We start from the raw sequence: 57671 nt of genomic DNA on the forward strand, positions 1-57671 counted from the left end.
CACCATGACTGACTTTAATCAAGCCCGTCCAAGTGAGCATGCAGACAAAGCCTTTGAACATGAGGTGAACTGCATGCTGCACTCTTTCTATACGTTGTGTGGTGGTGCCAGGCCAAAATCTGAGAATAGGCAAAATGGTCAATGAACTGAGTAATCCACCAAGGCCAAAAACGATATAGCAAAACGTGCCCCCTATCCATCGTGGCAAGTAAGCGATACCCGTTAGTCGGGGTGCTGGTTGTTTATTCAAAGCTCAAGCTCCAATGCGCACCGGAAAAGTTACCTGAAATAGCCTGTTTTAGCGCGATACTAGATAATATATCACCAACGCTTAATGTCGCGGCTTCGGGGTGCTGTTCGCTTAAGTTGATTGTTGCCAAGGCCGCTTGCGGTGACGTTATTGGCGCGACTAGAAATGCCACTGCAATCGGCCATTCAGGCTCGCTCGCAAATGGCTTATAAATATCGGGTACGGTGTCATCGGCATAAGAAAGTAGTACCGGCTCAGGATCATCAACCAGTAGCGCGTATGCCTCAATGAAGGCTTGAGATAGCGTCTCACGGCCCGCTGCAATGGATGTTGATGCTGCTCTGTTTTGACTAATGATGCTAAAGATCCCGCTCGCAGTATTGTGCACTGACTGACTAAAGGCGGTGGGTGATAACGCAGACTTATCGACAATGTCATTAAGTAAGCCAATCGTGCGGTTTATCTCTCCGTGCTGCGAAGCAAAAATGCTGCGGCATTGCGGTGGTGGTTCACATTGAAAAATAGCATCAAGGATGATTTTTGTGAGTTTACTGAGGCGGCGGCGTTGCATTGCAGGCACTTGTGGCAATTTAGGCACAGCCGTCTTCGCAGTAGATACGTCTAATACTGTCTTGGGCCAAGCCTGCCATTCAGCGTTATGCTGATAGTGTGGCGACCATGCGCCCCATGAAAGAATGCTAAACTTCATTGCATTGCCTTACATACGAATATCCGTTCGTAGTGCCTAAGTTCATTGTAAATAATCGCTTGAGCCCCTCAAGAATAAATCAATTTTTAAGGCCTAGCATATACGATATGTCTAAGTAGCCGCTACTGCTTGGTGTCACACGAAAGCTTAGCTCAATAGTATAATTATACTGCTGAACTTACGGCATTAGAGCCGCTATTCTACATCATAAGATAAAGATTACAGAAGTGCTTTACGATACGGCTGTAGCGCAAAATCGCTGAAAATTGTTAAAATATGGCGATAAAGTAAAGGCCCTGTTAGTTAAGGGCCTTTGAATACTTTAATATTTTACTTTAGGAGAGGTTAGTCGAGGTGCTTTTGCAATCGACGTAGTGCTGATTTTACCTTGCGAGCATTTTCAGGTCCCATGCGCACCATGAGTTTCTGAGCATTAGGTAAAGCTTCTAGTTTAGGATCAACAAACTGGTAGTTAACACTCACACCATCGAGTTCTATCGGTTGTTCAATAATCGGCGCGTCGAGCATGATGCCAATAGCTTGCTGCATTCTGTCGTTAAACGAAGTGCTGCTGTAGCCAAGTTCGCTGAAAGCTTCGCTTAAAAGCGGTGTCATCTCTTTGTACGTTTTAGCTAGTTCCTCTTCATTTAAGCTGGCAAGGAAGTCTGCGTATAAGTCATATCGGTGGTAACTATCTGGGTCAACATAGGTCTTATTAGCGATATCTGACACGGTAAAGCCATTATTAGGTGCTTTTAATGGACTGACTTTTCTAGCCAACTCTCCTTGAGCTAAATTATCAACAAATACCACAAATTGACGCACAACATTGTCTTCAATGAGTAAAGGCTGAATTGCCATGCCGTCTGCAATATCAATCGCTTTTTGATGAACATAGGGATCGCTATCGGCCAGTGCTGGCAATGGCTCTACTGCTGGAACGGGGTCGAGTGTAGGTAACTGCACAGGGACTGGTTCCACTATTTCTGGTTCCGGCTCTGGCAGATTAGCATCGGTTTCGAGTGGCTCTTCTGGGATAGGATCGGGAATGACAACCGGCGCAATAATTTGCGGTGCTTCGCTCTTATCATTACCACTTAAATAGTAATAACCTCCAGCAGAGATCAGTACAACAACGGCAATGGCAATAATCGCTAGGCCATTAGTACCTGAGGACTTTTCCTGAGGTGAAATTCTATCTTCTTGACTGAGTTGCATGTTGATTCCTCTGCTACCGCACGATGATCGTTATAGTGATAAGTATAGCCTTAACCCATTTTGCAAAATAAAACGAGCTTGTCTATAGGTTGAAGCTCTATTAAGAATATTTAATTTTATGGATCAGCAATTAGGCTTGAACAAACTGCTCCCGATCGCCAAGCCAGCGTTGGATAATGGCATCCACACTGTCGGGCGCTTGCTGCATGACATATGGGGCAAGCTTCTGTACATGGGGGATTAAGGCTTGATCTCGCATTAAGTCAGCAATCTTCATATCGGCGACGCCAGTTTGCTTGGTGCCGAGCACTTCACCTGGGCCACGGATCTCTAAGTCACGCTGTGCGATCACAAAGCCATCGTTACTTTGCCTTAATACGCCGAGTCTTTTAATGGCGGTGGCTGACAGCGGAGGCTTATACATGAGTACGCAATGACTGGCCACGGCGCCTCGTCCGACACGGCCTCTGAGCTGATGCAGTTGTGCTAGGCCTAAACGTTCTGGATTTTCAATAATCATGAGACTGGCATTCGGCACGTCAACACCGACTTCAATCACTGTTGTAGCCACTAGTAGATGCAAGTCTCCAGCTTTAAAGCTTGCCATAATTTGCTGTTTTTCAGCCGATTTCATTCGGCCATGTATCAGGCCAACATTGAGTTCAGGTAAGGCAATTTTAAGCTCCTGAGCTGTGTCTTCTGCAGCTTGGCATTCTAGTGCCTCAGACTCTTCAATAAGCGTGCAGACCCAATAGGCTTGACGGTTATCAGTCACCGCCGCTTGGCGCACTCGGTTGATAACCTCCTCTCGACGCTGATCTGATACTGCAACCGTAGTGACCGGTTTACGGCCTGGTGGCAGCTCATCGATGATTGAGGTATCTAGGTCTGCATAAGCGGTCATGGCCAATGTACGTGGAATTGGAGTCGCCGTCATAATGAGCTGGTGTGGATGAAAGCCCTGACTCACCCCTTTTTCTCTTAGGCCTAGGCGCTGATGTACACCAAATCTATGTTGCTCATCGATGATAATTAATGCGAGCTTATTAAACACCACTTGCTCTTGGAATATAGCATGGGTGCCAATCACAATATTGGCCGCACCCGATTCGATATCGGCTAACGATTGTATTCTGGCTTTGCCTTTTAACTTACCGGCTAACCAGCCGACTTTTAACCCTAACGGCTCAAACCAACTGCTGAAATTAATCATGTGCTGCTCAGCGAGTAACTCTGTTGGCGCCATCATAGCGACTTGGTAACCGCTCTCGATAGCCTGTAATGCAGCGAGTGCGGCCACTAAGGTCTTCCCTGATCCTACATCGCCCTGAACCAGTCGCATCATCGGCTCTGCTTTTTCAAGATCGGTGCTGATATCGACACCGACTCGTTGCTGCGCACCAGTGGGTTTAAAAGGCAGTGATGCCAGAAATGGATTTAACAGCTGACCTGTCGCGGACATACTAACGGCTTTGTCTCGACGTGTTCGTTGACGTAGGCGTAGCATGCTTAAGTTGTGCGCTAACAACTCCTCTTGGATAAGGCGTTGTTGTGCAGGATGCGTCCCTTGCTCAAGATCAAACTGTGAGACTTGATTATTCGGTCTGTGTAGTAACTGTAGTGCTTGTTTGAGCTCCATTTGATTGGGTTGCAGATGGGGAGGCAATAGCTCTGGTAGTCCCCCTTCTGCCAGCATCACCAAGGCTTGCTCTGTTAACTTAATCCAACTCGCCTGCTTAAGGCCTTCAGTGGTGGGATACACTGGCGTTAAGGTATCACTTAGAGGCATGTCATCTTCGGCGGAGACTAGCTTGTATTCAGGATGAATAATTTCGCTAAAATGCTTACCGCGGCGAATTTCACCATAGGCTCGAATAACAGTGCCTGCTTCAAGACCATTCCGCTGAGCTACCGAAAAGTTGAAAAAGCGTAGGGTTAAACTGCCAGTATCATCACGTACAGTGCAGGTCAGCATGCGTTTGCGACCTTGGATAACTTGGCTTGACTGGATCACCGCTTCAATGGTGCCATAACTGCCAGGATAGAGTGAAGCAATAGGGTAGATCTGAGTACGATCTTCATAACGCAGCGGCAGATGAAACAACAGATCTTGCACTGTTGTAATATCCAGCTTAGCTAATCTCTCGGCCATCTTTTTGGCGACGCCCTTGAGTTCTGTTATAGGAACAAGATCGAGACTTTGCAAACGGTTAGCACTCAAACACTGTAAATTTATACATATATTATCAGAGATATCATTTTTCGCAAATTTGCGATTATTTTGATGATCACAACCAGCCTTTTTGCTGTGCAATTCTGGCGGCATCAATACGATTAGTCGCATGTAATTTACTGATAGCCTCAGACAAATAGTTTCTCACCGTACCTTCTGCGATAAACAGTAGCTCGGCTATGTCTGATGTGGATTTTCCTTCGCTGGCGAGTCTTAATGCGCGTCGCTCTTTGTCATTGAGTGGATCCATTTCCCCCACGGCCATCATTGCCAGTTCAGGATCGATTATGCGCTTGCCTGCCATTACTTGGTTAATGGCTTTGATTAAGGTGTCAGAGGGAGCATCTTTTAATAGAAAGCCCCCTACGCCAGATTCTATGGCACGTTTGATATAGCCGGATCTGCCGAAGGTAGTAATGATCACTATCTTAAGTGCTGGCTTATGTTGTTGGCACCAACTGGCGAGTTCGAGTCCGGTACGGCCCGGCATTTCAATATCCGTGAGCAGCAGGTCAAACTCCGTCAGTTTTAGCAGTGCTAGAGCTTCGTCTCCATCAGCCGCTTGGGTAATGTCAAAGTCACCGCCTAAAGAGAGTAGCGCGGACAATGCTCCTCTTACCATGGCTTGATCTTCTGCTAACAAAATTCTCATTGGTTTCATCCTTGTGCTGGCAGAGTAATGGTAAATTGGCATTCATCGGCCAACTCCCATGCCAATACCCCTTGAAATTTAGCCAGTCGCTCATTGATACCAATGAGTCCATTGCCTTGTTCGATTTTGCTCGGGCAGCCATCATCGGTAATGGCGATACGCAATTGTGTTGCCGTTTGCTCAAAGTGCAATTCACATCGGGTGCCCTTGCTATGGCGAACGATATTGCTACAAAGCTCCGTTAGACTCAAAATTAATTGGGTCTCTAATTCGGGTTTAAGCTTGGGGATGTTACCAATCAAACTGACACTTAAGCCTTTGTCTCGTAGTGTTTGACAGAGCTGTGTCACACTGGCGGAAAGGCCCTTGTGCTTATAGCCAGAAACGGTTTGTCTTATTTGGCTCAAGCTATCTCTAGCGATGCTATTGAGTTCAGTTAATTGCAGTCGTGCTTGCTCAATATCATTATTGGCGATCAGCTTTTCGGCTAACTCGGCTTTCAAAGATATTGAGGAAAGACTGTGCCCCATGATGTCATGCAGATCGCGAGCAATGCGTTCTCGTTCTAGCATGGTCGCAAGTTGTTGGATCTCTGTTTGGCTTTTTTGTTGCTGATATTTATGCTCCACGCGCTTGCGCTCGGCAACCCCAAACAGCCCGACACCAGCAATGAGACCAGCACCATAAATGACCCAATAGTAATGGTCAAAATTGAGGCTGGCATTCAGTAGCGACAACAAACCTATTAGCCCTAACAGGCTGTAGATAGCGGTTCTTAACGGGTAAAAGAAACCGAGAAAGAAGCCGGCAAAGGTAAACAATGATAGTGAGCCAGTATTAATCGGGGTCACTAATACGCCGATGGTTATCATGGCGATAATCGGTCGGTAAGCGTTAGCCGTGGTGGAGCGATAAGCCCAAAAATAGCAATAAATGAAGGGCACAAGAGCAGCTAAGCTGAGGGCTATTTCCCATGGCTGCATCTCATCGACAAAAATGGGGATAAGGTAAAAAACCAAATTGACTAGATATACCCAAGCCAATTTGTCTTCTTTTGATTGAGTTGCCTCGGTCATGAAAAACTCCTTTTATTAATACCTAAACGACTTGCCCACCACTGAATGCTGCTTTAAAAGTGGCTTGGATATTGGAGAGCTAAGCTTAATATTACCGCTCTCTATCCATTGCGCTGTCGTGAACTATCGCTTAGCGTTTTGGCTATTTTGTTGCAGTAAAAATTGTGCCCAACTGTAGTCGGCCTCAATAGCTAAAGCGTGTTGCCAGTCCGCTATCGCACCATCTACATCACCTAAGTTCTGCTTAGCTAATCCTCGCCAAGTGTAGGCCTCAGCGTGTCCCCAGCAAATGTTATCACAAGGAATTGCGTAAAACTCAATGGCTTTACTGCTTAACTCAATAGCACGTTGTTTGCTGCCACCGTATATTTCGGGGGTATTGAAGGCGGTGATTGCTTGAACTAATAGTACCCGAGGATTGGTGGGGTCCAGTGCTTTTGCTTGCGCTATCGTAGTGCCCGCTTTGGTGCCGTATACAACAGCTTTGCTATTGTCCAAGCCAATAAGCATGCCATAAACAGATGACAGCAGGGCGAGGTTGTCGGCATTGGCACTTGAGGCAGTTAGTGGTTCTAGTGTGTCTTTTGCTGACTCAAGTGCGGTGATTGCAAGTGCACGTTGGCCAAGAATATTGGCGCTAATAGCGAGTCTATAACCTGCGTATGCTTGTTGATAATCATCGCCTTGCTGGACAAGTGACTGTAGGCTTTTTACGTCCATGTGGTTAGCTGCTGTATCGATAGCGCTAATACTAGTATCAGTGCTGTCAGCTTGAGCAAATTGGCTAATGATGGCCATTGAAGTTACGAGTAGTAATGATTTCATGTCAATCTCCTTTTGAGCCCTGTATTGGGTACAGGGCTAGTATTGAAGATTGTGAGGGAGTTTTGCAGACACAAAAGTCATAAGAAGTGCATGACAAATGTCATTTAATCTTTGTGATAACGGCTTTAAGCCTGTGTGACCAAATAGCCTATGTAAGCTAAATAGCCCAACACCAAGATGCTGCCTTCTCTACGACCAATTCGCAGACCGCTATAGGCAAAGGGCAGCAAAAGGGCTGCGAGGCCTATCATTACCAGCCAATCAAGTGGATTAATGTCGTTGCCAATGATGGGATGGATCACCGCCGTGACACCGAGGATCCCTAAAATATTGAATAGGTTTGAGCCTACGACGTTACCGATCGCAATATCGCTTTGTCCTTTAAGGGCGGCAACGACGGAGGTCACCAATTCAGGCATGCTAGTGCCAATCGCTACGATGGTTAGCCCTATGATGATTTCGCTGATCCCGAAAGACTGCGCTAGTGCTACTGCACCATCGACAAATAATATGCCGCCGCCAACCAACATACTGATACCAATAATGATAAAAACAATGGATAGCCACTGGCTTTGATTATCCGCAGCAACCTCTTCAGAGATTTGTTTGTCGGCGGTGAAATAGCTAAAGCTTAAATAGGTGATTAATAGCGTTGAAAGAATGACACCATCAACAAAGCTCAAGCCGCCATCGAGAAGTAGGCCCCAAAATAGCAGTGATGCCGCGATCATAATCGGAATGTCGCGCTTAACCATTTGAGATTCAATCTTTATCGGTCGAATCAGTGCGGTAATACCCAATATTAGACCGATGTTGGCAATGTTTGAACCAATCACATTACCCAATGCAATCCCGCTATTGCCCGCCACCGCAGATTTAATGCTCACCGCTAGCTCGGGTGCACTGGTGCCAAAAGCGACAATGGTTAAGCCGATAATTAACGGCGATAAGCCAAGCCTTAAGGCGATTTTACTGGCGCCTCTGACTAATGATTCGGCGCCTACGGTCAAAATGACAAACCCGCCGATAATCGACAACCAAATAAACATAATTAACACTACTTATAGATGAGGTAAAAGGGTGGCTAGAATAGTTTTTTTTATAAAGAGCACAACAAAAAAAACAGCAAATGGCCATTAAAGATAGTTTATTTAACCAGACCTCGTGGTCATGAGTCTCTGAACCATTGCCTTGCCTAAATTAACGGCTAACCTGATATGAAACAGCACACCAAAAGGTGCGCTGTTGTATGCCAAGCATATCATTCACTATGGGCTAGATTTCATCTTCCCAGCAGATCTTACCGCCGCGAATACCATCGACCTTTTCGCTGAAACTCTTTTCAAGTACGTGACGTTTAATCTTAAGCGTCGGGGTTAATACGTCGTTATCGACATCCCATTTATCGGTGACAACCACAATAGCATCAACCGTTTCGTGAGATTCTAGATGAGGATTGACCGCATCTAAGGTCTTTTTAAGTGACGCCTTCACCTCTTCTCTAGGTTGCAAAGAGGCACCTTCAGAGAGTTGTACCAGTGCAATTGGGTGCGGCAGACCTGAACCAATAACGCAAATCATCTCTACGTGAAGATCTTGTGCCAGTTTTCGCTCAATAGGCACTGGCGCAACGTACTTACCTTTAGAGGTTTTAAAGTTATCTTTAACGCGGCCTGTGATGGTGACGTAACCATCGTCATCAATACTCACTAAGTCGCCGGTGTAGAAATAACCATCTTCGTCAAAACACGCGGCACTTTCTTCGGGCTGCTTGTAATAACCTTGCATCAGTCCAGGGCTCTTAACCATCAACTCGCCAACATCTGTTTGCTTAATGGTGCAACCTTCAACGGCGCGACCCACGGTGCCAATCTTACTGGCATCAAACGGATTGTTAATAATCGAGTAAGCGCAATTTTCAGTCATACCCCAGGCTTCGGAGATATTGAGACCAATTTTGTGGTACCAGCTCACGAGCGAGGGCGGAATCGGCGCAGAACCAGAACCGAGTAAATGGCAATGCTCAAGACCTAGGCCTGCGTGGATTTTACGTTTTACGATACCGCTAATAATGGGCACTTTAAGTAAAAAATTAAGCTTGCTGTCGCCAATCTTGTCGATAATATTTTTTTGGAATAGGCTCCAAAGACGAGGCACTGAGAAGAATACCGTGGGTCTTGCACGCTGTACGTCAGCGACAAAGCTATCGAGACTTTCAACAAAGGCCACGCTGCTACCAGAATAGAATGAAGAGCCTTCCATCGCGACTCGCTCGGTGATGTGTGCTAACGGTAAGTATGAAATTAATCTGTCTTCACCATCCGTTTTTAGATCACGAACAACAGCGTTACAGGTCCAAGCATAACTGGCAAAAGTTTGAATCGCGCCCTTGGGCTTTCCTGTTGAACCTGAGGTGTAAACCAGGGTCATGATCTGTTCCAGAGTCGGTAATGGTGCATCGACTAAAGGCTGGCCAAGAGTGAGTAGTTTATCCCAGTGATATTGGGCTGGCATGGTGTCGTAAGGCATTGCCATACGTAAAATTTCACCGCCAACGCCGGACTCTTGATCGGCCCAATAATCTAACTTACCGATGAATATTGCTTTTGATTCACTGTGCTCAAGTGTGTAGCGGATAGTATCGGCATTGGCTGTTGGGTAAATTGGCACGCTAATATACCCGCCATGCATCAGGGCGAGATCTGTGATAAACCATTCGGCACAGTTTTTAGACAGAACGGCAACTTTATCGCCTGGATTAAGTCCTAAATGTTTAAGTGCTCCCGCAATCTGTTGCATTGTCGTTTGCACATCACGCCAAGTAAAAGTCTTATATTGACCGTCAATAGGCTGCTTTAGATATACTTGATCGCCTTGCTTTTCGACCCAATGTTCAAGCATCTCAATTGGGGTTTTCATAGATGATTCCATCGCATTTCCATATTGATTATTATTAATTCCAATCCAGTCGGCTGCTTACTTTTTGTTTTAATCGTTCGTTTAACAGACTGATGTCGCTAATATTGAGTATGGCGAAAAATGTGATCTATGACAACTTTTTCAAACGCTCGTTACAATTTTGCGCAATGATGTGGTGAAAGCGTATCTTTGAGTTAAGAGCTGGGGGGATTAATCGTAGGTATTTACGGGTGAGTGCCAGCCTATCGGCCAGCACTTATTGAATATGTTGAGCGGTGATAATGCCGTTATGCAGAAGGCTCACGCATTTTTTGCCACCATTGTTCATCAGCCATAATTTGGCCAGTGCCATCAATGCCGGGGTAGGCGAGCTTCTTACGGCGGCAGGCTTTGGCGTAGATAGGGTGGCCTTGTTCAAACAGTTTTATTTGGCAATAAGCATCATCAAGTTTGCGGGTTCCATACATGCCAGCTGCTTCGCGTTGACGCTGTGCTTCATACACAATCAGGGCGCCAGCAACAGAGACATTGAGTGATTGCACCATGCCTATCATTGGAATAATGATATGCTGATCTGCTGCAGCAATACCTGCTGCACTCACGCCATCGCGCTCATTACCTAAAATAATGGCCGTTGGGCGAGTGTAATCTATTTCGCGAAAGTCGACGGCGGTCGGAGAAAATGTGGTCGCGAGGATCTGCATATCTTGGCGACGAAACTCCTCTACGGCATGGTCCATCGTATGATGAACTTGTGTTTTAACCCATTGCTGACTACCTGATGCCGTATTGCCCGAGACACGCATCTCCAGCTCAGCCCAGACCGCATGAACCTCATGGATCCCAACAGCGTCGGCGCTACGGATCACGGCTGCAATGTTATTGCTTTTATGCACAGTGTCTAAGCAAAGGGTGAGATCAGGTTGGCGATTATCTAGCATCTGGTTGATGCGGGCGAAACGTTCAGGACTCATGGTGTTCTTCTTAAATGTTATCAATAAAAAAGGGCGCCGAAGCGCCCTGTTTTTGGCTTAATGGATTAAACTTCCATTACGCCATCCATCTCGACCAATGAACCTTTCGGCAGTTGGCTAACGCCGATAGCGGCGCGAGCGGGGTAAGGCTGCTGAAAGTAACGGCTCATGATTTCGTTAACAGTGGCAAAGTTGCTTAGGTCTGTCATGAAAATATTGAGTTTAACAATATCGCTTAATGAACCACCGGCAGCAGCACAAACCGCGGTTAGGTTTTCAAAAACCTGGACCACTTGTGCGTCAAATTCGTCACTTACCATTTGCATCGTTTCAGGATTCAGTGGGATCTGACCTGATAAATAAACGGTGCTGCCTACTTTTACTGCTTGAGAATAGGTGCCGATAGCTTGTGGTGCTTTGTCGGTAGCAATGATGATTTTCTCTGCCATGATCTTCCCTTTATCTGTATTAAGTAAACTAATGTTTAGGTTAAATGAGCTAGCGGTTACGCGACGTTCGTAGCACTTCAGGGAGAACCCTAATACGGCGCATCACGTTGGCTAAATGAATACGATCTCTCACAGAAATGCGCAGGTTGATGAGGAATACACGCCCATCTCGTTCTTCTGTGGTTAAATTATGAATATTGGAGCCTTCAGCTGCCACAATAGAAGTAATTTTGGCGAGTGCACCTTGGTGGTTAACTATCTCGACGCGTAAGTTTGCTTGATACTCAACGCCCTCAGCACTATCCCACTGCACAGGAATATACTTATCGGGTTCGCCTTGGTAGCCACGAATATTAGCGCAGCTTTCCATATGCACCACTAAGCCCTTACCTGGACTGACGTGGGCGATAACCGCATCGCCTGGGATCGGGCGACAGCAGTTAGCAAAGGTGACCAACATACCATCAGCGCCGCGAATAGGCATGGTGTAGGATTCTCTGTGCTCCTGCGTATCGACTTGATCGCCACGTAAACGTTGGGCAATAACAATACTCATCGCATTACCAAGGCCGATATCAGCGAGTAATTCGTCAAGTGTATCGTGCTTGGTATCATTAACGACTTTATCGATGTGCTCTTTAGACAAGTCATCTAGCTTGGTTTCGCCTAACGCATGGTTTAATAAGCGCTTGCCGAGCAAGATAGCATCTTCTCCTTTGAGACTCCTAAGCAACTGACGGATCTTAGAACGCGCTTTACCGGTCACCACAAAGTTGAGCCAAGCAGCATTGGGACGTGCGCCCTTAGCGGTAATGATCTCAACGGTTTGACCTGAAATAAGTGCTTGGCTTAATGGATACGCTTGACGATTAACTCGAGCGCCGACACAGGTGTTACCCACATCGGTATGCACTTCATAAGCAAAATCGACCGCCGTAGCACCATCTGGTAGCTCTAAAATACGACCTTCAGGGGTGAAAACGTAGATCTCTTCTGGGAATAACTCGGTTTTAAAGTTCTCCACAAACTCAAAAGAGGTGCTGGCGCTTTGTTGCAATTCAAGTAGGCTCTGCATCCATTTGCGGGCACGCACTTGTGTCGTCGTACCTTGCTCTGCTGAGCTGCCTTTCTTGTATAACCAATGTGCCGCAACCCCTTTATCAGCCATTTGGTCCATATCTTCAGTCCTAATTTGGATCTCAACGGGTACGCCGTGAGGACCAAAGAGTGAAGTGTGTAATGATTGATAGCCGTTGGCTTTAGGGATAGCGATATAATCTTTGAATCGACCTGGACGCGGCTTATAAAGGCCATGCATGGCGCCCATTACGCGGTAGCAGGTGTCGATAGAGTCAACGATGACTCTGAAGGCATAGATATCCATGACTTCTTGGAACTGCAGTTCTTTATTGCGCATCTTGTTATAGATGGAATAGAGGTTCTTCTCACGACCTTTAACAGTGCCTTCAAGGCCTGTGTCATCTAATCGTGTCGCAACGGCAGCTTCGATACTTTGAATAAGCTCTTTACGATTGCCTCGTGCGGCTTTCACCACTTCTCTCAATACACGATAACGCATCGGATAATAGGCTTGAAAACCTAATTCCTCTAACTCGCACTTAATATTATGAATACCAAGACGGTTGGCAATAGGAGCGTAAATTTCGAGAGTTTCACGGGCGATACGACGGCGCTTATCGGGCCGCAGTGCACCTAAGGTGCGCATGTTGTGTGTTCTATCGGCAAGCTTGATTAAGATGACTCGTATATCTTGAGTCATAGCCATCATCATTTTCCGGAAGTTTTCAGCTTGAGCTTCTTTCTTGTCGCGAAATTTTAGCTTATCGAGCTTAGATACACCTTCAACCAATTCGGCAATAGACTCACTGAATTTTTCAGCCAGTTCCTCTTTGGTAACAGGGGTGTCTTCGATAGTGTCGTGCAGAAGTGCGGCCATAAGCGTCTCATGATCGAGACGCATATCGGCCAGGATGCGGGCAACCGCAACCGGATGGGTAATATAAGGTTCGCCACTCGTGCGCATTTGACCTTCATGGGCATCGCGCGCCACCTGATAGGCCTGCTTGAGTAATGCTACCTGCTCAGGTTCTAAATAACCTGAAGCTGACTCTTTGAGACCTTCAAACAGATACAAGTGGCTCTACTCCTTATATAGCGTTACGGCCTTCAGCGATGGCAGCAACAGCAGCAATTTCAGCTGCTTCACGTTCACGAACTGTTTGGCGCTCATCAGCATCCAAAGTCGCAGCGGTGACTAAACCTAGCTCGATTTCGCGCAAGGCGATAACCGTTGGCTTGTCGTTCTCTTCGTCAACCATAGGATCTTTACCCTGTACGGCGATTTGGCGAGCACGACGCGCAGCAATCAGAATCATGTCAAAACGGTTGCCGATTTTATTTACGGCATCTTCTACAGTTACGCGAGCCATGTGGGGAAACTCCAGTGGTTTATTGATTGGAAAAATGACGCAAAATTGTACATGAAGACAGTTAGCCTGCCAACAGATCTTTAATCATATCATTTTGGGTATGAATTTGGCTAGCACAGGTTAGTCTTTGGCTGCGAATGATCGCTAAAAGATCGGCCTGCGCCTTGTCGAAATCATCGTTCACTAAAATAAAGTCAAATGCATTGTAGTGTGACATCTCTGAAACAGCCTGTGCCATGCGGCCATCAATGACCTCTTGGCTATCTTGTCCGCGGCCTGTAAGGCGACGTTCTAGCTCGATTCTTGAGGGTGGAAGAATAAATATTCCAATCGATGTGGGCATCAGTTTTTTAACTTGCTCGGCACCTTGCCAGTCAATATCGAGGAAAACGTCGATACCTTTAGCCAGTGTTTGCTCAATGGTCACACGTGAAGTGCCATAGTAGTTACCGAAGACTTCGGCCCATTCAAAAAAAGCATTGCCTTCGATTAACCCTTTAAACTCATCTTGATTTACAAAGTGATAATGCTGGCCATGTTCTTCACCTGGACGAGGTTGACGCGTGGTATGTGATACCGACACTTGCATATCTGCGGGCTGATCTTTTAACAGAGCTGATATGAGTGATGATTTACCTGCGCCACTTGGCGCTGAGACGATAAATAGGTTTCCGCGTGCAGTCATGATTTGCGTATCCGGTGCTTTAGCCCATTTGAGGGCAAGTGAAAAGATTTAGCGCGACATTATACAGTCTAGGGCGATATTTGCGCTAGTCATGACAGTTTGGCCTGATAATATTTTATTCTAGCGGCACTTTTCAGACTAATTTTGCTGTATCCGCCTAAAACACTGACATCTTCAGGCAAATTGGGTAGGCTATTTCTTTAGGTTTGAACATAAGAACCAGCTTGATTTGTAGTTAAGCGGATAGCGATCCGTTTATTAGTCAGATTCCATTGAGAAGGTAGGTATATCAAGGTATGCAGTTTACGGCACTTTTTTGTTTAGTCGGTCGCGACAACGGCCAGCGGTTCGCCAGCATCAGTGGCTTGGTTTTCTTTGTTTTGTTGCTGGCAGCAGTGGTGTCAGACTCTGCATCGGTCCTGTATCTCGTCGGCCTGCTACTGGCGCCAATATTGGCATTAACCAGCCTTAGGCGATTGCGTGATAGTGGTAAATCATCAAAGCTGGCGGCACTGACGCTGGCACCATGGGGGTTGATTATGCTGACGTTAGCGCATATCGACAGCGTGATGTTGCTGATCACTCTTATGCTTTTTGCTGGATTGGCGGTGGGTTATGTGGCTATTTTGCCCGCCATCTCAGTCAGTCATTACAAGCAGGGCTATTCGGGACCGATAGACATGAACGCCAATGTAACGGTCAATAATGCTCGAGTACGAGTCGAACCTACATTAAGCGACGCTAAGTCTGACGTTGACGGGCACTCAGCGGCTTTTGTTGACCGAACCGCTGGTATTAAAGAGAGCAGTACTGCATCTTCTAATGAAAATGAACGGGATACACTAACATCGCACAGATCTAATAAGAGCAGTGCGGGTTTAATATCGCTACAGCATTGGTTACTAGAGCATAAAAAGGTCGCGTTTTCTGCTGCCGCTTCATTAATGCTGGTGATGCTACTACTTAGTGTTTGGTCAGTTATCCCAAATGACGATGTGAGCGCCGCAGAGCAGGATATTGCTGAGGTGAGAAGCATCCCTAATAAACCTATCATCGCGCGTGAAATTACCACGCTACCAGATGGGTTTAGCTTGGTGCTTGAAGATGACGTGTTAATCGTAAGATGGCTTGGTGAAACAGGCTCGCCGACAAAATTATGGTCGCTTGCCACTGCCAAAGGCGATAGAGCGTGTTCAGCGCTGACGTTTAATAATGGCACTGAATATCGCACCGTTGCGGTCGATTTATTGGCTGATACCGGTACAGAAGCTCGCTTTTCACCCCTCGACACTAAAGCGATTATTGTGGATATGGCACGCCGAGGAAATGTGAGTTTATGTGGCTATAACTTTAGTTTGAAAGGCAGCCAAGCAGCCATTGGAAAAGTGGCCGCATTCTCAACCTATTTATAAACTGCTGTATCAGTATGATGTAATAGTGGAAATTGGTGGGTAGAGTCATTAAACTGCTTCGCCTTAACTTTATATGCTACGTCGTGTGATTCTAGCGATGATTAGAACGCTTGATAGGTAACACAATGCCAGATTTAACCTTGGTTATTCTTGCCGCTGGTTTAGGCACCCGTTTTGGTGGTGATAAACAGCTTGCGGCACTCGGTCCCAATGGCGAGACCATGCTGGAGTTATCACTGCAAAGCGCGCATCGAGCTGGCTTTACAAAAGCAGTGTTAGTGATTCGGCCTGAACTGGCCGACACTTTAGATACGCTATTAGCGAATAAGTTACCCAGTGATTTTGTTTGCGACTACTGCATACAGTCACTCGATGACCTCCCTGTATCCGCGGTGCAATATGCCGATGTAGCATCGCGTAAAAAACCCTGGGGCACAGCACATGCCCTCTGGAGTGCAAGAAAACAGGTATTGGGTCCCATGGCGGTTATTAATGCTGATGACTTTTATGGCGACAGTGCATTTGTATTGTTGGCTCAAGGGTTACTCAAAAGCACTGACGATTGGATGATGGTTGCCTATCCGATTAACTTAACCTTGTCAGATAATGGCGGTGTTAATCGTGGTTTATGTGCCGTGGACAATGGCAAGTTAGTCGATGTTGCAGAATGGCTAGGCATTCAATCGCATTCAAATGGATTGGTCGGCACTCTTGCCGGTAAGCGGGCAAACATTGCAGACAATGCGTTGGTATCGATGACATGTTGGGGCTTTAAAGCCGATATTTTTGATGTTCTCGAAACGCAGTTAAGCCGCTTTCTCATTGAACATGGCAGGCTCGCTAAAAGTGAGTGCTACTTGCCGAGTGTAGTGCAAGCGAGATTGCAAGAAAGTGCTAATAGTCACACAGACACTCGAAGTGTTTATGTCAGTGTGGCGCAGGAATCTTGGTATGGGGTTACTTACCCTGAAGATGCCAAGTGGGTTAAACAGAAATTATTAGAAAAATTAGCGGCATCGTAATTAGCGCAGCTATTACATAATGAGTTTGCACGGAAACCTGGACTATACACAGGTAGAAGCAACGATTTTGACAGAGAACTGGAGAGTTGGGTGATTGATTTTATAAGACAAAACGTTTTGTCGCATTTTGGCGAAAAGATGGACAATGCCAAGGTGTCCCCATTGGGGAATGGCCATATAAATCATACTTTTTTAGTACGCTGGCCAGCAGGTGAGCTGGTGCTGCAAAAAATCAATACTCAAGTTTTTACAACGCCTGAAGCCTTAGTTAATAACTCAGACAAGATTAGCCGCCATTTAGCGGGTAAAAGTCAGAATAAGCAATATCAGCTACAAGTTGTCTCCCCTGAATTAACCCAAGATGGTGCCTTGTCGATTGATCTCGGTGAAGGCGGTTTTTGGCGCGCGCTTAATTACTTACCTCATAGCGTTAGTGTCGATGTTGTTAGTACAGAATCTCATGCTGAAATAGCCGCTCAAGCCTTTGGTCACTTCTCTGGTGCTTTAAGCGATCTCGATGCCGAGTTGCTTGAAGATGTTATTCCCAATTTTCACCATCTACCAGGACGCATCGAGCTGTTGTCGAAAGCTGTCGCACAAGACTCTAAGGCACGCCTAAGTGAGTGTCAGCAATGGGTTGATTTCGTTATGGCGCAAACAGAGTTACTGCAGGAACTCGCAGAAGTGGAAGCAACGTTGCCGCGGCGTATTTGCCATAACGACACCAAAATTAATAACATGTTGTTTGATAAGCGCGACATGAGCAGTTTGGCCATTATTGACCTTGATACCTGTATGAAAGGTTATTTGATGTATGACTTTGGCGATATGGTGCGGACTTTTTGCAGTCCTGAAGAGGAAGATTCAACCACGCTTGATAATGTGCGGGTGCGCGAGTCAATTTTTGCTGCCATCTGTAAAGGTTATTTGGGCGAGCTTGCGCCGATATTGTCAGATGTTGAGCGACAAAGTTTGTGGCTAGGCGCTAGGGTCATTTGTTTAATGATCGGGGTTAGGTTTTTAACCGACCACCTCAATGGGGACGTGTATTTTCATATTCATCATGAGGGTCACAACCTTGAGCGCGCCGCTAATCAATTTACCTTGTATCTAAGTTTATTGAGCCAACAAGATACTCTTAGCGCTTATTTGAAATAAGTGATTAATTTCTAACTCACTGAATCATTGGGATTAGAATCGATCTATTTGGCCAGCGATAAAGTCATTGAGAGTTAGCCTCGGTGGCTTACTTAACGACTTATACTGATTCAGTTTACCTATCCACTCCATAATAAAGTCATGCCTAAGGGGTGGCTTTAATCAATTTTCAAACATACCCACTTGCTAATTTTTTGGTGGTAACAAAGCATCTCTCATCGTTTCCTCTTCCGCTAGAAAGCCTACGGTCTTCAATAAAGTCTGATGCACAATTAAATACATTATCTAGGGTGCTAACATATTGTGATTGGTGCGAGCCAATGATGATCTACCGCGAATAAGAGAGCCCCATAAAACTGAGGCGATATACACTCTTCGTTGATGTGAATATTAGCGGCTAACGATATAAACGGGCGGTCATAGGAACCAGATTTAATCTCTGGATCAGTCCCTCTAAATAGGCTTGAGTCAGCAATGCTATGCCGCGATAGAAGTCGGTTGTGGCATGTTCAGTCATAAGTTCCAGGCAACGACCCGACCAGGGGAGTAGGTGTTGCTGAAGCAGGATCATGCAGCTGCGCTCCAGTGATTCGCTATCTTCTGTTTGCGCCCATTGGGTAAACATTTGATCCAAGACGGCGAAAAACAGGCCGATATGATCCACCGGTTGATTGCTATCGAGCTCGAAGCTGATCCCTTGCTCTTGATAAAAAGCCATCAGTGCCATAGTCGACTTGTCATTGAGGAGTTGTCTTTCGCTTAAGTAGACCGATCCCCAAGGTACGGCATTGGGTTCACCCGGACCATAGAAGAGTTGTGCATAATCCAATTTTAAGGTTTGTTGTTTATCTACAGTCCATTGACCTAGATAGTTGGATAGTAACTCTCGACCACTCTTTTCTTCGGCAGATGACGTAAACTCAGGCCAGCTTTGGGCCACACCATGCCCAATAAAACCCTGGATCAATTCAGGTGTCGGATCGTTAAATAATACATTGTGAAGAATGCGCGCAATGCCTTGATATTCTAAGATCTCATTTTCAGTAAGGGATGACATACTAACCTCATTTGTTGCACTAAAATTTGTCGGGACTAATCGCAAGAACCAGCAAAAAAGATGCCATTCAAAATGAATGGCATCAAGCGGGGGTTAAACTTCTGAGTTGTTTAACACTTTGCCATCGGTGCTGCTACTAGGGCGAGCGTGACGGTTAGGTTTCATCAACAAGTTTGGTGAGGTTACGCTGCTATTTGGCATAGGCGCAAAGTTAGGTTGAACTGCACCTGGGTATTTAGCCTTAAGTTCATCCATGGTACCAAAATCAATAGCACGCATTGGGCAAGACTCGACACATGAAGGTTGTTTACCCTCGGCCAGACGCTCAAAACAACCATCACATTTGGTCATTACCTTACGATCTTTGTCTATTTGTGGTGCATCGTATGGACAGGCTCTTGCGCAGCTTTCACAACCGATACACAGATCCGCAGCCACATGAACTAAACCATCTTCGCGGCGCTTGTGCATCGCGCCAGTCGGACAAGCCTTAACACACACAGGCTCAGAGCAGTGGTTACAACCTAAAGAGGTGTAATAAGCGAAAACATCTTGGTTGATACTACCGTCAGCATTCTCTGTCCAAGTACCACCGCCATATTCATACACACGGCGCCAGTTGATACCTACAGGAAGATCTTTGCGATCTTTACAGGCGATTTGGCAGGTTTTACAACCAGTACATTTACTTGCATCGACATAAAAGCCGTATTGAACATTATTACTCATTGTAAGCTCCTATTAGGCTTTACGGATTTCAACTAGGTTAGTGTGCTGTGGGTTACCCTTGGTGATAGGGGTCGTTCTATGCGTGGTTAACACATTTAAACAACCACCTTTATCAACGCTGCCACCTGGTTGGAACCACGCGCCTTGACCTAAAGCTGTTACGCCGATCATGATTCTTGGAGTGACTTTAACTTCAACTTCAATGGTGCCACGGTCATTAAATATGTGGACTTTATCTCCGGTTGCTAGCCCGCGAGATTGAGCATCAATCGGGTTCATCCAAACTGCATCTTGTACTGCTTCACGCAGCCAAGGCACGTTGTGGAAACTGGAGTGAGCACGGCCTTTGGTGTGATAGCCCGTTAGCTGTAGCGGGTATTTTTCCTTCATGGCGGTATCTTCGAAGCCTTCCCAAGTCGGTACATACTTAGGTAATGCTGAAATCACATCGCCTGGCTTAAGTTTCCAAGTTTTGGCTTTTTCAGCTAACTGAGAAGAGTAGATCTCAATCTTACCCGATGGTGTGCCAAGCTTATTATTTACCGGATCTTTACGGAAATCTTCCAGGACAATATAGCTACCGTCTGGCAGATATTTACGATGGATACCTTGCTTGAGCATCACCTCTTTTACAGGCAGATCTGGCGTAGCAGCTTTGGCTGTAGCATAGAAGCCATCTAACCAATCTTTACGAGTTTTACCTTCGGTGAATTCAGCTTCGACACCCATACGCTTAGCAAGGTCGACACAGATTTCATAGATAGGACGAGATTCGAACATAGGGTCAACGCTCGTGCTCATCTGGATAAGTGTAGCGGTATCACCAGCGGCATAACTTTGGTTGACTAAATCTTCTGACTCTAACCAAGATACGTCAGGTAGCAAGATATCTGCGTACTTAGCACTTGGTGTCATCCAGTTATCAACGACTAGAATGAATTCACACTTAGATTCATCGCCAACAATTTTAGCTGTTTTATTGACATCAGAGTGTTGGTTGATTAATGCATTACCGCCATAGTTGATAATGGCTTTAATGTCATGACCTAGCTTACCATCGCCGTTTGCATCAAGCAGCTCTTTAGGTAGTGCGACACCATCGCTCAAAACGGTCATATTCTTGCCGTCTTCAACGGCTTGGGTCCATGTAAAGAAAGAAATACCTTTCGTTACAGGGTTGCTTCCAGCTGGCATAGAAGGGGCAGTCATTGAAGACCCTTTACATAAACCACCACAGTTAGTGCCCGGCAGACCAAGCTGACCTAAAAGAATCGGCAGCATGTAGCCAGCGCGAGTGTTATTTTCACCTGCAGCTTGACGGTTAAGTGAGGCTGCAATTTGGATAAATGGCGCTTTAGCCGCCGCCAATTCTCTTGCTAACTCAATGATGACATCTTCGGCAATACCAGTGATCTTGGCAGCCCAAGCAGGGGTTTTAGCATTCACGCCCGGAGTTGAGTCACTAGCCGTTTTGTTATCTAAAATATAAGATTTGTAGCTTTCTTCATATCCTACGCCAGCTGGCATAGTCTTTTCATCATAGCCAACACAGTATTTATCAAGGAAAGCTTGATTCACGGTATTAGTGGTTATCCACTCGTAAGCTAAGGCTTCAAATAATGCCGCATCTGTACCTGGACGAATCGCTAGCCATTGATCTTCTTTACCAACAGCTGAGTCGGTATAACGTGGATCGATGATGATAGTCTTAAATTTCTTGCTTTGCTTCAGTGATAAAAAGTCGTAAGCCTCACCTGAACCACTCATGCGGATCTCAGATGGGTTATAACCAACCATTAGCACAAGATCTGAGTTCTTCATTTCAGAAACAGAGCTGCCTTGCCAACCTGGACCAGCAGAACCGTATGTTTTTCCTGCTGCTTCATAGATTTGCGACCAGCTATAATCGCCATTAGAGTTCAGGAAACCGCCTTTAAGGTTCATTAAACGCTTAAGACAGCCGGTACCTGAAAAGTGATAACGTGCACCTGAATCATAGGTAAAGTGTACTGACTCGTTGCCATACTGATCGATAGTATCTTGCAGCTTTTCAGCAACAATATCTAAAGCCTCATCCCAAGTGATACGCTCAAACTGTCCTGCACCACGAGGGCCTACACGCTTCATTGGGTACTTTAATCTGTCGGGAGCATAAACACGCTTACGCAGTGAGCGGCCACGAGGGCATGCACGTACATCATGATCGCCATACTTATCACTAACCGTAAAGTTTGACTCCACTCGGGTAATGACACCCTCTTTAGAGTACACGCGAACTGGACAGTTAGAGCCACAGTTAACCAAACAAGCCGACCAGTTCATCTTCTCAACAGCCGTTGTCGGTGTAGTTGGTGCGACGACTTCAGCATCACTTGAGCTAGAGTTACAACCTGTAACTGTCGCTGCACAGCCCATTGCGGCACTCATTTTTAAGAAACTTCTGCGTTCCATTATCTTTTCCTCATTGCAGTTATGATTAGCACTGTTTGCATTAGCGCAGCTGGTAGCTAAACGACAACATCACTTGGTGCGCGTTATAGTTATGGTTCAGGTCACCTAAGGTGGTCAGTCCTGGAACTGTATTGACATCAATTTGCGCGTAATCGGTGTCGTAATAGCGCTCATACTGGTAAGCCAGTTTTAACGCCATCTCTTCGCTCAATGCGTAGTTCGCATGTAGCTTGAGACTGTGGTTGAAAGAGAAGTAATCCCCCAGTGGCGTGCTGACGTCATAGGTAACCAGCGTGTTGCTGGTGGAGTTTGCGAATAGGTAGTCACCGCCTAGGTTGAGCTTATCTTCCAGTAATCCGGTGTAGGTGAAACCTGCCCCTAGATTGATAAACTCATCTTCGATATCGGCGAACCAATCAGCTGTTGAGAAACTCTGACTGCCAGCTTGTGCGGCGTCGATCCACTGCTGGCCGGCAAAGGCATAACCTGACAGATGCGCATCAAGCTGCAGCCCTAGGTTGATGTCATAGCCGTAATCTTCAGATTCGGTCAGACCCAGTTGCGTCTCGTCATAATCATCTTTGGCGTAGCGGGCAGTCACATCCAGACTGAGCCACGAAGTGGGGGTGTGATTAAACTTGGCTTCGAAGGCGGTGCGCTTTCTATCTGCGAGGTAGTATTTCCGTAGCAAAGGATTCTGTTCAGATGAGGTCAGTTCGCTGGTTTGATATTCACTGCCACCACGATTATTCAAACTGGCCTTGAACTTAAGCTTGATATCATCCAATGCGCGGACATTGAGCTTGGCCCATAGCACGTCATCATTGGTCTGTTCACGGTCGCCATGGCTGCGCTCCATCTCTTTGCGGTCATAACCAGCTTGCAAGCGATAGTCACTGCTTAGGCGATAACTGGCATTAAGCTTGAGGCCACGGCGTTCGGTGTCTAAAGGTACATTCTGTTTAAATGCGCCCGTGATGCCGTTCACTTCATATTGAGCGAACTCCCATACCGAGCCCTTGTTGTCACGCTTACTGTAATCGACACTGCCGCCGAGTCTGAGTTTGCTGCTCAGCAGCGAAGTGACTGACAGCTTGCCGTCTAAGGTATCCACTTCTCCGTCCCAGTTTTGCAGTGGGTTCCCCGACATCTGAATCAAATTATCGTCTTGGATCATCTTGCCCGATGCCAGGCGACCACTCATGACGGTGCGGCTTAATTGGTATTGCCCCGACAGGCTAATTTGATGAGCCTGATTGTCAGGAGCTGGCGCAAAAACGTCATACAGATAGGGGAGACTTAAGGCGCCAATATCGTTGTTATACTGACTGACGAAGTAATTCAGATCTGTAGTCCAACTATCGCCGGAGAGTGACAGGCCTGCGGTGAGGTTATCAGTGCTAGCATCGATAGGCAGACCGAAATTAACCGGACGCGGAGTGACAATGCTACTGCTCTGGTAACCCGTTTTTTGCTCGTGGTCATAGCGCACATAAGCCTGATAGAAATCGCGGCCATAACTCAGACCCAGGCCAGCTTTATTTCTCTGCAGGGAGAGCTCCTGGATCTGAGTATGTTCACTCGGTGTCAGCACGCCATCTTTGTACCATAACTGGCTGCGCGCATTGCCTGACTGATAACTCGTCAGTTGTTGATAATCTGCAACCAGTTCATAGTGACCTGACTTTCCCGCTTTAAGATGCGCGAAACCGTTATCCAGACCTAACTGGTGTGCCTGAAACTTGGCGGTATAGCCTGTACTATTTCGATAATTGAGGTCGGCATCCACACTGGCATTAGCGCCGTCTTTGTCGGTACCGAACGCATTACCAGAGTGAATATCATCGCTTTCAATATAGGCAGTATTGAAGCCTATTGTGCCGCTATAGCCATCGATTTGAGGGCAGCGCTTACATTGAAATATCTCTTGTTTAACGGTACTGGTATTGGCCTTGTTCACGCCAAAGTCCGCCGCCATTACTGAGCCCGTTATCGCACCCGATATGGCGAGAAGTGATAACGTGATGAGGTTAAATTTGAATCTCATTAGAATTACTCCTGATTAGCGCTGCAACTTGCTGCCAGCTGGGTGATTGGAGCCATGGATCTGGCTATGGCAGTTGAGACAGCTTTTACCGCCACCAAAAGCGTCACTTCCACCTTGCTGTACAACACGGCTTGCATGGCCATCGTCCATGTGGCATTGCTGACACAGTTGCGGTGCTCTTTGAGTGAGCATGGCTTCATTCACGCTGCCATGGGGGTTATGGCAGTTGGCACAATTTTCTGTGACTGGCGCATGCTCCCATAACACCGGGCCACGTTTTTCGCTGTGGCAGCTATAGCAGGTGTCATTAACGGTGGCGTGGTTCAGTGCACTTTCACTCATAGAACCATGCGGATTATGGCAATCAATACAGGTCATTTGATCCCATTTCATCGGGTGGGATGAACGCTTATTCATGTCAGATTTTTGCTGAGTGTGGCACGAGGTACAGGTGTCATTGACCGTGAGTTGGCTCATTACTGGGTCTTTGTCGGTGTGGATAATATGACAATCGCTACAGGCCACCTCGTCTAAATTGTGGCTACTGCTGTGCCATGCCATTTGCTGAGGATCGTTATGGCAACCCAGACAAACACTGTTCTGACTCTGGGCTGACAACTTGCTCTCTTTACCAAAGGCGATCATCGGCTCCTTGCCGCCCTTATTATGTTTGCCTAACGGCCCATGACAGGCTTCGCACTGCAGCCCCGCCATAGGCGAATCCGCTTGGCCCGAGTTACCGTGCACTCCGTCGAATATCGCCATGACCTTGTCATTTTTTTTATGACACATCAGGCAAGAGTCAGCACCTTTCTTGGAATATTTACCCTGAGCAAACTTCTCCGTTAGTTGCTGTTCAAGTTGTTCACCAGTGAGTTGGTTCCAGGGGGCCGCCTGAACTGAGAGAGATAAATACGCGAAAGCGAATACCCCAAAAAGTAACTTAGTGATAATAGATTTGTTCATCATCTTGGCCTTACGGTTAATTATTTTAATGTTTAGTATTTTTTATGTTAATTATTTTGCAGGTGAATTGTAGTTTGAATGTATGTGTATTACTAAATAGGTATGGTTGAAATTGTGATTTTTAATTTAAAAATAATTTATACGTGATCGAGATCTTTATTTAGCAGTTGCTTTTTAATGTCGTGATTATTATATTTTAACTTCTTGGTCTTTGTGGTTAAGTTGTTGTTTTTAATATTTTTATGGCTCTGTCTTTGATGTGTATTTTATTTGTCTTTTAATACTATGCACTTTGATTTTATATATATTAAAAATAAGTATTAATGTGAATGAATATAATGACTGTTCATATTTCTTTTTATAAAGTCTGATTCATTAATAAGTTTTAATAACTCTGTTAATAATTCTTCATAAAAATTCATATTTTTTCAATAGTTCAATTGATAATCATTATTCTTTATTTTTTTTAAGCCATTTTTTATAATTTTTATTATCGGTACTCACCAATGTTAGGTGATTTAACATCTCTAAATAATGACGAGATTATGTTTACGGCAACAGCTATTAATCAGTATTAGTCTTGTATCTTAGAGAGTAGATTAGCTGCGCTAAACGAAGGCGTTCAGAACGGTCAAAGTAACACTAATATTGGCTGAGTTGTTTAAGATCACATCATCGTTAACTGGCATGTTTAACCGCTGTTAATGGACGGCTGAACCTCATACACTGGGGGCATAATCATTATATTAGGGATCATTGATGGCACCCATTATCTGCAGTAGTGCTTTAGAGGCTGTGTCTTTAATTCAAAGTGGTGAGACGCTATGGACGCATTCAATGGGGGCGACTCCGACCCTGCTACTCGATGCTCTCGCTGAGCATGCATTAACCAAGCAAGACTTGACCTTATTGCAGTTGCACACTGAAGGTGCTGAGTCACTCAGTGACGAGAAGCTCAAGGGGCATCTGCGGCATCGTTGTTTTTTTGGTGGCTTACCAACTCGTTCGCTACTGCAACAGGGAGATGCGGATTATGTACCGATTTTTCTCTCTGAAGTGCCTAAGCTATTTCGTTCGGGTGAACAGCCCATCGATACCGCCATCATTCAAGTTTCCCCTCCTGATAAACATGGTATCTGCTCCTTAGGGATCTCAGTCGAAGCCACACTGGCGGCTTGTCAGGTAGCAGGCAAGATTATTGCTCATATCAATCCACTCATGCCGCGAACTCATGGTGATGGTTTTATTCATTATAATAAGTTCGCCGCCGTGTACGAGCAAAGTAAGACATTGCCGCAACATCCATTAGCGGCAAGTGATGAAGTCAGTCTTGCGATAGGCCAAAATGTGTCGCAACTGGTACGTGATGGAGATTGTCTACAGATGGGGATTGGCGCAATTCCTGATGCGGTTCTCTCTTGTTTAACCAAGCATAAAGATCTTGGAGTGCATACCGAGTTGTTCTCCGATGGGGTGCTTAATTTAGTCGAGTTGGGGGTGATCAATAATAGCCGTAAGAAGGTGCATCCAGGTAAGCTGGTCACTGGCTTTGCACTCGGTAGTCAGCGACTTTATGATTATGTTGATGATAATCCGTCGGTGATCTTTATGGATATCGAGCAGGTCAACGATACGTCCATCATCCGTAAAAACCCCAATGTCATGGCGATTAACTCCGCGCTGCAGGTGGATATATCTGGTCAAATTTGTGCTGATTCCTTGGGTACCAAGATCTACTCAGGCGTCGGTGGACAGATGGATTTTATCCGTGGTGCAGGTCTCTCTGAAGGCGGACGTTCCGTGATTGCGCTACCAAGCACTGCAGCCCGAGGTTCTGTCTCACGGATCAGCACAGTATTATCTCCCGGCGCTGGTGTGGTCACCACTCGCGCCCATGTGCACTATATTGTGACTGAATATGGCATCGCTAATTTACGGGGGAGATCGTTACGCGAACGGGCAAGAGACTTGATAGACATCGCTCATCCGGATTTTAGAGAGCAACTTTGTCGAGAGGCTTTCGACATGTGGCGATTGACGGTGTAGTTATATTGAGGTGCAAGTTAGCGCTTTGAATTGCGAGAGCACTTATACTTTGATGCCCGATTGAGCAGCTAAAAAGTCATTGGGGGTTAACCTCGATGGCTTACCTATCGGCTTATATTGACTCGGTTTATCTATCTGCTCCACAATAAAGTCATGCCTAAGTGCCGGCTTTAACAACGCTGAAAACATGTCCACTTGCTGATTCTCTGGGCTTAACCAAGCATCCATTATTGAGCTATCTTCAGGTAAAATCATCGGGCTTGCTTTGCTGTGATAAGGCAGTAAATCAAGGTGCGGTGGATTGGTAATAATCGAGCAGGAAACTCGACTTTCGCCTGTTTTGGGATGTTGCCATTCCCGATATAAACCACCAAAAGCAACGGCTGCATTTTCAGCGACAAAATCATGATAAACGCTGCTACTGCCCTTTTTCTCTGTTTCGCCAAAACCTTTGGCAATCACAATACAGCGACTCTCTCTAAATGGCGTAAAGCCAGCACTATTGGGGTGGTTGAGTTTATCGGAGCGGGTATTAAAAGAGGTGAAGTGGCTGGGTTTAAAGCCGTCATAGGTTGTTTGTTGTAGTAGCCACCAAGTTGCCGTCTGTAATTGTCGTTCGCCGTCTTCGGTTTCACGCACAATACTGATGTCATTGGTCGGCATTTTAAAGCGAGAATATAGCATCTCGTTGCTATTATTGACGCGAAGATCTTCCAGCAATGCTTGTACAAACATATCATCGATAACATTCAGTCGACCGCACATCAGCTTCACTCCTTTTTATTGCATATTGATCACTATAAATAGCAGAAAGGCCATGATAAAGCAGTTTATCGCGAGAGTAGACACAAAAAATCCAGTGACAATAATCACTGGATTTTTAAGGTTATTCTAACTTGGCTACAGCCTAAGTCACTCTAATATATAACTTAGAAGTGCTTATTAGAAGCGGTAGTCAACAGATAGGTATAACTGCTGGCTATCATTTAGTGATGCTGTTTCCGTCGTTGTGGTGCCAATAGAGCCTTCCATTGGAGGCTGTACTGTCATAGATGTTGATGCATCGTAATCTTGCTTAAGGTAACGGTAACCAATTTCAGTGCTTAGGTTGTCATTGATCTTGTACATAATACCTGTTTGTCCACCCCAAACAAAATTGTTGCTTGAGCTGACAAGTTCCGTATCAGGACTGACGTGGTTAACACCCGCGGTTGCACCTATAAACCAGTTTAGCTTGTTGCTATCACCTAGGCCTACAAGGTAGTCATAAGAGACTAATAAACTTTGCTGCTCAGCAAAATCATCGGTGTTGTAAGAATATGTACCGTAAACACGGTTATTATCATTTAGAAAAACACCAGCTCTGAGCTCGTAAACTGCATTATCTTCAGATGTTGACCAGCTTTCAGTTTGGCTATTAAACCCTGGGTCAACCGTTGCTTCAGTGGTTGTTGAACCTTTATATGAGTTCTGCTGTGCGCCAACACCGCCACCGATAAACCAATCTGCTGCCATTGTTGGTGCTGAAATTACGGTTGCGATTACTGATGCTAAGATAAGTGATTTAGTTTTCATGTTTGTGCTCCCACACTAAAAATTCTTTGTTTGTGTTAATTGCCAATCGGGCTGTTTCGTTTCGTTGGAGCTATAGTAGGGGAAGCTAGCTGAATAATAACTGAATGGTATTAACGATTACTGAACTTTCTATTTTGGCTATATGTAACGGAATGCAGTACGGTTAATCTGCTGATATATATTGGGTTAATTTATTGGAGTATTATTTTCAAACTGCCTTTACTGTCGCTTAATGGCAAGTTTGTCGAGGTGTGAACCCGGTTAAAATGGAGCCGAGAGGAGTTTTAGCGGTAAACACAGCAAGCAATATTCAGCAAGGTTATTGATCAATATTAGCGATGTTTTTTCATCTTGCAATGGATTAATGAGTCCTGCCGACTAGGGCGTTTTAGTACTACATTCGGCTAAGTTTAATTCAGCTACACTAAATTCGGTTTGGCTAAATTAGATTCAATTAGACTTTTTACTCTATTTATTGTCGTTCCAAGCTTCAGTTCATATTGACTTCAGATTGGTGCGCAATAATTGCCCTTCACTCAGTCCTGTCTTCGTTCATTTATGTGCGACCTCAAAGTATACAGCGACTAACGTTACCCAAATTAAGTTAAGGCTCAACCTATATATGCTTAGAACTGCTATTTTTTTGGCGGCATTTGCCGTGCTGTCTTTTGTTTCTTCAGTGAATGCCATCGAGCGAGAACCGCATCAAGTGCGCTATGACCGTACATTTCCTATTTGGGCTCAAGAGGCTATTGATCTCGGCCACGAATTGCCAAAACCTTACGGTTTCACTTTCAACTATATGTCGATGGAGCAGCCCTTAGTTGTCGATTCTGTGGCTTTCTCTGGCTTAGGTGGCTTGGATGACATCTTGAGTATTAAAGGTAGTGAAGCACAGCAAGATTCTGAAACGATCACTTTTAGAGCTGACGCTTGGGTGCTGCCTTTTCTCAATCTATACGGGATCATTGGCCACACTAAAGGCAGCAGTGTCGCAAATGTGCAGCTAGAGGGAGATTTGTCATCGGTATTGCCGCCTCGAATGTGTGCCAATAACCCCTGCAAGGTCAGTAGCCAGCCATTCGATTTTGCTCTGGATTTTAACGGCACCACTTACGGCGTCGGCGGCACGCTTGTTGGCGGTATTGGTAACTGGTTTGCCTTGCTCGATGTCAACTATACCAACACCAATTTAGACATTCTTGATGGCGAGATCAGCAGCATCGTTATTTCACCGCGCGCTGGCTACCGCACGAGTTATAACCAGCACGATATCCAAGTCTGGGTGGGTGCCATGTACCAAAATGTCGAACAAACGTTTAGTGGCAATCTGAAAGATATCGGTATTCCAATTAATGGTGCCAAATTTGAGGTCAACCAACACTTAGAAGATAAGTGGAATGGTCTTGTCGGTAGTCAGATTGGTTTGACTAAAAATATAGACCTATTGCTGGAGTTTGGCATTGGCACTCGTACCAGCTTTATGATGGGTCTTGGCTACCGCTTCTAGCCGGTTTAGGGATGATTATGCGACATTACACTTTATTATTGTTGGCTCTGTTTATCAGTGGCTGCTGCGCTGTAGATCTCGTTGATTCTCGGGATAAATCCGAGTTGCAAGCGGTGGGTTTTGAGCAACATCAACTCCCTTTACAAGAGGGCGGTTCAATTAATTATTGGCAGGGTGGTCAAGGTAAAACAGTGCTATTGATCCATGGTTTTGGCGGCACCGCCGTGACCAGTTGGCAGCATGTGATGCTTGAACTGAGCCAAGATTACCATGTGATCGCCGCCGATTTAGCTTGGTTTGGTGATTCCGTGAGTGAAAGTGCGCCCAGTTTAGCTACTCAATCTGAAGCGATAATGCAGTTAATTGCCGCGCTTGAGTTAGATAAGGTCAATGTGGTTGGGATCTCTTATGGCGGCTTTGTCACTTTTGATTTGATGATCAATGAGCCTAAAGTCGACAAAGCCATATTGCTCGCCAGTCCCGGCATGTTGTTCTCTGATGCGGACTTAGCGCTAATGAATCAACGCTTCAATGTCGAAGACCCAAGCGATATCTTCGTACCGCAAACCGCGGCCGAGATGCGTCGATTACTTCAAGGAACGTTTGCTGATTTTCCATGGTATCCGGGCTTTATTGACCGCGCCATTTTTGAAAAATATTTTGCTGGTTACCTAGATGAGAAAAGTCAGTTGATTGCCGGATTATCTGCCGACCGAGACCGCATCGCCGCATCGGTATCAGTTGAATTCCTACCGCCTAGCCTGCTTATTTGGGGCGAGCAAGATCAAGTCTTTCCGTTGGCTTCAGGTATAAAACTAGCAGATTACCTCAGTGCTCCCATTGTGGTGATCCCCGGCGGTGCGCACGGAATAAGTAACGAGCATCCAACCGTTGTGAGTCAAGCTATTAGGGCATTTGTGCAATGAGATCAAGATTAATGCAAATAAAAACCACGTTGATTGTACTAAGCATATTACTGCTTACGGCCTGCAGCAGTCAGGACTGGCAAGTGCGCGCATTGCCCAGCGATGCGGCGGTTGCCGCGGCTTTAGATCATCAGCCCGATCCCGCGCTATTAAGTGCGATTGAGTTACAAGACTTACCTTTAGTACGCATGCCAGTCGATGTGCGTCCTTGCTGCGCCTTTGGTAATGCGCAAAAGGTAAAAGTAGGTTCAATGTCTGTGCCTTTTTTCCGTTACGCTAACACGTTAGCGGTCGATAATGTCGGCCCACATGCTTACGAAGCTGGCAGCTTTAGTTTCCAAAAAGATGCGCCCAACGGCAGCCGTGGCACTGAGAATAACGGTCAGATTTACACTCTACAAGGCGGCTTTATTGATTTAGCCCATGTGCGCGATACCGCCGACAATGCCATCGCCTTGTTTTATCGAATTTATCCAAAGCTCGGGCAAGCACAGGTCATTCAATTACCTGAAGAGATTGGTCCTCGTTCAATTGAGATTGATGAGTTTGATACCTCACACTTAACTGCAAAGCAGCGCTGGGAAGTCGCCGCAACCATATCAGTTAGATTGGCATACTTTATGGCTGAAGCACATGAGGTTGCTCAGTGGCATGGCTATCGAAGCTGGGCACCTTGGTCTGAAGCGGTATCTGCTTATTCGCCTGAAGATCTTTATTCCAACATGCTGGGAGCCAAGATCGCACTGGCATTAATCAATAACAATTTGGCGATGAACAAAACCTTGTATAACCAGCATATGACCCAGTGGTTATCGGCCACATTAGACTGGTTAGAACCGGTTTCAATGGCGCAAACTAACGCCCTTTTTGATGTGATTGATGGTCATTGGTGGGATTCGAATCAAGCCTTACCAAGCAAGTTTATGCTGCTTAAGCGTCATTATGAACTTGGCGACCAGCAGTCTCCTTACTTAGTGCCTAAAGCCTTAGCGCAAGCGCACCCCAAATGGGATGATATTGCCCCCTTGTATGAGACTGACGTTACAGCTAAAGCACACCATCTGTCTTTAAGTAATCTTATTCATGGTATTGATATTGATGCCGTTGCGCAGCAAAAACTCATTGTGGCCGACAAGTTCAAGCACAGCTTTAAGCATATTCCAGCGGCACTTTGGCAACAGGGTTTTAGCCAAGCACAGTTCTATCAGATCAGCGAGTATAACCAGCAGCAAGATATTATAGAGCTGCGTGAACACCAACAAAGTGATGCACACTCACTAACTGAGGTTCAGCCATGAAACAGACCGCTTTAATGGTTTGCTTGGGTTTGTCGGTGTCTGCATCTGTACTCGCGACAGAGAACGTCGGCACCACTGATGCGGCTGCTGGCAAACCACTCCCTGCCAAGCAGCATACAGATGTCAATACGGATAAGAATACAGAGCTGAGCGACACCGAATCAGAGGGTTGGCTGGAGAATTTCTTACAAGCCTTAGGCGCCGATGGTGAGTTCGATGCCGAAAAGTTGATAGACTTTAGTTATCTACCCGGGCCATTTTATAACCCAGAGATGGATTTAGGCGTTGGGATCTCTGCGGTGGGTTTGTACCAATATGATCCGAATGATGAGGTCAGTCAGTTATCGTCACTGGTGATTAACGGTTTGGCCTCAACTAATGGCGCACTCGGGATGACAATCGCCAATAAGACCTTTATCAATCAAGACAATCAACGCTTTTATCTCAACGCTGAAGTGTTTGATGCGCCAGATGTATTTTATGGTGTGGGTTACGATGCTAATCACAATGATGGTAATCGTGTCGAGTTTAACCAACGCATCGTGTCGGTCAATCCTATGTTATTACAGCGAATGAGTCCGACTAGTTTTGTGGGTATCGGCTTTGATTTTAGTTATGCCAGCGCCGAAAAAATCAATCCGTTAGACTCAAGTGTGGCTACCGAAGCGCTAGAGGAAAGCTCACGCAGTGTCGGGGTTAATGTGTTGCTTAATCATGACAGTCGCGACAACGTACTTAATCCACAATCAGGTCGGATTGTAGAAATTGATGCAGCATTTTATCGCCAAAGCTTGGGCAGCAAAACCGATTTTGAGGTGTATAACGCCTTATACAGTGAATATATGAAAACCGGTCGTGGTGAAGATATTCTGGCTTGGCAGGTGCGAGGTAGATTCACATCCGGTGATGTGCCTTGGGATCAGTTATCTAAGGCTGGCGGCGGTAGCTTATTACGGGGTTATACCTCTGGTCGCTACCGTGACAAGCAAATGATGCTGACGCAAGTGGAGTATCGGCTTAACCTTCCAGGTCGACATGGGATGGTCTTTTGGGGAGGGGCTGGCGTGATAGCAGATGATGTCAGTGAGTTTAACCGCGAAAAAATTCTACCTAACGGCGGTGTTGGCTACCGTTTTGAAGTTAAACCGAGAGTGAACTTACGCTTAGATATGGCATGGGGTGATGGTGATAGTGGCTTTTATTTTAACGTCAACGAGGCTTTTTAGCGGATTATTGATGGCGTTAATTTGGGGCTCAATTGAGCCCCAAATAAGATTAACTTAGCTTATTTTTTGATGCTTATATTGAGAATTGCATAGTAAATTGTACATAATCAGATGCGCAATTTTCAGAGGTATTTAACTGATTAATAGTATCCATTACCTCGTAACGGCCGACTTCAAATCCCACTTTTAACTCAGGCGTTAAATTGGTGAAAAGGTTTACACCTACCTGATATCTGTCAGTCTGCTCTTTTTCAGTCACTGTGCGGCCATAGAAAATGCTTGAACGCATGGTGTCATTCCAAAAGTGTCTATACGCAATGGTGCCAGCAGTGGTTGTTTCAACTTCACCGTTGTAAATATCTCTTGCAGCGACGGTGCCAACATAACGGCCAAGGTTCCCGTAATGAAGCTGGATACGGAGATCGTCTTTACCAAATGTATGGAATTTAGCTGCTGCAGAACCACCAAATGACACCTCAGAGGTGTTGTCTGGATCTAAGTATCGAACAAGCGCAGATACAGAAATGTTACCCCAGTCTCCTTTAGTGTCATGGCGCACGATCATGTCTGGAATATAGTCATTATCAGTACTTAGCTTCTCTCCTGTTTCGTCGGTGCCAAAGGTGTTAGGGTTTTCAAGTGCAAATTTCCAATCACCATATTGGTATCTAATCAATCCTTGACGGATCATCGCTTCGCCCACTAATGGCCCGCCCAAATCTGCAGATTCAGGAAAAGTGCTGGTATTAACAAGTGTTGACCATGTTTGACCAAACGTTATATCTTCATATTTAATATAAGCATGTCGTAATCGTGGGCTGTACGAGTTGGAAATAACACCGTTGCCCTGATCTGAGCCTACAAAATCGATTTCAGCAAACCCGACGACTCCGTTATGCGTAAATTTAGCATTGAAACGACTTTCTTGAGCACTGATCTGGGTTTTATTACTGCTTTCGCTTTGCATTGCCCCCGAGCCAATCCACATCGTGTTGTACGGAACTTCTCCGCCGATATAGCGTATATTGCCTTTAATGAAACCACCAACCTCAATTTCGGCCGCTGAGGCTGAGGCAGAAAATGCGGTAAAACATGCTAGCGCTATTGGAATTATTTTATTATTTTTCATCATCAGTATTCTCGTTTTTATTATTGAGCTGAATTACATCACTTCAAACCATGTACGGTGGCATTCGGCGCATACAGGTGCTTTTTTCTCGTGTTCTGCGTGACACGCTAAGCAGCTTGCACCTTTGTTGTAATGAATTGACTTGTGGGGATTAGCTTCGCTAAAAACCAACTTGCTTTCATCAAGCTCAATACTGTTGATGTCGCCATGACATTCGACACATGCGCTATCAGTAGCAGAAGTTTTCCCAGAACCCTGGTGACAAGACTTACAGCCTTCTTCGTAAAGGAATTGGTGATTCGTGCGGCCTTGAGTGCTTCCTTTTACTGACTCAAGTTCGCCAGCGAATGCAGACCCCGAAACTATCAGCCCTAATAACAAAGTTAAAATATACGTTTTCATTGAGGTTACCCTTTTACTTCAGACTTGATTGTTTCAGCTACGATGATTCCAGAGGCTAGGCACTCGAGGCATGATGTAGAACTTAAACGTGTAACGCCGTGAATACCGCCTGTAACTTCACCAACTGCATACATCTTTTTGATCGGCTTCATAGAGCGACCATCGACAACTCTGCAGCCAACGTCTGTTTTCAAGCCACCCATACAGTAATGAACCTTTGGCCACACGCGAGACACTACAAATGGCGCCTTTAGTTCAACGGCTGTATCCATCTTTCTGTTGAAATCCGGATCATTTCGAGTAATAACATTCTTGTTATGCTCTGCTACGGTCTTTTTCAGATCAGCCAAAGGAACGTTAAATTGCTCTGCCATTTGCTCTAGGCTATCGACTTTCCACGCCATCTTGTCGCGTAATGAACGAACTACACGATCATCGCCAATGTGGTCATCGTGGTTGAAGAAAACAATGGGGTAAGCAGGAGAGTTATCTTTGTAACGATTTTTCATGATGGCGTCAGAACAAGTCTTTCTGTCTGCACGTTCATCCATAAAGCGCTTGCCGTTTAATACACTAACCGCAATGCCCTCATGCCAGCTAATGGACAGCAGAGCTACAGACCAACCAAACCCGCCCTCATCAGGAGAACCCCAGTGACCGGTTTGAATCATGTTCATGTGAACCGGAAGCGCACCATGAGCCATCGCGGTCAAAGTCACTTCACCCGTTGCGCCAAGTGCGTTAGTACAATCTAGTGTAGGGTCTAAAGATGGGTCTACTGCATTGCGCAGTTCCATGTTTCGAGCAAAGCCGCCAGTGGCTATGACTACGGCTTTGTTAGCTTTAATGAATATAGATTTCCCAGTTTTCGCATCTGGGAATCGATAGTTTTGACGCACTTTAAGGCCAATAATTTCGCCGTTGTCCATGACAAAATCTTCAATGTAGTGTTGTAAGCGGTATTCAATACCCTCATTCACGCCTGCTTCATACAATTTAGTGGTAATGTCGCCGCCAACACCATGCTTAACACGAATTGCACGAGGTTTATTCTGGCCACCAACTTGAATATTAAAACCTTCACGAAAAACAACACCCGAATCAATGCAAAGGTCGTAAACGTCCATAGCTCTGTTAGCGATATTTTCTAGTATTGCTTTGTTAGCCATACCGCGGCCAGCGATGACCTGGTCATTGACTAGGTCTGCTGGTGAATCGTCAGTAACGCCTTGAGATAGTTGGATAGGGTTTCTTGGAATCGCTAGCCAGCCACCGTTAATCGCAGAGTTACCGCCAATGACCTGCATTTTCTCTAAAACTAGTACTGATCCCAAACCTTGTCGTTTTGCGTGAAGTGCAGCGCTCAAGCCTGCAAACCCTGACCCTAAAACGATTACATCGGCAGATTCGTCCCAACTTATCTTTCCGCACTCACTCGCTAGAACAGTTCCTGGCATGATGGCTGCTGCGCTGCCTACAGCAGCTCCAGCGCCAAGTTGTAAAAATTTTCTTCTGTTAAGCATCTATCCATCCTCATTATTGGTATGAGGTTAAGATAGGTGGTTAAATAAAGACTAAAGGTGAAGTAAGTCACGGCTTTTTTGGAGGGGAAAACATATTCGTGAAACAGGTCTCGAACAAGTTTTCCCTATCATTGCGCTGTTGTTTGTTTCAGGTTGCGAGAGTGCTTTTCGTTGCTATTCTAGTAGGTATGTTTTTGTGGTATTGGTTCAGTAGTTGATCAGTATTAACTTAAGTATTTTAACTTAATGATATGTTATAAAGATTATATTTATAGTCTGTAATTACTAGGAGCTAATTAGCACAAGGATGGTGTAGAAACGGTTGTATGTGATGACACAATCCTGCAGATTGCCTACCACAATATATAGCAATCAAATTTATGATGTTACAGAACTGTTGGCGAGTGCATTTAAGATAGAAAAAGGCCTTCGATTTGCATCGAAGGCTGGACCTAAAATGATTATGTGATGTGATAGAGCGAAGGTCCTAAATTGAAATGAAAACATCATTCCGGGGAACACCAATGCATCCTGTATATTGGTAGAAAATTAAGATAGTCGTTTAAACAAAGGGGGAGTGTGAACTTAATCACGAATATTTAGAGGAGAAAATTTATTCGTGAAGCAGATCTCGAATAAGTTTCCTGTTGTTACTGCTTATTTTACGGTTACATAGGTGTTGTGCAGGCTTGGTGCTGAGGTTAAAAGTTATTTCTATAATGTTTGCATGATGTAACTCACAAAGTTTGGCAATATAGCAGTATTAGTGTGAACTGAATCCCGATTGATCGAGGGAACCTATAATCTGTAATTGATAAAAATGCATAATTGCCACAATTCTATGAAAAGGGTTGTAAGGATGAAGTGTCCTACTGAAGCATTGTCAATGATGCGTTGTAATCAAATTCTCGACGCTGCTGAGCAGTTGATTGAGTCACAAGGCATGGTGTCATTTAAATTCTCACAACTCGCAAAAGAGGTGAGTTGCTCTACGGGAACCCTGTATAAGTTCTTTGAACGCAAAGAGGATATACTTGTTTGCTTATTCCTTAGAAGCGCAACATCTAACCACTTACCCATATTTATAAGAGAGCATCCTGATTTGACCGCGCAGGAGAAAGTATTACTGCCGGTCTTGTTTACTTTCGAAACAATAAAGCGCAGCAAGAGTTTCTTTACCTTGCGGTCTGTGTCGGTCAATACCATGGTATGGCAGTTGGCGAGTGATGAGAAGGTGGAACGTTTTAAAAAAAGGGTCAATGCATTCTGGGAGTGGTTTACCCTATCTCTTAATGAAGCGGTCGACAATGGAGAACTTGAAGCAACACCACTTCAAGTTAAAGAGCTAGTGCAGGGGATCGTATTTTATTTAACAGGATGCTTGACTCAATTTGAAAGTGAATTAATTGCACCTGCATACTTATCCAATCGTCGTGAGACCTGCTATCGACATCTTTCAAAGTTGATGGCGCAATACCGATGGAAAAAGCCACTTAATCAGGCTCTATTTGATTCACTCGAGGCGCAAAGCACGCAGTTTTTCGATAAACACTATCGTGAAAACATGACATGCGTAGCATGCAGCGCACTGGTTAACGCCCAGAAAAATAGTGAAAGCCCATGTAGCGGATTAAAGTCGTTAGCGAGTTAAGTTGTTTAAAGAAAAAGCCTTCGTTGAATAGCTGAAGGCTGGGCCTAATATGTCGATGTGATGAGTACTGTTTATGGCCCAAATTAAAATGAGAACGTTACTCCGGGGAACACCGTGGCGTCGTTATCTCAATTTAAGAGTAAAATTAGAGGGCGTACTTCATAGATAATTGAGCGTAATTAGAATCAACGTTTTTATCTTTCATGGCAAAGTTACCGACTTCGAAACCTACTGCTAATTGTGGCGTTAGATTCTGAAATAGGTTGACACTCCATTGGGTATGGTCGGCATCACCTAAGTCAGTTTGTATATTTCCATATAGCAAGGTCGATCTCAGCGTGTCATTCCAATAATGACGGTAGGAGGCGATATAGGCGGTGCTATCTTCGACCTGCTCATCGACGATATCTTTGGCTGCTGTAACACCTACGTATCTGCCTAGTTCACCTTTGTGGAACTGAAATCTTACATCATCTTTACCGAAGGTTTTTAATCGCCCGGCAATAGAGCCCCCAACTGCTGTCTCACTTTTCCCTAAGCTGGTATTGAGTTGACGCCCTAGAGTGGACACCGAGACATTCCCCCAGTCACCCTTAAAGTTATAACGTGCAACGACATCGGGTAGCTTGTCTTTGCTGGCGTCACCACCAAATGATTCAGGGTTTTCGATGGAGACCTGAAAGTTACCCATATCGTAACGTACCTGTCCCTGACGAATAAATGCCAGACCAACCATGGCGCCGCCAAAATCAGCAGACTCAGGGATCGCACTGGTGTTCATGAAGGTGGTCCAAGTTTGACCGACGGTAAGGCCTTGGTACTTGATGAATGCATGGCGAAGTCGGGGACTGTAAGAATTTGAAATAATCTCGTTACCTCCGCTGCCATAGAAATCCATTTCGACGAACGCGGTGACATCATCATGTTCAAATTTCATGTTGAAACGAGATTCTTTGGCGAAGATTTTAAACTGTGAAGTTGCTTCAGGTAACGGGGTTCCAGTACCACTCCAAAAGTCTTTATAGGCCACGTCACCATCGACATAGCGAGTATCTACTTTTAGATAACCACCGAATGTTAATTTGCTTGAATCATCTAACTGAATTTCATAGCCGGCGTTAGCCGAAGAGGCTATGACGCAAAGTGAACCCACAAGAAGGGTCTTTCTTATATTGGCAGCTATCATATGAATCCTTTTTAATACTGGTTTATGTCAATAATGAATGCAATAAGTTGAGCAGTAGCAAGGGCATGTACCCATGCTCAACAAGGCTCCAAAAATATCGTTTAACTAACCCGAATAGCGGCACTTCGGGTTAGTTTTTTTTTACTAAAGTAGTGAACTATTTATGTTCATACTTGAATTTTGGATATTTGAAGTTATGACAATCCATACAGATAGCCTTTTTCGGTGTGTGCTCTCCGTGGCATTCCATGCAAGGGGCTTCTTGGCCGTAATGCATGCTGTCATGGGGGTTTTGTCTCGCCTCATCGCCTTCACGTTTTGTTTGTTCAGCCAGTTCAGCCATGTCATGGCATTGCAGGCAAGAATTATCAGACGGGAAAGCTTTCATGCCTTGGTCATGACAGGTTTTACAGCCCGAGTCGTATACCATTTCATGGTAATCACGCTTGTCACGGGCTTGTGCTGAAAGTGCAATACAAGCGCCAAGGACAAGTAAAAGTAATGTGTTAACTGTCTTCATCGAAAAATTCCTTATGCCTTCATGATTGAACGAGCGGCTGTAACGCCAAATGCCATACACTCTGGTGTTGAGCAACCACCAAGACGGCTGACACCATGAACACCACCGGATACTTCACCTGCGGCATAAAGCCCTGGGATTTTTTCGCCCGTTTTTGCTGCAATCACCTCAGATTTGGTATTGATTTGAATACCGCCCTGACAGTAATGAACCTTTGGCCATAGACGTTGAACGATGAAAGGTGCCGTCAGATAGATTCCCGTACTCATATTCATGCGCTTACCAAACTGAGGGTCTTCACCTGTTTTTACGTAGAGGTTCCAATCTTCTATTTGTTTCTTAAGTGCTTTAAGGGGAAGGTCAAAATGCTTAGCAATGGCGTCGACACTGTCAAATTCCCAGGCAACGTTATATTTCAATACGTTGTTCATTGACGGATCTTTCATTGCTTCATGCTTAGGAGCAATTAACAGCGCAGGGTTAGGGTTACCCTCTTTATCACGACGTAGCACTTCTAAGTCAGCGCGGGTCTTACGGTCAGCGGTTTCATTCATAAAGCGTTGACCTGTATTGCGGTCAATCGCCACTGAATGAGGGAAGTTATAGAGTGAGAATCCGGCGCCATAACCAAAACCACCTTCGTCAGGTGATGCCCAAGGGCCAGATTGGATAAAGCTCAAATGCACTGGCATTGCGCCTTCAGCTATCATGGCAATTAGGCCATCACCTGTTGCACCGCGAGCATTGGTACAGCCAACATCCGCACCTAGGTTAGGATCAAGTGCTTGACGGAAGCTGACGTTAGCACCGAAACCACCCGTGGCAATTAATACGCCTTTTTCTGCTTTTACATTGATTATCTCGCCAGATTCTTCGTGGCCAAAGTGATAGCCGCGGCGCACTTGAATACCGAGTACGGTGCCGTCTTTTGCCGTGATGAGGTGTTCAAATTTATGGCGAATTTTGGTTTTAACACCATAACTGCGTGCTGTTTTGAGCATCGGGCGAATAAAGCCTGAACCGCTACGCTCAACCACTTGATGGCTACGTGTGGCGCTGGTGCCGCCAGTGTTGATGATGTGATCGCGATAAATACAGCCGCAATCTTTGGTGAGTTGGTAGATATAAGGGCCAAGCTCAGCACTGTGGGTAAGCAGTTCTTCGCTGGCATAACCGCGACCTGATTTAAGTTGGTCTTGAACCATGAGTTCAGCGCTATCTTCAATACCCAATTGCTTCTGCAAATCGGTATTTGCGAAACAAGCTTGGCCAGCATTCAGAGTACTGTTACCACCGTATACGCCGAGCTTCTCAAATACGACGATATCTTTAGCGCCTAATTTACCCGCTTCGACTGCGGCTGCAAGCCCAGCAAAACCTGACCCCACGATAACGATTTCATGCGATTCATCCCATTTGATGTCGGAAGAATTAGCACTAACGGTAAGTGGCGCAAATGCACCAATCGCTGCAGCTCCAGCGCCTAACTTTAAAAACGAACGTCTTGTTTGCATATTGTAATCTCCAATTAACTTGGGCTAACAATATGCTTCTGCCTGTAAGTCAATGATGCGCGAAATCACACTTTGTATTAGGCAATAAAGTTTTTTGTGGCGTTGTTCAAGAAAATGTTTCTTTTGTGTATCTAATTAGGTTAAGCCTAATAATATGGAGGCTCATTTATATTTAAAGGTGAGAATATGCAATGCCCAAATAATCATTCGGACGCGATTCGTTGTAATCAGTTATTAGATGTTGCCGAGGAACTTATTGATAATCAAGGTGTTGTGTCGTTTAGGTTTGCGCAGATAGCCAAAGGTGCAGAATGTTCAACAAATACACTATATAAATACTTTTCATCTAAAGAAGATGTACTGGTATGTTTGTTTTTAAGAAATACAACATCGAGTCAAATCCCTACCTTTATAAAAGAAAATCCTGACCTCACTATTAATGAACGTTCAGTACTTGCAGTGTTATTTACCTTTGAAGTTGTGAAGAGAAGCCCAATATTTAATATTTTGAGAGTGGTATCGATTAATAGTATGTTTTGGCAATTAGCCAGTTCCGATAAAATTGAAGTATTAAAAAATAGAGTTAATTTGTTTTGGAGTCGGATTAAGCGTCCATTAGAAGATGCGGTTGCATCAGGTGACTTGCAAGCAACGGAAGCGGACATTAAGGATCTCAGCCAAGCGCTGTATTTTTTCCTTGCGGGTATCACTTCTTCTTTCGAGAGTAAGTTGATGGATGAGCAGTATTTTACCGCGGAAGATATGCTGGGTTATCGACATATAAGCCGTTTAATGAATCGTTACCAATGGCGAAAGCCTATTAGCCAAGAGATGATGCAGGGCTTATCATCGCGGATCAGCGACTTTCTCGATAGAGGACATGGCAATATTAGAAGCTGTGAAAATTGTTTAGCGATAGGCAAAAAATCTGATTGCAGAGAATAAGGTCACTAGTCAGTCGTTGATGCTGTAAAAGCGCGCCGTATATCTAGTTGCAGGTGTGCTTTATTATCAGCGCTTAAAATGCTGAATAAATTAATGCTAGCCCGCGTTTTACTTGACTTTTTTGTGACCACTGCATAGTCTGCTCAGTCAGTATTCAAGGTGGTATGCAATGCAAATAAACTATAATTTAAAACCTGCGTTAGAGCGCCGTACTGAGCAATTCCAACCAACCACAAATGTTGGCTTTGGAAACCTCAGAACTGACCATATGTTTTTAATGGATTATCGCGACGGTGAGTGGTGTGATCCTAGGGTTGTGCCATACGGTCCATTTCAAGTCGCGCCAGGTGCAATCGCATTGCATTATGGCCAATCTGTGTTTGAAGGTGCAAAAGCATTTCAACATGAAGATGGCGAAATCTACACCTTTCGCATTGATAAAAATGCCGAACGCTTAAACCGTTCAGCGGATATTATCTGTATCCCGGCGATCCCTGAAGCAACGCAAATCGAAGCGATTAATGCGCTCATTGATGTCGACAGACTGTGGTTTCCAATGCAGGAAGACGCCTGTCTTTATATCCGACCTTTTGTGTTTGCGACTGAAGACCGATTATCGGTAAGCCCAAGCGAAGAATATACTTTCTGTGTGATGTTGAGCCCAAGTGGTCCTTATTATACTGACGGTTTTGATAAAGCGATTCGTTTGCTGATTAGTGAACGCTTCCATCGTGCCGTCTCAGGTGGCACGGGCGCTTCTAAAGCCGCGGGTAACTATGCTGCGTCATTAAAAGCGGGTAAAGCGGCTGCAGAATATGGCGCTGCGCAAGTGCTTTATTTAGACGCTAACAACAAGCAAATTGAAGAAGTGGGGGCGATGAACCATTTCCATGTGCTTAAAGATGGCAGCATCATTATTCCTACGTTTACTGATACCATTTTGAAATCTATTACGTCGCAGTCAATTCTCGATTTAAGCGAATTACTGGGGTGTGATGTTCGCCAAGAAACGGTCATGCTCGATAAATTTATTGCCGATATAGAGTCTGGTGAAATTATTGAAGCGGGTGGTTTTGGTACTGCAGCGGTAGTATCGCCTGTTGGCTCTTACATATTCGAAGATAACCGCATAGTTACCGTCGGTGATGGTAATGTAGGTGAGCATACTAAGCGTATCTACAATGTGTTGACAGAGATCCAAAAGGGCCATATAGCCGGGCCTGAAGGCTGGGTAAAGCTGGTTGAACGACGGGTATAATACTTCTGTCGGCATTCAAAATGAAAGCTCCCATTGGGAGCTTTTTTTATGATTATTTTTTATCGCTAACTCAATGTATGCCAGTCTTATTCAATATTGTTCAGTGCAGAGCGCTTGTCCATCCCCTTGAAAAAACGGTCTGCAGGACTTTGAACTCCTGCCGAAACATCACATCTTTAATCGGATGGTTCTGTCTTATAGTCGAAAGCTGGTATTAATGCGTACAGCTTGACGCGCACTGTTTTGCACTGTTGGATAAAACTGTTGATTAGACGTCTCAGCCATAGTCGCTTTGTCTAAAAGTGCTCCCGTGGTGCTATTGATGATCTCTAGTTGACGCATTTGTCCGTCACTGTCGACCACGAAAGATATCTGATAACGAGTTCCTGTAAATTCGGCATCACTTGCTGAGCTTGTAGCGAGGCTTGTACGCCAATTAATTAGCTTATCTTTTGCGACCCAATAATGGGCAAAGTTGGTGCTATCAAGATCGAGAACGCTAACGTGTTGTTGCTTCGCGGTGGTGTTGGTGCAGCCTAGCAACGACCCCGACAATAATAGCAAACACGTCAAAGAGGCATTTTTAAAATGGAACCAAGTTACCGACATTTAAAGTATCCCAATAGAAACAAGTGTTAACAAGTTGTTAATTTGGGTGTTAATATATAGGTCGAAGATACTACTGTCTAGGTGTTGTGCTCTAGCATTTGACTGATTTAACCTAAAACTAGATGAGAAATATTGTTTAAGTGATTAACGGACTTCAAGTGGCTGACATTCCTTATAAAAATCGATTGTGAATATTACCCATTATTAAATGAATTATTTATGATGCTAGTAAGAGGTAACTTTATCTAATGGACTTTAGCTAAGGGCGACTTTGGTAGCCGCACTGGATAACCATGGCTAGCGTAGAACAAGCAATAAAAAAGGCGCACCGTTAGTGCACCTTTGTTCAAATGTTTAATCGCTTACTCTGCTGTCTTTTTCTCTGCAATCTGTTCCGTTGGCGCGCCATGTTTTATCATTAGCTGGTGGATCTCTTCATCTTTTTCTAACCAGAGTTGATTTAACCAGCGTTGAAATTCGACTCGATAACTGGCCTCAGAGAAGTATCGCTTATTATCAACTTCAGGTACTGGAAGGATTTTGATCCGCACCACAATCTTTTTCAAACGACCATGCATCACTTCATGCAAAGCATCTTTCTTAAACACTTCAGGATAGAGTACGGTCACGTTCAGCACGTTCGTAAATTGCTCACCCATCGCTGATAAAGCGAAGGCAATACCGCCCGCTTTTGGACGTAATAAATAGCGGTAAGGTGAGTCTTGGCGTCTATGTTTTTCTTCGGTAAAGCGACTGCCTTCGACATAGTTGATAATCGAGGTCGGCATAAAACGAAACTTTCTACAGGCTTTACGGGTGCTCTCTAAATCCTTACCTTTTAACTTCGGGTTTTTCTTCAACTTAGCCGGGCTGGTTCGACTCATAAAAGGCATATCAAGTGCCCAGCAAGCTAAACCTAAAAAGGGCACGTACATGAGTTCACGCTTCAAAAAGAACTTAAGCATGGGAATATGGTTACGTAATACATACGTTTGCGCCGCAATATCAAAACCACTTAAATGGTTACTAATTAGCAAGTACCAGCTTTTCTTATCGAGGTTTTCTAAGCCTTCAACATCCCATTCCATATCGGCTAACAGCATTAAAATACCGCCATTACAGGTCGCCCATCCCCACATAAAACGGTTCATAAGGCGAGTGAGTACAACTCGACCAGCCGTAAATGGCACCACCAGTTTTATGATCCCGCCCAGTGAGATCAGTGAAGTCCACACAATGGTGTTGATGATCAGTAAAGTGGTACTCATAAAATATAAAAATGAGCCGGGTAAAAAATTCAACATCTTGTGTTAAGCCTCTTCTCTGGTTGTTTTAACTTGTGCTAACTCAGTAAGCACTTGATCTTTTTGCTGCCAAATTTGATTCAGCTGGTTTTGGAATTCAATCTTAAACTCACGATCTTTAATATAATCACCACGCAGTGATTCGCCAATTTCGCGCACTTGAATATGCACTTTGACCTCTTTAAGTTGCCCACTTATAAATTCCCAATAAGTAGGCACTTTGTCAGGGTAGCAAATAGAAACATCAACCAACTTATGAATATGGTCGCCCATTGCTGATAGCGCGAAAGCCATACCGCCTGCTTTTGGCTTGAGCAAATGGGTGAAAGGTGAGTTTTGTTTCTGATGTTTAGCGGGATGAAAGCGTGTGCCCTCAACAAAGTTCATTACACTCACTGGCTTACTTTTAAACTTAGCGCAGGCTTTACGTGTTATCTCAATATCTTTACCGCGTAACTTCGGGTTTTTACGTAGCTGTGCCGTGCTATAGCGACGCATAAAAGGAAAATCGAGCGCCCACCAAGCGAGTCCTAAAACTGGAACGAAGATTAATTGCTGTTTCAGGAAAAATTTAAGAAAAGGAATTTTTCCATTTAACACTCGTTGTAAAATGAGAATATCGACCCAAGATTGGTGGTTGGCAATCACCATATACCACTCTTTTGGGGATAATTGTGCATCACCTTGAACATCAATATCGACGGGATGGAAAATGTCTTCAACTAACCCATTGCAACGGATCCATGAGCTAGCACAGAAATCGAGGAAATAAGTGCAAGCGGTACGCGTAAAAGTGAGAGGGATTAGCTTGAAAATACTGACCACTAAAATAGGAGTAACCCAAAATGCAGTATTAATGATGTAAAAGAAGAACGCTAAACTTCCCGTAATGCGTGACACAATTGCGCCCATTGAGGACCCCAGGATAAAAAACGGAGACCTATAGTACTCGTTGTAGTGGTTTGTCTCAATCTAGATGTTAATTTTTGCTGATAAAACCAGCAAATAAAGTGTTTTAGCATGCTAGCTAGCGACTGGTTAGCCTAGTACTGTTTTAAGCTTGTGAGTAATCGGTCTATCGCTCGGTACCCTAATGCTTGCGCAATATGGGCCCGCGATACGTCTTGTTCCTGCTGCAGATCTGCAATCGTGCGGGCGACACGTTGTAGTCGATGGTAACTACGGACCGATAAACCTAAGCGATTGACACTCTCCTCTAGAAACAACAGATCAGCCGCACTAAACCGAGCCTCATTCTTTAATTGTTTACCGCTTAATTCACTGTTGAGTGTGCCCGAACGTGCTAACTGAACCTCTCTGGCTGCATGCACGCGTTGGGCGATGGTGGTACTGGTTTCTGCGTGAGTATTGCTGCTGTTTAGCGCACCTAAAGGGAGTTTAGGGACATCAATGGTTAAGTCAAAACGGTCGAGAAAAGGCCCTGAAAGTTTAGATAAGTAACGAATAATCTGCTCGTTGCTCGCTCTGGCATTATTAACATCGCCACAGGGGCTCGGGTTCATTGCGGCCACCAGCTGAAATCGACATAAAAAATTGAGCTTGGCCGCGGCTCGCGAAATACTCACTTCTCCGGTCTCCATCGGCTCACGCAGGCAATCGAGCACTTTACGAGGAAACTCAGCCACTTCATCTAAAAATAACACGCCGCGATGGGCGAGAGAGATCTCGCCCGGTTTTGGCATTGCACCACCGCCAACCAATGAAATTGCTGAGCTAGTATGGTGCGGGCTTCTAAACGGACGTTGGAAGAATTGTTGCCGTTGCATATTTTGTCCTGCAACCGAGTGGATTGAAGCAACCTCAAGCGCCTCTTCATAACTTAATGGTGGTAAAAGCTGCATCATCCGACTCGCCAACATGGTCTTGCCAGTACCTGGTGGGCCAAGCATCAATAAATTGTGGTTGCCCGCCGCAGCTATCTCTAGCGCTTGCTTAGCGTGTTGTTGGCCAATCACCTCGCTGAGGCAGTTGTTGCCGGACTCGCCGGTGTTGGATGTCGGCGTTATCCATTCTAGGCCAAAATCGATGCTGGGTAACTCCGACTGCCCATGCAGGTATGCGGCTAATGATTGCAGATGGGTCGCAAAATACACTTTATCAAAACCGACCAATTCGGCATCGGCGCGATTATCAATCGGCAGTATTATGCGGTTGTTTGCTTTGCTGGCCGCAACAATCACTGGCAGTATTCCTTGGCAATAGCGCACATGGCCAGAGAGGGCGAGTTCACCGACAAATTCATGTTGTTCAATCGATTTGAGTGGGATCTGTTTTGAGGCGGCGAGAATGCCAATCGCGATTGGCAGGTCATAGCGGCCACCCTGTTTCGGCAGATCTGCTGGGGCTAAATTGACGGTTATGCGCCGCATTGGGAACTCGAACCCGGCATTAATCAGCGCACTGCGCACGCGCTCTTTTGCTTCTTTGACTGAGGCTTCTGGGAGTCCGACTAATGAAAAGGCGGGTAATCCATTACTTAAATGGACTTCTACGGTGACCAGAGGGGCGTCGACGCCGCAGCTTGCGCGGGTTGCAACACAGGCGAGTGCCATAAACAAATCCTTTTTTTTTAATTGTGGATAGCCCTAAATTCCAATGTGGGCAGGGGTAAGTTTAGCTAAGGTTATGAATTTTTGGGTTTTGAATTTATTTTTAGCTTGAGTTTTATTTTGGGTTTACAGGCAAAGGCATCAAGCTGCGCTTGATCTTTTAGAGATGAAGTCAAGGTCGTGGCGCTTCGCCCACATGTCTACTGCATCAGGCTGCGCCTGACTAAAGTCGTGGGATTCCATCCCACACTCGGCCAAGAGGGGATCAACAGCAATCCCCTCTTGGATCACCCCTGCCGCCCCGACGAAGTTACATGCGTTGAGTACAGGCCTCATACTCCAACAAAAATGCCTAACGGCTCAGATGGTACATCCATGTACCCCCGAGCCTGAACCATCATCTGATAGGCAGGATGCCTGAATGTCTTGAAGTGCATGGATGCACGGGAAAGACCATGATGGTTCTACGGCATTTTTGTCTACGTACTTCGGCAACTTCGATGGGGAATGGGTGTTATTAATTAGCTCTGAGTTTGTAGCTGTGTTTAGTGTCTTTAAATTAAAGGCTCAAATGCCGGATGATTGCGCTTTTTCAACCTAGTGTAGATACGGCTGTGACCGTCCATGACATGGACGTCATGGCCGAGCTTACAGGGCCAATTCTGTTCCAGACAGAATTTGGCATTTCCTCCATCCATGGAGGTCAGATGGACTTGTAGCGTGTCACGGCTGTGTCTGCACATGCGCTGGCCGCAGGCCATTGGAACCGCAAATCTATTTAGTTGCGATATAGCTACGAAATCTGAACTTAAATTGAAATTATTGAATCTTAGGCAATATATGCACTGGCCATTGGAATCACAAATGTATCCAGCTGCGGACGGTGAATTTTAGGGTTACTTCAGACAAAAAAATCCCCCGAATGGAGATTCGAGGGCAAAAGGTATTTGGAGAGATGGAAAGGCTAAGCAATCATTAGATGAGTCAACCTCAAAGGCTGATGCACTGGGGTTGTGCTATCACGTTAATGCATACTTGATTATATATACGCTAGTCACTGACGGTAGGATCGCTTTTGTATAAAGAAAATGTTGAGTAGCGTAAATGGACTCAGTCTTAGTCCTTCGGTTATGACTCAAAGCCAAACTATTCCGCTTTATCGTCAGTATCACTGACATTCCCTCTTTCTACGTTAATCGCTAGAGTTGAACTTGCACAAAGCCGCTGAAATGATCATTTTCAACTCGTCTGGAATATGGTTTGGTGCCAATGAAAAAACGGATCTTGAACGCCCAGAGTTGCGGCAAAGTTGACTATGTAGCCATCTCGCGCTGGGCTTGCGCCTATTTTGTTGGTGATTTGTTTCGTTTTGTTTTTTATTAATTGCCCACTATTAGAATATGTTGATTTATGGCATTATCCGCCGCCCAAATCAGCGCAGTGCAGTGCAGCGTCGCATATCGACCTTATTACTGTGTTTGTCTTTATTCACTGAACGTTACACCACACTGGTTAATATGAAATCTTATTCGTTAAAGAAAAAAATCCTCTTTCCGGTACTGATTGCCCTCTCGATAGTGATAGGCCTGTTATCTTGGCAAAGTTACTCGAGTCAAAAGAGTATGTTATTACAATCAAACCTTGAACAAGTACAGCGTTTAAGTACCCTGCAAGCAAAACGGATAAGTGAATGGCTTGCCAGTAAAAAAGATGTGATTAACGCATTAGGTGACAAAGTAAATAGCAATAGCATTGATGCACTGCAACAAGCGGAAGCATCAGGTCGATTTGAATTAACCTACTTCGGTCAATCATCAGGCAAGATGATTGATTCCGATCTCAGCATTGACCGCTCCAGATACGATCCACGTTCGCGCCCTTGGTATCAACAAGCGACGACTGAGCGCCAACTCATTCTGACACAACCTTATCTTGATGTGGCTTATAACATCTTAGTGGTAACGCTTGCCAAGCAAATTGAAAATGGCGTTGTTGGTGGTGATTTATCGATTGATGATTTAGTGGGTGACGTAAACCGAATGGAGTTACCGTCAAATGGTTTTGCCATTATGATGCACAAAGACGGTACGGTGATCGCTTACAAAGATGCCAGTAAAGCGATGGGCCCTATCAGGGCGATTGATAACGACCTTGATTACAGTTCATTGCAGCAGAACCATCAATCTAATGAACTTATTCCTATTTACTTTGACTCAGAAGGTCGTGATAAATTGGTGTGGACGGAAAGTATTCCTGATACTGATTGGGAACTGGTTTTAGTGCTTGACCAAGAAACCCTCGAATCGCCATTAACTTCGCTACTGCAAACTCAACTTGGTTTAGCTGCTTTAGTTTTGCTGGTCAGTATGATGGCAATCTCATGGTTAATAAATCACTTATTAGCACCGCTTTCACGAGTATCAGACGCGCTAGCCCTTATTGCTGATGGTAATGGCGATTTAACTCAGCGTATTGAGACGGATACTAAAGATGAAGTGGGCGCCTTAGCAGGCAGCTTTAATCGTTTTGTTGGCAGTCAGCACCAATTAATCAGTCAAATTCGTGAAGTTGCACAGCAGTTAGATAAGGAAGCCGATAAAGGCCTTACTAATTCGCATTTGGCAGAGAAGGAATTACACGTTCAGCAACAAGAAGTCACAATGGTGGCCACTGCGGTGACTGAGATGGCTAGTGCGACTCAAGAAATTGCGGCTAATGCCGAAAGTACAGCCACCGCGGCACAGCAATCAAGCCGTAGCAGTCAACAAGGGCAAAATTTGGTTGATAATACACGTCAATCAATCAACCTATTAGCCAATGAAGTGACTCAAGCCACTGACGTTATCGGTGAGTTAAGCCGTCATGCTCATGCTATTTCTAGTATTCTTTCAACCATTCAAGGCATTGCAGAGCAAACCAACTTATTGGCACTGAATGCGGCTATTGAAGCTGCGCGAGCAGGCGAACAAGGCCGTGGTTTTGCCGTGGTGGCAGATGAAGTACGAGTATTATCGCGACGTACTCAAGATTCGGCTCAAGAGATCTATGAAACCATTGAGACATTACAGCAGACAACATCCAGTGCCGTAAAATTAATGGAAAGCAGTCATACTTTAGCCAATAACAGTGTCAATGATGCGAGTGAAGCTGCAATTGCCATCGAAGAGATCACCCAAGCAGTCGCGCTTATTTCAGACATGGCGAGCCAAATAGCGACTGCGGCTGAAGAGCAAACTCAAGTAACAGGTGAGATAACTCAAAACACTGTGGCGATTAAAGATGTTACTGATGACATTACTCAGTCAGCGGTTGAGGGCGTGCAACAAGCTAAGGATTTAAAGCTACAGGCAAAATCACTGAATGATCTAGTGTCGACTTTTATTCTATAAGGTTTAACGGGCTCATTCAGGCTGATTGCCGCAACAGCGCAAAGCCCAATAGCATCTTATCGATGTTATTGGGTTTGTTTTTATTAGGGAAGAAAACGGCAATAAATAAAACTGCTTTATCCCCTCATGACTCCTGCATTTTCATGTGGCTCGGGTATCAATATCGTTAATATTGCTTGAGCATAAAATAACGTGCTGGACTGCCAGCAAATTCTGGCACTGTGCCGACGATTTTAAAGCCAAGCTTTTCATAAAACACTGGGGCTTGAAAAGATAAGGTATCTAATTGCGCCATCAGGCAACCGCGCTTTTTAGCTTCAATCTCTGCTTGCTGCATTAACTGATGACCCAGCCCGGTACCTCGGGTTTCTTTACTTACCCAAACCACTTCTATTAGAAAGTTTCGATAGATACTGCGCCCTGAGACACCACCGATGATGTTGTCATCTTCATCGCGGGCGATGACTGATAGAGGGGCGGTTTCTTCTGGCCCCATATGCTCGTATTTGTGCTGCTTAAGCCCATCGATAAGCGTATTAAAAACAGTGGTATCTTCTTTATCTATGACTTCAATTTTCACTTTTTGACCTATAAGTCCGTTTGTTAGCCAATTCAATCGCTGCTGGATAACGTAGTTGAGAATGTAGTTGAGATTGCAGTTGATAATAAAATTAAAAGCGCTATTCAGATAGCGACTCTTGAAGGCACTATTCTTTGAGGCAGAATAGTGCCGATTAACTTATCACTCTTAAGTCACTGTTGTAAATTGACTCATTACTAACGCTACCCGCGAAATACGGTATGCAGGATTTAGTGATGGTTAAGTTGCTGCTCTACCGCTACGGCGAGCGCCACACTGGCACCGACCATGGGGTTATTGCCCATGCCGATAAAGCCCATCATGGCGACATGTGCAGGAACAGATGAACTGCCAGCGAATTGGGCATCGGCATGCATTCTGCCCATTGTGTCCGTCATGCCGTATGAAGCGGGGCCAGCGGCAACATTGTCAGGATGCAAGGTTCGACCTGTACCGCCACCGGATGCGACGGAGAAGTAAGGCTTTGTTTGAGCGATACGTTCTGATTTATAAATCCCGGCGACAGGATGCTGAAAACGGGTTGGATTGGTTGAGTTTCCCGTAATACTCACATCAACGTCAGCATAATGCATGATGGCGACACCCTCGCGAACATCATCGGCACCAAAACATAAGATCTCCGCTCGTTGACCATCGGAAAAGTGTTTGCGACTGACCTCATTTAACTGACCAGTTTGATAGTCGAACAGGGTACGAACATAGGTGAAGCCATTGATCCTTGAAATTAAGTAAGCGGCATCTTTACCTAAGCCATTCAAAATGACTTTAAGAGGCCTCGTGCGCGATTTATTCGCGTTGAGGGCGATTTTAATTGCGCCTTCAGCGGCGGCAAATGATTCATGACCTGCTAGAAAGCAGAAGCAATGGGTTTGCTCGCTTAACAACCTAGCCGCTAATGCGCCGTGACCTATTCCCACTTTTCGCTGTGCAGCGACACTGCCGTCTTTGCAATAGGCTTGCAGTGCATCGCCAATATTGGTGGCGGCTAGGGCTGCTGAATGGTCTGATGCGGTAATGGCTCTGTGTAACGCCAGTGCAGTACCTAGGGTGTAGGCATCGCAAGCATTATCAAAGGCGATGGGTTGGGTATCTAATACCATCTTTGGCGCGTCGATATTGTGCTGCAGACAAAACTCATGGGCTTGCTCAATAGAGTTTAGGTTCATCTCCGTCAGTAACGTTTGGATTTGAGTATTCATTGTTGGCTCCTCTATTAGGCTTGGCGTGGGTTGATGGTGGTCACGGCATCATTGAAACGACCATATGTGCCTGTGGCTTGGGTGGCGGCATCTTCTGGCGTTGTGCCGTCATTCATCAGTGCCATCATTTTGCCTAAATTAAGGTAGCGGTAACCGATGACTTCGTCGTTGTCATCGAGTGCTAACTGGGTGACATAACCTTCTGCCAACTCCATATAGCGCACGCCTTTAGCAAGGGTTGAATAACTGGTGCCGACTTGGCTGCGTTGAGTTTTACCTAAGTCTTCTAACGCGGCGCCGACTTCCAGCCCACCTTCTGAGAACGCAGATTGTGTCCGCCCGTAAACAAACTGTAAGAAGATTTCACGCATGGCGACGTTGATGGCGTCACATACCAAATCGGTGTTTAATGCTTCTAGTATGGTTTTACCGGTGATGATCTCTGCTGCCATCGCTGCTGAGTGGGTCATGCCTGAGCAACCTATGGTTTCGATTAAGGCTTCTTCGATGATACCTTGCTTTACATTGAGTGTGAGTTTGGCGGCACCTTGCTGCGGTGCGCATGTACCCACGCCATGGCTCAAGCCCGAAATGGCGATAACATCTTTGGGGTTGAGCATGCGCCCTTCGATAGGGATCGGTGCAGATGCGTGCAGATCGCCCCGCTGAATTGGACACATTGACTGAATTTCTGAAGAGTATTGCATAGTGTTTTCCTAATTGGATGCTAGGAAAACAAGAAAGCGGAGAGTGTGACTGATTGGAACTGTCCCACAGAAATACGCTGACAACGGATGTTGTCATCTCAGGCTAACCTGTTTTCGATTCTGTAGGAGTCATCAGCCAAATTGGCGGTTAAGTCGGTGGAACTCCATCACCCGTGCAGGTTTAGTAATAAACCTTTCGCTAAAGTATAGGTCAGGCTGAGCGAAGAGTTGGTGATCTCGATCGCATTCCAGTGATCAGGGAATAGCTCAATATGAGGTCTTTTTAATACCTAAATTGATTGAAATAAACACTGTTTTTTGTTGTTTTTATTATCAATTACGGCAATATAAATGTTGATTAAGGAGGATCTACCCATGGAAGAAAAATCGCTTTCTCAATGTGATGCACAGCAACGTGTTGAGCAAATTTATGCATTCCAGCAAGAGATGCATGTGTTAGAAAATGATGATGTCATCGCAATATCATCTGAACAGAAAAACAGTATCAACGGCTACCATCAGCAATTATTGCAACGCCTATCTGATATCTATGACGTAGACACCAGTCGCCAATCTAAACAGCTATCTTTAGGGATGAGAATTGCCTCCATGCTCGGTGCGTTGGCGATGGCTACCAGTATCTTCTTTCTGTTCTATCAATTCTGGGGCTACCTGAGTACAGGGACTCAAGTCAGTATGTTAGTGGTTGCCCCCATTTTGCTATTTTTACTGTCATTGAAATTGGCTGAAGCCGAGAAAAATGCTTATTACTCCAAAATTGCTGCGTTGATGAGCCTTGCATGCTTTGTGCTTAACCTTTCTATGCTGGGGCAAATATTTAATATTACGCCGTCACCTAATGCTTTTGCAGTGTGGGCGGCTTTTAGCTTCTTGCTGGCCTATGCCTGTAATGCACGGCTTTTACTGTTTTTTGCGATTGTTAGCCTAAGTAGCTTTATCGCGATGAAGATGGGGAGCTGGTCCGGGATGTATTGGATAAGCTTTGGCGAAAGGCCGGAGAACTTTCTGCTTCCTAGTTTACTTATCTTCTTGTTACCTCACTTAAGCGATCATCGACGTTTCAGTGGCTTTGCCTCGATTTATAACGTGATGGCAATGATCATGCTATTCCTGCCTATCCTCATATTGTCCAACTGGGGCGAAATAAGTTATTTAAGCTGGTCACCGGAGACGGTAGAAGGCTTTTATCAACTGACGGGTTTTGCGCTCTCGGTGGCTGCAATTTGGCTTGGAGTTAAGCGCCAATGGGGAGAGGTGACCAATACCGGCAATGTATTTTTCATTTTATTCCTCTATACCAAGTTCTTTGACTGGTGGTGGGAGTGGATGCCGAAATATATATTCTTCTTTATTCTGGGTTTATCTGCGCTGCTTGCATTGATGGTATTTAAGCGGGTTCGTTTAAGTGACTTAAGCAAAGGTATCTCGCAATGAAAAAGTACTTATTGATGGGGTTAGTTATTCTAATCGGCAGTAATGTCATAGCATTAAGTGGTGTGGCGTATAATCGAATGGGCGCGGTAACATCGCAGTTAACACTGACTGAAAGGGAGCTAGATTTACCTTATAACCGTGGTGCGCAGCAAGAGAATTCAGGCATGTTACTGGCTATTAATTGGCGTACGGCAACGATGGCTGAAAACACTTATAACGCCTATAACACAAACGAGACCGAGGTGACTCAAGCACAGTTACTTGCCCTTGGTTTTGAGGTGCCAGACAAGGAGTACTATGGGGCGCGGTCACGTCAATTGTATTGGGCACTAGAGTTTGATGGTGAGTTACATACTGCTGAAATTGCCAAAGCGGAGATACGTTATCAGGCAGCACTCGAAACGTATACCCTGCAGCCTAATGAGGCCAATGACCGTTTAAAGGATGACTCTCTTGTTAGCTTGAAAAAGGAGAGGTTAACCAATAGTCGGCTATTTTTTGTCAAAGCGAGCAATGACTATGAGTCCTTAGCCGCAGAATTTTCTGGCCAAGATCATATGCTGTTTGTTAAGGGACTCGCTAAGCCTTATTACAACGTCAATAACAAGCGTTACCGTTTACTTCTAAGCGAGTTATTGGTCAGTCATATTCTGTTGCCACTGGAGTATTCCGAAGTTCTATCGGGCTTAAGCAGACTGGGTTACCAAGATATTATGGCACCGCGTTACGCGGTGCAGATCAAGTGGGGCAGCCGCTTGGAGCCGTGGATCACCAATGTCACTCGCGACTAAAATAGGCTATGGCAGCCAGAGTTCATTCGTTTTAGGGACTGTTGGGTATTCAATGTGGTACTCATGTTGGTTTTAATCTGCGAAAACAACCCCGCAGCAGCCTGAAAAAAACTATCATAGGCCAAGTCAGTTTTGGTATGTGAGAAGGTAACGGGTGAAACAGCTAGATTTCAATTTATTGCGAGTGTTAGAGGTGTTGCTCGAAGAGCAAAGTGTTACCGCTGCTGCGTCGAGGCTGCACCTGAGTCAATCTGCGGTCAGTAAACAGCTGAGCAAGTTACGCGAAACCTTCGATGATCAATTGTTTGATCGCACTGCCTATGGCCTAAAAGCAACACCACGAGCATTAGAGTTAGCCCCAGAGCTGCGCGAAGTGTTGCAAAGGTTAGATCAATTTACTCGCCCAAATACTTTTGAACCCGCCGAGAGCCGACGCCGTTTTCGAATCAACTTGGTTGAAACTGCCTATTCGCTCACATTTCCCTACTTTATGCCTCAGTTACTTGAACAAGCGCCACAAGTGAGTCTCAATTGTCAAACATGGTCACTGGATAGCTTAGATAAACTATTGCGCTGCGAAATTGACATGGGCATTATTTGTCGCGAGTGGGATAACCGTTCTTTGTTACACATGAATCACTTACCCGAAGAGTTAGGGTATGCAGAATTGATTCGGGACTATCCTGTATGTTTGGTGAGGAATGAGCATCCGCTATTAAATGAGCCTTGGAATATAGAAACTTTTCTAAAGTATCGTCATTTACAGGTTACTTTTGGTGGGCTTGAGCACTGGCTGTTGGATGATGTATTGCGTTTAAAGTATTTGCATCGAGATATAGCCGTTAACATGACAGACTTTAATAGTGCAATGGGCCTGTGTGAGAGCAGTGATTTGATTTTATGTGCGCCTAAAAAATATGCGACTAAAATGGCTGCAGACTTTGACCTAACGATGCTTGACGTGCCGACTGAACTTGAACCCGGTGCCTATGTTTTGGTGTGGCATAAGCACTTTAATCTTGATCCCAGCCACCGTTGGCTGCGTAATTTGATTA

Annotated in this window: 48 protein-coding genes, 1 pseudogene and 1 riboswitch (2 of these 50 cut by a window edge); of the genes and pseudogenes, 15 read left to right on the top strand and 34 right to left on the bottom strand. The window is 45.1% G+C overall.

The window, feature by feature from the left end; genetic code table 11:
• From L2729_RS10500 to gmk, 14 genes and pseudogenes are all read right to left on the bottom strand, one after another.
• Positions 1 to 250 (bottom strand): annotated as a pseudogene (locus L2729_RS10500) (lysophospholipid acyltransferase family protein) (it extends 570 nt beyond the left edge of the window).
• Entirely contained in the window at positions 243 to 959 is a 717-nt protein-coding gene (locus L2729_RS10505) for a beta-ketoacyl synthase chain length factor (protein ID WP_248988228.1), read from the bottom strand. Before L2729_RS10505 ends, L2729_RS10500 begins: the two are co-directional and overlap by 8 nt.
• A 345-nt stretch (positions 960 to 1304) precedes the next feature.
• Complete coding sequence (locus tag L2729_RS10510; protein ID WP_248988229.1) at positions 1305 to 2177, bottom strand: DUF3014 domain-containing protein; 873 nt, start codon at positions 2175 to 2177, stop codon at positions 1305 to 1307.
• Positions 2178 to 2307: 130 nt separating this feature from the next.
• A complete protein-coding gene (gene recG / locus L2729_RS10515; RefSeq protein ID WP_248988230.1) occupies positions 2308 to 4383 on the bottom strand; it encodes an ATP-dependent DNA helicase RecG in 2076 nt (691 codons plus the stop codon).
• 82 nt (positions 4384 to 4465) lie between these two features.
• Positions 4466 to 5062 (bottom strand): response regulator transcription factor, encoded by a 597-nt coding sequence (locus L2729_RS10520; RefSeq protein ID WP_248988231.1) that lies wholly within the window; start codon positions 5060 to 5062, stop codon positions 4466 to 4468.
• Positions 5063 to 5067: 5 nt separating this feature from the next.
• Positions 5068 to 6138 carry a sensor histidine kinase gene (locus L2729_RS10525; RefSeq protein WP_248988232.1) on the bottom strand — a complete coding sequence of 357 codons (1071 nt, stop codon included), beginning with the start codon at positions 6136 to 6138 and terminating at the stop codon, positions 5068 to 5070.
• A 123-nt stretch (positions 6139 to 6261) separates the two neighbouring features.
• Positions 6262 to 6963 carry a tetratricopeptide repeat protein gene (locus L2729_RS10530; RefSeq protein WP_248988233.1) on the bottom strand — a complete coding sequence of 234 codons (702 nt, stop codon included), beginning with the start codon at positions 6961 to 6963 and terminating at the stop codon, positions 6262 to 6264.
• 125 nt (positions 6964 to 7088) lie between these two features.
• Positions 7089 to 8012, bottom strand: a complete 924-nt coding sequence (locus L2729_RS10535; protein ID WP_248988234.1) for a calcium/sodium antiporter — start codon at positions 8010 to 8012, stop codon at positions 7089 to 7091.
• Positions 8013 to 8238: 226 nt separating this feature from the next.
• Positions 8239 to 9894, bottom strand: coding sequence for an AMP-binding protein (locus L2729_RS10540; protein WP_248988235.1), 1656 nt, complete (start codon positions 9892 to 9894; stop codon positions 8239 to 8241).
• A gap of 275 nt (positions 9895 to 10169) precedes the next feature.
• On the bottom strand, positions 10170 to 10856 hold the full coding sequence (trmH, locus tag L2729_RS10545) for a tRNA (guanosine(18)-2'-O)-methyltransferase TrmH (RefSeq protein WP_248988236.1): 687 nt from the start codon (positions 10854 to 10856) through the stop codon (positions 10170 to 10172).
• Between the two features lie 65 nt (positions 10857 to 10921).
• Entirely contained in the window at positions 10922 to 11305 is a 384-nt protein-coding gene (locus L2729_RS10550) for a RidA family protein (RefSeq protein WP_248988237.1), read from the bottom strand.
• A 49-nt stretch (positions 11306 to 11354) separates the two neighbouring features.
• Positions 11355 to 13460, bottom strand: a complete 2106-nt coding sequence (gene spoT / locus L2729_RS10555) for a bifunctional GTP diphosphokinase/guanosine-3',5'-bis pyrophosphate 3'-pyrophosphohydrolase (RefSeq protein ID WP_248988238.1) — start codon at positions 13458 to 13460, stop codon at positions 11355 to 11357.
• Between the two features lie 13 nt (positions 13461 to 13473).
• On the bottom strand, positions 13474 to 13755 hold the full coding sequence (gene rpoZ / locus L2729_RS10560) for a DNA-directed RNA polymerase subunit omega (protein WP_101089475.1): 282 nt from the start codon (positions 13753 to 13755) through the stop codon (positions 13474 to 13476).
• A 61-nt stretch (positions 13756 to 13816) separates the two neighbouring features.
• On the bottom strand, positions 13817 to 14440 hold the full coding sequence (gene gmk, locus L2729_RS10565) for a guanylate kinase (protein ID WP_248988239.1): 624 nt from the start codon (positions 14438 to 14440) through the stop codon (positions 13817 to 13819).
• Between the two features lie 296 nt (positions 14441 to 14736).
• Here gmk and L2729_RS10570 point away from each other — a divergent pair, with 296 nt between their 5' ends.
• The 3 genes from L2729_RS10570 (at position 14737) to L2729_RS10580 (ending at position 18032) form a co-directional block, all read left to right on the top strand.
• Positions 14737 to 15852, top strand: coding sequence for a DUF805 domain-containing protein (locus L2729_RS10570; protein ID WP_248988240.1), 1116 nt, complete (start codon positions 14737 to 14739; stop codon positions 15850 to 15852).
• Between the two features lie 125 nt (positions 15853 to 15977).
• On the top strand, positions 15978 to 16874 hold the full coding sequence (locus L2729_RS10575; protein WP_248988241.1) for an NTP transferase domain-containing protein: 897 nt from the start codon (positions 15978 to 15980) through the stop codon (positions 16872 to 16874).
• Between the two features lie 90 nt (positions 16875 to 16964).
• Complete coding sequence (locus L2729_RS10580; RefSeq protein WP_248988242.1) at positions 16965 to 18032, top strand: phosphotransferase enzyme family protein; 1068 nt, start codon at positions 16965 to 16967, stop codon at positions 18030 to 18032.
• 397 nt (positions 18033 to 18429) lie between these two features.
• Here L2729_RS10580 and L2729_RS10585 read toward each other — a convergent pair whose 3' ends face one another.
• The 5 genes from L2729_RS10585 to L2729_RS10605 all read right to left on the bottom strand — a co-directional run bounded on the left by L2729_RS10585 (position 18430) and on the right by L2729_RS10605 (position 25285).
• Positions 18430 to 19089 (bottom strand): TorD/DmsD family molecular chaperone, encoded by a 660-nt coding sequence (locus L2729_RS10585; protein ID WP_248988243.1) that lies wholly within the window; start codon positions 19087 to 19089, stop codon positions 18430 to 18432.
• Positions 19090 to 19182: 93 nt separating this feature from the next.
• The gene (locus L2729_RS10590) at positions 19183 to 19818 is read right to left on the bottom strand and encodes a DMSO/selenate family reductase complex B subunit (RefSeq protein WP_101089469.1); all 636 of its coding nucleotides are present in this window, start codon (positions 19816 to 19818) and stop codon (positions 19183 to 19185) included.
• A gap of 12 nt (positions 19819 to 19830) precedes the next feature.
• Positions 19831 to 22269, bottom strand: a complete 2439-nt coding sequence (locus tag L2729_RS10595; RefSeq protein WP_248988244.1) for a DMSO/selenate family reductase complex A subunit — start codon at positions 22267 to 22269, stop codon at positions 19831 to 19833.
• Positions 22270 to 22309: 40 nt separating this feature from the next.
• Positions 22310 to 24316: an MtrB/PioB family decaheme-associated outer membrane protein gene (locus L2729_RS10600; protein WP_248988245.1), complete on the bottom strand. Its 2007-nt coding sequence runs from the start codon at positions 24314 to 24316 to the stop codon at positions 22310 to 22312.
• A 15-nt stretch (positions 24317 to 24331) separates the two neighbouring features.
• Entirely contained in the window at positions 24332 to 25285 is a 954-nt protein-coding gene (locus L2729_RS10605; protein WP_248988246.1) for a DmsE family decaheme c-type cytochrome, read from the bottom strand.
• A 756-nt stretch (positions 25286 to 26041) separates the two neighbouring features.
• Between L2729_RS10605 and L2729_RS10610 the strand changes: the two genes are divergently transcribed.
• Complete coding sequence (locus L2729_RS10610; RefSeq protein WP_248988247.1) at positions 26042 to 27328, top strand: acetyl-CoA hydrolase/transferase family protein; 1287 nt, start codon at positions 26042 to 26044, stop codon at positions 27326 to 27328.
• A gap of 42 nt (positions 27329 to 27370) precedes the next feature.
• Here the strand turns inward: L2729_RS10610 and L2729_RS10615 are convergent, their stop codons facing one another.
• Together L2729_RS10615 and L2729_RS10620 are read right to left on the bottom strand one after the other, a co-directional pair.
• Complete coding sequence (locus tag L2729_RS10615) at positions 27371 to 28093, bottom strand: SOS response-associated peptidase family protein (RefSeq protein WP_248988248.1); 723 nt, start codon at positions 28091 to 28093, stop codon at positions 27371 to 27373.
• A 177-nt stretch (positions 28094 to 28270) separates the two neighbouring features.
• Positions 28271 to 28903: an outer membrane beta-barrel protein gene (locus L2729_RS10620; RefSeq protein ID WP_248988249.1), complete on the bottom strand. Its 633-nt coding sequence runs from the start codon at positions 28901 to 28903 to the stop codon at positions 28271 to 28273.
• A 622-nt stretch (positions 28904 to 29525) separates the two neighbouring features.
• Between L2729_RS10620 and L2729_RS10625 the strand changes: the two genes are divergently transcribed.
• Genes L2729_RS10625 through L2729_RS10640 form a run of 4 tightly spaced genes read left to right on the top strand, consistent with a single transcriptional unit; the run spans position 29526 to position 33863 of the window.
• On the top strand, positions 29526 to 30413 hold the full coding sequence (locus L2729_RS10625; RefSeq protein ID WP_248988250.1) for a virulence protein: 888 nt from the start codon (positions 29526 to 29528) through the stop codon (positions 30411 to 30413).
• A 17-nt stretch (positions 30414 to 30430) separates the two neighbouring features.
• Positions 30431 to 31339 (top strand): alpha/beta fold hydrolase, encoded by a 909-nt coding sequence (locus L2729_RS10630; protein ID WP_248988251.1) that lies wholly within the window; start codon positions 30431 to 30433, stop codon positions 31337 to 31339.
• Positions 31336 to 32637 (top strand): DUF4056 domain-containing protein, encoded by a 1302-nt coding sequence (locus L2729_RS10635; RefSeq protein ID WP_248988252.1) that lies wholly within the window; start codon positions 31336 to 31338, stop codon positions 32635 to 32637. The genes L2729_RS10630 and L2729_RS10635 overlap by 4 nt, the downstream gene beginning before the upstream one ends.
• Positions 32634 to 33863 carry a BamA/TamA family outer membrane protein gene (locus L2729_RS10640; protein ID WP_248988253.1) on the top strand — a complete coding sequence of 410 codons (1230 nt, stop codon included), beginning with the start codon at positions 32634 to 32636 and terminating at the stop codon, positions 33861 to 33863. Before L2729_RS10635 ends, L2729_RS10640 begins: the two co-directional genes overlap by 4 nt.
• Before the next feature lie 73 nt (positions 33864 to 33936).
• Here L2729_RS10640 and L2729_RS10645 read toward each other — a convergent pair whose 3' ends face one another.
• The 3 genes from L2729_RS10645 to L2729_RS10655 are packed head-to-tail and all read right to left on the bottom strand — an operon-like array spanning position 33937 to position 36917.
• The gene (locus tag L2729_RS10645) at positions 33937 to 34995 is read right to left on the bottom strand and encodes a DcaP family trimeric outer membrane transporter (protein WP_248988254.1); all 1059 of its coding nucleotides are present in this window, start codon (positions 34993 to 34995) and stop codon (positions 33937 to 33939) included.
• Positions 34996 to 35025: 30 nt separating this feature from the next.
• On the bottom strand, positions 35026 to 35394 hold the full coding sequence (locus L2729_RS10650) for a cytochrome c3 family protein (protein WP_248988255.1): 369 nt from the start codon (positions 35392 to 35394) through the stop codon (positions 35026 to 35028).
• 5 nt (positions 35395 to 35399) lie between these two features.
• The gene (locus L2729_RS10655) at positions 35400 to 36917 is read right to left on the bottom strand and encodes a flavocytochrome c (protein WP_248988256.1); all 1518 of its coding nucleotides are present in this window, start codon (positions 36915 to 36917) and stop codon (positions 35400 to 35402) included.
• 859 nt (positions 36918 to 37776) lie between these two features.
• On the opposite strand from L2729_RS10655, the gene L2729_RS10660 reads away from it, so the two are divergent.
• Positions 37777 to 38568 (top strand): TetR/AcrR family transcriptional regulator, encoded by a 792-nt coding sequence (locus L2729_RS10660; protein WP_248988257.1) that lies wholly within the window; start codon positions 37777 to 37779, stop codon positions 38566 to 38568.
• A 145-nt stretch (positions 38569 to 38713) separates the two neighbouring features.
• Here the strand turns inward: L2729_RS10660 and L2729_RS10665 are convergent, their stop codons facing one another.
• From L2729_RS10665 to L2729_RS10675, 3 genes are all read right to left on the bottom strand, one after another.
• Positions 38714 to 39754, bottom strand: coding sequence for a DcaP family trimeric outer membrane transporter (locus tag L2729_RS10665; protein ID WP_248988258.1), 1041 nt, complete (start codon positions 39752 to 39754; stop codon positions 38714 to 38716).
• Positions 39755 to 39911: 157 nt separating this feature from the next.
• On the bottom strand, positions 39912 to 40274 hold the full coding sequence (locus L2729_RS10670) for a cytochrome c3 family protein (RefSeq protein ID WP_248988259.1): 363 nt from the start codon (positions 40272 to 40274) through the stop codon (positions 39912 to 39914).
• 11 nt (positions 40275 to 40285) lie between these two features.
• Positions 40286 to 41788: a flavocytochrome c gene (locus L2729_RS10675; RefSeq protein WP_248988260.1), complete on the bottom strand. Its 1503-nt coding sequence runs from the start codon at positions 41786 to 41788 to the stop codon at positions 40286 to 40288.
• A gap of 186 nt (positions 41789 to 41974) precedes the next feature.
• Between L2729_RS10675 and L2729_RS10680 the strand changes: the two genes are divergently transcribed.
• A complete protein-coding gene (locus tag L2729_RS10680) occupies positions 41975 to 42733 on the top strand; it encodes a TetR/AcrR family transcriptional regulator (RefSeq protein WP_248988261.1) in 759 nt (252 codons plus the stop codon).
• 169 nt (positions 42734 to 42902) lie between these two features.
• The gene (locus L2729_RS10685; RefSeq protein WP_248988262.1) at positions 42903 to 43991 is read left to right on the top strand and encodes a branched-chain amino acid aminotransferase; all 1089 of its coding nucleotides are present in this window, start codon (positions 42903 to 42905) and stop codon (positions 43989 to 43991) included.
• 195 nt (positions 43992 to 44186) lie between these two features.
• Here the strand turns inward: L2729_RS10685 and L2729_RS10690 are convergent, their stop codons facing one another.
• From L2729_RS10690 to L2729_RS10705, 4 genes are all read right to left on the bottom strand, one after another.
• The gene (locus tag L2729_RS10690; protein ID WP_248988263.1) at positions 44187 to 44600 is read right to left on the bottom strand and encodes an energy transducer TonB; all 414 of its coding nucleotides are present in this window, start codon (positions 44598 to 44600) and stop codon (positions 44187 to 44189) included.
• 362 nt (positions 44601 to 44962) lie between these two features.
• Positions 44963 to 45904 carry a 1-acylglycerol-3-phosphate O-acyltransferase, YihG family gene (gene yihG, locus L2729_RS10695; protein WP_248988264.1) on the bottom strand — a complete coding sequence of 314 codons (942 nt, stop codon included), beginning with the start codon at positions 45902 to 45904 and terminating at the stop codon, positions 44963 to 44965.
• 6 nt (positions 45905 to 45910) lie between these two features.
• Positions 45911 to 46816: a 1-acylglycerol-3-phosphate O-acyltransferase, YihG family gene (yihG, locus tag L2729_RS10700; protein ID WP_248988265.1), complete on the bottom strand. Its 906-nt coding sequence runs from the start codon at positions 46814 to 46816 to the stop codon at positions 45911 to 45913.
• A gap of 131 nt (positions 46817 to 46947) precedes the next feature.
• Positions 46948 to 48477 carry a YifB family Mg chelatase-like AAA ATPase gene (locus L2729_RS10705; protein WP_248988266.1) on the bottom strand — a complete coding sequence of 510 codons (1530 nt, stop codon included), beginning with the start codon at positions 48475 to 48477 and terminating at the stop codon, positions 46948 to 46950.
• Positions 48478 to 49991: 1514 nt separating this feature from the next.
• Here L2729_RS10705 and L2729_RS10710 point away from each other — a divergent pair.
• Positions 49992 to 51863, top strand: coding sequence for a methyl-accepting chemotaxis protein (locus L2729_RS10710; protein WP_248988295.1), 1872 nt, complete (start codon positions 49992 to 49994; stop codon positions 51861 to 51863).
• Positions 51864 to 52029: 166 nt separating this feature from the next.
• Here L2729_RS10710 and L2729_RS10715 read toward each other — a convergent pair whose 3' ends face one another.
• The 3 genes from L2729_RS10715 to L2729_RS10725 form a co-directional block, all read right to left on the bottom strand.
• Complete coding sequence (locus L2729_RS10715; protein ID WP_248988267.1) at positions 52030 to 52443, bottom strand: GNAT family N-acetyltransferase; 414 nt, start codon at positions 52441 to 52443, stop codon at positions 52030 to 52032.
• A gap of 230 nt (positions 52444 to 52673) precedes the next feature.
• Positions 52674 to 53663, bottom strand: a complete 990-nt coding sequence (locus L2729_RS10720; protein ID WP_248988268.1) for a GGGtGRT protein — start codon at positions 53661 to 53663, stop codon at positions 52674 to 52676.
• Between the two features lie 14 nt (positions 53664 to 53677).
• The gene (locus L2729_RS10725) at positions 53678 to 54370 is read right to left on the bottom strand and encodes an iron-sulfur cluster assembly scaffold protein (protein WP_248988269.1); all 693 of its coding nucleotides are present in this window, start codon (positions 54368 to 54370) and stop codon (positions 53678 to 53680) included.
• A 116-nt stretch (positions 54371 to 54486) separates the two neighbouring features.
• A riboswitch (Fluoride riboswitch) is annotated at positions 54487 to 54551 on the bottom strand.
• A 194-nt stretch (positions 54552 to 54745) separates the two neighbouring features.
• Here L2729_RS10725 and L2729_RS10730 point away from each other — a divergent pair.
• The 3 genes from L2729_RS10730 to L2729_RS10740 form a co-directional block, all read left to right on the top strand.
• Positions 54746 to 55825, top strand: coding sequence for a DUF2157 domain-containing protein (locus L2729_RS10730; RefSeq protein ID WP_248988270.1), 1080 nt, complete (start codon positions 54746 to 54748; stop codon positions 55823 to 55825).
• Positions 55822 to 56616, top strand: coding sequence for a DUF4824 family protein (locus tag L2729_RS10735; protein WP_248988271.1), 795 nt, complete (start codon positions 55822 to 55824; stop codon positions 56614 to 56616). Before L2729_RS10730 ends, L2729_RS10735 begins: the two co-directional genes overlap by 4 nt.
• Before the next feature lie 154 nt (positions 56617 to 56770).
• Positions 56771 to 57671 carry the 5' portion of a LysR family transcriptional regulator gene (locus tag L2729_RS10740; protein WP_101089415.1) on the top strand. It continues 26 nt past the right edge of the window, so the window shows 901 of its 927 coding nt (coding positions 1-901); its start codon is at positions 56771 to 56773; its stop codon lies beyond the right edge, outside the window.

It is taken from the genome of Shewanella gelidimarina (genome assembly GCF_023283945.1).
Lineage (GTDB): Bacteria > Pseudomonadota > Gammaproteobacteria > Enterobacterales > Shewanellaceae > Shewanella > Shewanella gelidimarina.

Excerpts from the sequence above, each read along its gene's own strand:
- L2729_RS10505 (WP_248988228.1), bottom strand. The coding sequence starts at position 959 with ATGAAGTTTAGCATTCTTTCATGGGGCGCATGGTCGCCACACTATCAG.
- L2729_RS10510 (WP_248988229.1), bottom strand. The coding sequence starts at position 2,177 with ATGCAACTCAGTCAAGAAGATAGAATTTCACCTCAGGAAAAGTCCTCA.
- L2729_RS10520 (WP_248988231.1), bottom strand. The coding sequence starts at position 5,062 with ATGAGAATTTTGTTAGCAGAAGATCAAGCCATGGTAAGAGGAGCATTG.
- L2729_RS10525 (WP_248988232.1), bottom strand. The coding sequence starts at position 6,138 with ATGACCGAGGCAACTCAATCAAAAGAAGACAAATTGGCTTGGGTATAT.
- L2729_RS10530 (WP_248988233.1), bottom strand. The coding sequence starts at position 6,963 with ATGAAATCATTACTACTCGTAACTTCAATGGCCATCATTAGCCAATTT.
- L2729_RS10535 (WP_248988234.1), bottom strand. The coding sequence starts at position 8,012 with ATGTTTATTTGGTTGTCGATTATCGGCGGGTTTGTCATTTTGACCGTA.
- L2729_RS10540 (WP_248988235.1), bottom strand. The coding sequence starts at position 9,894 with ATGGAATCATCTATGAAAACCCCAATTGAGATGCTTGAACATTGGGTC.
- trmH (WP_248988236.1), bottom strand. The coding sequence starts at position 10,856 with ATGAGTCCTGAACGTTTCGCCCGCATCAACCAGATGCTAGATAATCGC.
- L2729_RS10550 (WP_248988237.1), bottom strand. The coding sequence starts at position 11,305 with ATGGCAGAGAAAATCATCATTGCTACCGACAAAGCACCACAAGCTATC.
- rpoZ (WP_101089475.1), bottom strand. The coding sequence starts at position 13,755 with ATGGCTCGCGTAACTGTAGAAGATGCCGTAAATAAAATCGGCAACCGT.
- gmk (WP_248988239.1), bottom strand. The coding sequence starts at position 14,440 with ATGACTGCACGCGGAAACCTATTTATCGTCTCAGCGCCAAGTGGCGCA.
- L2729_RS10570 (WP_248988240.1), top strand. The coding sequence starts at position 14,737 with ATGCAGTTTACGGCACTTTTTTGTTTAGTCGGTCGCGACAACGGCCAG.
- L2729_RS10575 (WP_248988241.1), top strand. The coding sequence starts at position 15,978 with ATGCCAGATTTAACCTTGGTTATTCTTGCCGCTGGTTTAGGCACCCGT.
- L2729_RS10585 (WP_248988243.1), bottom strand. The coding sequence starts at position 19,089 with ATGTCATCCCTTACTGAAAATGAGATCTTAGAATATCAAGGCATTGCG.
- L2729_RS10590 (WP_101089469.1), bottom strand. The coding sequence starts at position 19,818 with ATGAGTAATAATGTTCAATACGGCTTTTATGTCGATGCAAGTAAATGT.
- L2729_RS10595 (WP_248988244.1), bottom strand. The coding sequence starts at position 22,269 with ATGGAACGCAGAAGTTTCTTAAAAATGAGTGCCGCAATGGGCTGTGCA.
- L2729_RS10600 (WP_248988245.1), bottom strand. The coding sequence starts at position 24,316 with ATGAGATTCAAATTTAACCTCATCACGTTATCACTTCTCGCCATATCG.
- L2729_RS10605 (WP_248988246.1), bottom strand. The coding sequence starts at position 25,285 with ATGATGAACAAATCTATTATCACTAAGTTACTTTTTGGGGTATTCGCT.
- L2729_RS10610 (WP_248988247.1), top strand. The coding sequence starts at position 26,042 with ATGGCACCCATTATCTGCAGTAGTGCTTTAGAGGCTGTGTCTTTAATT.
- L2729_RS10615 (WP_248988248.1), bottom strand. The coding sequence starts at position 28,093 with ATGTGCGGTCGACTGAATGTTATCGATGATATGTTTGTACAAGCATTG.
- L2729_RS10620 (WP_248988249.1), bottom strand. The coding sequence starts at position 28,903 with ATGAAAACTAAATCACTTATCTTAGCATCAGTAATCGCAACCGTAATT.
- L2729_RS10625 (WP_248988250.1), top strand. The coding sequence starts at position 29,526 with ATGCTTAGAACTGCTATTTTTTTGGCGGCATTTGCCGTGCTGTCTTTT.
- L2729_RS10630 (WP_248988251.1), top strand. The coding sequence starts at position 30,431 with ATGCGACATTACACTTTATTATTGTTGGCTCTGTTTATCAGTGGCTGC.
- L2729_RS10635 (WP_248988252.1), top strand. The coding sequence starts at position 31,336 with ATGAGATCAAGATTAATGCAAATAAAAACCACGTTGATTGTACTAAGC.
- L2729_RS10640 (WP_248988253.1), top strand. The coding sequence starts at position 32,634 with ATGAAACAGACCGCTTTAATGGTTTGCTTGGGTTTGTCGGTGTCTGCA.
- L2729_RS10645 (WP_248988254.1), bottom strand. The coding sequence starts at position 34,995 with ATGATGAAAAATAATAAAATAATTCCAATAGCGCTAGCATGTTTTACC.
- L2729_RS10650 (WP_248988255.1), bottom strand. The coding sequence starts at position 35,394 with ATGAAAACGTATATTTTAACTTTGTTATTAGGGCTGATAGTTTCGGGG.
- L2729_RS10655 (WP_248988256.1), bottom strand. The coding sequence starts at position 36,917 with ATGCTTAACAGAAGAAAATTTTTACAACTTGGCGCTGGAGCTGCTGTA.
- L2729_RS10660 (WP_248988257.1), top strand. The coding sequence starts at position 37,777 with ATGAAGTGTCCTACTGAAGCATTGTCAATGATGCGTTGTAATCAAATT.
- L2729_RS10665 (WP_248988258.1), bottom strand. The coding sequence starts at position 39,754 with ATGATAGCTGCCAATATAAGAAAGACCCTTCTTGTGGGTTCACTTTGC.
- L2729_RS10670 (WP_248988259.1), bottom strand. The coding sequence starts at position 40,274 with ATGAAGACAGTTAACACATTACTTTTACTTGTCCTTGGCGCTTGTATT.
- L2729_RS10675 (WP_248988260.1), bottom strand. The coding sequence starts at position 41,788 with ATGCAAACAAGACGTTCGTTTTTAAAGTTAGGCGCTGGAGCTGCAGCG.
- L2729_RS10680 (WP_248988261.1), top strand. The coding sequence starts at position 41,975 with ATGCAATGCCCAAATAATCATTCGGACGCGATTCGTTGTAATCAGTTA.
- L2729_RS10685 (WP_248988262.1), top strand. The coding sequence starts at position 42,903 with ATGCAAATAAACTATAATTTAAAACCTGCGTTAGAGCGCCGTACTGAG.
- L2729_RS10690 (WP_248988263.1), bottom strand. The coding sequence starts at position 44,600 with ATGTCGGTAACTTGGTTCCATTTTAAAAATGCCTCTTTGACGTGTTTG.
- yihG (WP_248988264.1), bottom strand. The coding sequence starts at position 45,904 with ATGTTGAATTTTTTACCCGGCTCATTTTTATATTTTATGAGTACCACT.
- yihG (WP_248988265.1), bottom strand. The coding sequence starts at position 46,816 with ATGGGCGCAATTGTGTCACGCATTACGGGAAGTTTAGCGTTCTTCTTT.
- L2729_RS10705 (WP_248988266.1), bottom strand. The coding sequence starts at position 48,477 with ATGGCACTCGCCTGTGTTGCAACCCGCGCAAGCTGCGGCGTCGACGCC.
- L2729_RS10710 (WP_248988295.1), top strand. The coding sequence starts at position 49,992 with ATGAAATCTTATTCGTTAAAGAAAAAAATCCTCTTTCCGGTACTGATT.
- L2729_RS10720 (WP_248988268.1), bottom strand. The coding sequence starts at position 53,663 with ATGAATACTCAAATCCAAACGTTACTGACGGAGATGAACCTAAACTCT.
- L2729_RS10725 (WP_248988269.1), bottom strand. The coding sequence starts at position 54,370 with ATGCAATACTCTTCAGAAATTCAGTCAATGTGTCCAATTCAGCGGGGC.
- L2729_RS10730 (WP_248988270.1), top strand. The coding sequence starts at position 54,746 with ATGGAAGAAAAATCGCTTTCTCAATGTGATGCACAGCAACGTGTTGAG.
- L2729_RS10735 (WP_248988271.1), top strand. The coding sequence starts at position 55,822 with ATGAAAAAGTACTTATTGATGGGGTTAGTTATTCTAATCGGCAGTAAT.